The sequence below is a fragment of the Bradyrhizobium sediminis genome, assembly GCF_018736085.1.
Classification (GTDB): domain Bacteria; phylum Pseudomonadota; class Alphaproteobacteria; order Rhizobiales; family Xanthobacteraceae; genus Bradyrhizobium; species Bradyrhizobium sediminis.
On record NZ_CP076134.1, the window covers coordinates 5060485 to 5116885 of the forward strand.

54 protein-coding genes (1 of these 54 cut by a window edge) are annotated in these 56401 nt (G+C 63.4%); 27 read left to right on the forward strand and 27 right to left on the reverse strand.

Features of this window, described 5'->3' with window-relative positions:
* Positions 1-123 precede the first annotated feature (123 nt).
* Together KMZ29_RS24345 and KMZ29_RS24350 are read right to left on the reverse strand one after the other, a co-directional pair.
* Positions 124-597: a PaaI family thioesterase gene (locus KMZ29_RS24345; protein WP_215621561.1), complete on the reverse strand. Its 474-nt coding sequence runs from the start codon at positions 595-597 to the stop codon at positions 124-126.
* Positions 594-1202, reverse strand: a complete 609-nt coding sequence (locus KMZ29_RS24350) for a TetR/AcrR family transcriptional regulator (RefSeq protein ID WP_215621562.1) — start codon at positions 1200-1202, stop codon at positions 594-596. Before KMZ29_RS24350 ends, KMZ29_RS24345 begins: the two co-directional genes overlap by 4 nt.
* A gap of 166 nt (positions 1203-1368) precedes the next feature.
* On the opposite strand from KMZ29_RS24350, the gene KMZ29_RS24355 reads away from it, so the two are divergent.
* A complete protein-coding gene (locus KMZ29_RS24355; RefSeq protein ID WP_215621563.1) occupies positions 1369-1797 on the forward strand; it encodes a PaaI family thioesterase in 429 nt (142 codons plus the stop codon).
* Between the two features lie 86 nt (positions 1798-1883).
* Here the strand turns inward: KMZ29_RS24355 and KMZ29_RS24360 are convergent, their stop codons facing one another.
* On the reverse strand, positions 1884-2780 hold the full coding sequence (locus KMZ29_RS24360; protein WP_215621564.1) for a LysR family transcriptional regulator: 897 nt from the start codon (positions 2778-2780) through the stop codon (positions 1884-1886).
* Positions 2781-2898: 118 nt separating this feature from the next.
* On the opposite strand from KMZ29_RS24360, the gene KMZ29_RS24365 reads away from it, so the two are divergent.
* Positions 2899-3528 carry a pyridoxamine 5'-phosphate oxidase family protein gene (locus KMZ29_RS24365; protein ID WP_215621565.1) on the forward strand — a complete coding sequence of 210 codons (630 nt, stop codon included), beginning with the start codon at positions 2899-2901 and terminating at the stop codon, positions 3526-3528.
* 3 nt (positions 3529-3531) lie between these two features.
* Here KMZ29_RS24365 and KMZ29_RS24370 read toward each other — a convergent pair whose 3' ends face one another.
* A complete protein-coding gene (locus KMZ29_RS24370) occupies positions 3532-4260 on the reverse strand; it encodes a glutathione S-transferase family protein (RefSeq protein ID WP_215621566.1) in 729 nt (242 codons plus the stop codon).
* Between the two features lie 36 nt (positions 4261-4296).
* Positions 4297-4602, reverse strand: coding sequence for a hypothetical protein (locus KMZ29_RS24375; protein WP_215621567.1), 306 nt, complete (start codon positions 4600-4602; stop codon positions 4297-4299).
* Positions 4603-4645: 43 nt separating this feature from the next.
* Here KMZ29_RS24375 and KMZ29_RS24380 point away from each other — a divergent pair, with 43 nt between their 5' ends.
* The 3 genes from KMZ29_RS24380 to KMZ29_RS24390 all read left to right on the forward strand — a co-directional run bounded on the left by KMZ29_RS24380 (position 4646) and on the right by KMZ29_RS24390 (position 8103).
* Complete coding sequence (locus KMZ29_RS24380; RefSeq protein ID WP_215603767.1) at positions 4646-5344, forward strand: helix-turn-helix transcriptional regulator; 699 nt, start codon at positions 4646-4648, stop codon at positions 5342-5344.
* 59 nt (positions 5345-5403) lie between these two features.
* Positions 5404-5745: a YkgJ family cysteine cluster protein gene (locus KMZ29_RS24385; protein WP_215621568.1), complete on the forward strand. Its 342-nt coding sequence runs from the start codon at positions 5404-5406 to the stop codon at positions 5743-5745.
* A 129-nt stretch (positions 5746-5874) separates the two neighbouring features.
* Entirely contained in the window at positions 5875-8103 is a 2229-nt protein-coding gene (locus KMZ29_RS24390; RefSeq protein ID WP_249779781.1) for a sensor domain-containing diguanylate cyclase, read from the forward strand.
* Positions 8104-8180: 77 nt separating this feature from the next.
* On the opposite strand, the gene KMZ29_RS24395 is transcribed toward KMZ29_RS24390, so the two are convergent.
* Together KMZ29_RS24395 and KMZ29_RS24400 are read right to left on the reverse strand one after the other, a co-directional pair.
* Positions 8181-8582 carry a hypothetical protein gene (locus KMZ29_RS24395; protein ID WP_215603770.1) on the reverse strand — a complete coding sequence of 134 codons (402 nt, stop codon included), beginning with the start codon at positions 8580-8582 and terminating at the stop codon, positions 8181-8183.
* A gap of 164 nt (positions 8583-8746) precedes the next feature.
* Complete coding sequence (locus tag KMZ29_RS24400) at positions 8747-9097, reverse strand: DUF3307 domain-containing protein (protein ID WP_215621569.1); 351 nt, start codon at positions 9095-9097, stop codon at positions 8747-8749.
* Between the two features lie 406 nt (positions 9098-9503).
* On the opposite strand from KMZ29_RS24400, the gene KMZ29_RS24405 reads away from it, so the two are divergent.
* A complete protein-coding gene (locus KMZ29_RS24405) occupies positions 9504-10901 on the forward strand; it encodes a TAXI family TRAP transporter solute-binding subunit (RefSeq protein WP_215621570.1) in 1398 nt (465 codons plus the stop codon).
* Positions 10902-11046: 145 nt separating this feature from the next.
* Here the strand turns inward: KMZ29_RS24405 and KMZ29_RS24410 are convergent, their stop codons facing one another.
* The 5 genes from KMZ29_RS24410 to KMZ29_RS24430 form a co-directional block, all read right to left on the reverse strand.
* Positions 11047-11793 carry an outer membrane protein gene (locus KMZ29_RS24410; protein ID WP_215621571.1) on the reverse strand — a complete coding sequence of 249 codons (747 nt, stop codon included), beginning with the start codon at positions 11791-11793 and terminating at the stop codon, positions 11047-11049.
* Positions 11794-12058: 265 nt separating this feature from the next.
* On the reverse strand, positions 12059-12946 hold the full coding sequence (locus KMZ29_RS24415) for a DUF6537 domain-containing protein (protein ID WP_215621572.1): 888 nt from the start codon (positions 12944-12946) through the stop codon (positions 12059-12061).
* Positions 12947-12954: 8 nt separating this feature from the next.
* Positions 12955-13620 carry a Crp/Fnr family transcriptional regulator gene (locus KMZ29_RS24420; RefSeq protein WP_215603774.1) on the reverse strand — a complete coding sequence of 222 codons (666 nt, stop codon included), beginning with the start codon at positions 13618-13620 and terminating at the stop codon, positions 12955-12957.
* Between the two features lie 917 nt (positions 13621-14537).
* Positions 14538-17954, reverse strand: a complete 3417-nt coding sequence (locus tag KMZ29_RS24425) for a DEAD/DEAH box helicase family protein (protein WP_215621573.1) — start codon at positions 17952-17954, stop codon at positions 14538-14540.
* A 16-nt stretch (positions 17955-17970) separates the two neighbouring features.
* Complete coding sequence (locus tag KMZ29_RS24430) at positions 17971-18306, reverse strand: transcriptional regulator (RefSeq protein WP_369810047.1); 336 nt, start codon at positions 18304-18306, stop codon at positions 17971-17973.
* Positions 18307-18429: 123 nt separating this feature from the next.
* On the opposite strand from KMZ29_RS24430, the gene KMZ29_RS24435 reads away from it, so the two are divergent.
* Together KMZ29_RS24435 and KMZ29_RS24440 are read left to right on the forward strand one after the other, a co-directional pair.
* The gene (locus KMZ29_RS24435; RefSeq protein ID WP_215621574.1) at positions 18430-18726 is read left to right on the forward strand and encodes a type II toxin-antitoxin system RelE/ParE family toxin; all 297 of its coding nucleotides are present in this window, start codon (positions 18430-18432) and stop codon (positions 18724-18726) included.
* An 8-nt stretch (positions 18727-18734) separates the two neighbouring features.
* Positions 18735-19043, forward strand: coding sequence for a HigA family addiction module antitoxin (locus KMZ29_RS24440; RefSeq protein ID WP_215621575.1), 309 nt, complete (start codon positions 18735-18737; stop codon positions 19041-19043).
* A gap of 61 nt (positions 19044-19104) precedes the next feature.
* Here KMZ29_RS24440 and KMZ29_RS24445 read toward each other — a convergent pair whose 3' ends face one another.
* Complete coding sequence (locus KMZ29_RS24445; protein WP_215621576.1) at positions 19105-20304, reverse strand: restriction endonuclease subunit S; 1200 nt, start codon at positions 20302-20304, stop codon at positions 19105-19107.
* A complete protein-coding gene (locus KMZ29_RS24450) occupies positions 20301-21845 on the reverse strand; it encodes a type I restriction-modification system subunit M (RefSeq protein WP_215621577.1) in 1545 nt (514 codons plus the stop codon). The genes KMZ29_RS24445 and KMZ29_RS24450 overlap by 4 nt, the downstream gene beginning before the upstream one ends.
* A gap of 417 nt (positions 21846-22262) precedes the next feature.
* On the opposite strand from KMZ29_RS24450, the gene KMZ29_RS24455 reads away from it, so the two are divergent.
* The 7 genes from KMZ29_RS24455 to KMZ29_RS24485 all read left to right on the forward strand — a co-directional run bounded on the left by KMZ29_RS24455 (position 22263) and on the right by KMZ29_RS24485 (position 28464).
* Positions 22263-23375: a cyclic nucleotide-gated ion channel gene (locus KMZ29_RS24455; protein WP_215621578.1), complete on the forward strand. Its 1113-nt coding sequence runs from the start codon at positions 22263-22265 to the stop codon at positions 23373-23375.
* Between the two features lie 32 nt (positions 23376-23407).
* On the forward strand, positions 23408-24193 hold the full coding sequence (locus KMZ29_RS24460) for an enoyl-CoA hydratase/isomerase family protein (RefSeq protein WP_215621579.1): 786 nt from the start codon (positions 23408-23410) through the stop codon (positions 24191-24193).
* A 171-nt stretch (positions 24194-24364) separates the two neighbouring features.
* Positions 24365-25099, forward strand: coding sequence for a LuxR family transcriptional regulator (locus KMZ29_RS24465; protein WP_215621580.1), 735 nt, complete (start codon positions 24365-24367; stop codon positions 25097-25099).
* Between the two features lie 82 nt (positions 25100-25181).
* Positions 25182-25865: an acyl-homoserine-lactone synthase gene (locus KMZ29_RS24470; RefSeq protein ID WP_215624400.1), complete on the forward strand. Its 684-nt coding sequence runs from the start codon at positions 25182-25184 to the stop codon at positions 25863-25865.
* Between the two features lie 284 nt (positions 25866-26149).
* A complete protein-coding gene (locus KMZ29_RS24475) occupies positions 26150-26296 on the forward strand; it encodes a hypothetical protein (RefSeq protein WP_215621581.1) in 147 nt (48 codons plus the stop codon).
* A gap of 104 nt (positions 26297-26400) precedes the next feature.
* Positions 26401-27234 (forward strand): universal stress protein, encoded by an 834-nt coding sequence (locus tag KMZ29_RS24480; protein WP_215621582.1) that lies wholly within the window; start codon positions 26401-26403, stop codon positions 27232-27234.
* Positions 27235-27264: 30 nt separating this feature from the next.
* The gene (locus KMZ29_RS24485; RefSeq protein WP_249779782.1) at positions 27265-28464 is read left to right on the forward strand and encodes an APC family permease; all 1200 of its coding nucleotides are present in this window, start codon (positions 27265-27267) and stop codon (positions 28462-28464) included.
* A gap of 3 nt (positions 28465-28467) precedes the next feature.
* Here KMZ29_RS24485 and KMZ29_RS24490 read toward each other — a convergent pair whose 3' ends face one another.
* The 8 genes from KMZ29_RS24490 to KMZ29_RS24525 form a co-directional block, all read right to left on the reverse strand.
* Positions 28468-29190, reverse strand: coding sequence for a nitroreductase (locus tag KMZ29_RS24490; protein WP_215621584.1), 723 nt, complete (start codon positions 29188-29190; stop codon positions 28468-28470).
* A gap of 2 nt (positions 29191-29192) precedes the next feature.
* Positions 29193-30437, reverse strand: coding sequence for an acyl-CoA dehydrogenase (locus tag KMZ29_RS24495; RefSeq protein ID WP_215621585.1), 1245 nt, complete (start codon positions 30435-30437; stop codon positions 29193-29195).
* 128 nt (positions 30438-30565) lie between these two features.
* Positions 30566-31813 (reverse strand): acyl-CoA dehydrogenase, encoded by a 1248-nt coding sequence (locus KMZ29_RS24500; protein WP_215621586.1) that lies wholly within the window; start codon positions 31811-31813, stop codon positions 30566-30568.
* A gap of 136 nt (positions 31814-31949) precedes the next feature.
* Positions 31950-33077, reverse strand: coding sequence for an acyl-CoA dehydrogenase family protein (locus tag KMZ29_RS24505; protein ID WP_215621587.1), 1128 nt, complete (start codon positions 33075-33077; stop codon positions 31950-31952).
* 141 nt (positions 33078-33218) lie between these two features.
* Positions 33219-35093: an AMP-binding protein gene (locus KMZ29_RS24510; protein ID WP_215621588.1), complete on the reverse strand. Its 1875-nt coding sequence runs from the start codon at positions 35091-35093 to the stop codon at positions 33219-33221.
* A 39-nt stretch (positions 35094-35132) separates the two neighbouring features.
* Positions 35133-35939 (reverse strand): enoyl-CoA hydratase/isomerase family protein, encoded by an 807-nt coding sequence (locus KMZ29_RS24515; RefSeq protein WP_215621589.1) that lies wholly within the window; start codon positions 35937-35939, stop codon positions 35133-35135.
* Positions 35940-36087: 148 nt separating this feature from the next.
* A complete protein-coding gene (locus KMZ29_RS24520; RefSeq protein ID WP_215603788.1) occupies positions 36088-36846 on the reverse strand; it encodes an SDR family NAD(P)-dependent oxidoreductase in 759 nt (252 codons plus the stop codon).
* Between the two features lie 73 nt (positions 36847-36919).
* Entirely contained in the window at positions 36920-37594 is a 675-nt protein-coding gene (locus tag KMZ29_RS24525) for a TetR family transcriptional regulator (protein ID WP_215621590.1), read from the reverse strand.
* 146 nt (positions 37595-37740) lie between these two features.
* Between KMZ29_RS24525 and KMZ29_RS24530 the strand changes: the two genes are divergently transcribed.
* The 6 genes from KMZ29_RS24530 to KMZ29_RS24555 all read left to right on the forward strand — a co-directional run bounded on the left by KMZ29_RS24530 (position 37741) and on the right by KMZ29_RS24555 (position 45100).
* The gene (locus tag KMZ29_RS24530; RefSeq protein ID WP_215621591.1) at positions 37741-38913 is read left to right on the forward strand and encodes an acetyl-CoA C-acetyltransferase; all 1173 of its coding nucleotides are present in this window, start codon (positions 37741-37743) and stop codon (positions 38911-38913) included.
* Positions 38914-39069: 156 nt separating this feature from the next.
* On the forward strand, positions 39070-40614 hold the full coding sequence (locus KMZ29_RS24535; protein WP_215621592.1) for an acyl-CoA synthetase: 1545 nt from the start codon (positions 39070-39072) through the stop codon (positions 40612-40614).
* 169 nt (positions 40615-40783) lie between these two features.
* A complete protein-coding gene (locus KMZ29_RS24540; RefSeq protein ID WP_215621593.1) occupies positions 40784-41944 on the forward strand; it encodes an alpha/beta hydrolase in 1161 nt (386 codons plus the stop codon).
* Positions 41945-42013: 69 nt separating this feature from the next.
* A complete protein-coding gene (gene mbfA, locus KMZ29_RS24545) occupies positions 42014-42985 on the forward strand; it encodes an iron exporter MbfA (protein ID WP_215621594.1) in 972 nt (323 codons plus the stop codon).
* Between the two features lie 175 nt (positions 42986-43160).
* Complete coding sequence (locus tag KMZ29_RS24550; protein ID WP_215621595.1) at positions 43161-44633, forward strand: amidase; 1473 nt, start codon at positions 43161-43163, stop codon at positions 44631-44633.
* 113 nt (positions 44634-44746) lie between these two features.
* Positions 44747-45100: a nuclear transport factor 2 family protein gene (locus tag KMZ29_RS24555; RefSeq protein WP_215621596.1), complete on the forward strand. Its 354-nt coding sequence runs from the start codon at positions 44747-44749 to the stop codon at positions 45098-45100.
* A gap of 50 nt (positions 45101-45150) precedes the next feature.
* Here the strand turns inward: KMZ29_RS24555 and KMZ29_RS24560 are convergent, their stop codons facing one another.
* Positions 45151-46236 (reverse strand): Zn-dependent alcohol dehydrogenase, encoded by a 1086-nt coding sequence (locus tag KMZ29_RS24560; RefSeq protein WP_215621597.1) that lies wholly within the window; start codon positions 46234-46236, stop codon positions 45151-45153.
* A 125-nt stretch (positions 46237-46361) separates the two neighbouring features.
* Complete coding sequence (locus KMZ29_RS24565) at positions 46362-48143, reverse strand: acyl-CoA dehydrogenase family protein (RefSeq protein WP_215621598.1); 1782 nt, start codon at positions 48141-48143, stop codon at positions 46362-46364.
* Positions 48144-48245: 102 nt separating this feature from the next.
* On the opposite strand from KMZ29_RS24565, the gene KMZ29_RS24570 reads away from it, so the two are divergent.
* The 3 genes from KMZ29_RS24570 (at position 48246) to KMZ29_RS24580 (ending at position 50927) form a co-directional block, all read left to right on the forward strand.
* Positions 48246-49244 (forward strand): glutathione S-transferase family protein, encoded by a 999-nt coding sequence (locus tag KMZ29_RS24570; RefSeq protein ID WP_249779783.1) that lies wholly within the window; start codon positions 48246-48248, stop codon positions 49242-49244.
* A 32-nt stretch (positions 49245-49276) separates the two neighbouring features.
* Positions 49277-49978 (forward strand): SDR family NAD(P)-dependent oxidoreductase, encoded by a 702-nt coding sequence (locus KMZ29_RS24575; RefSeq protein WP_215621599.1) that lies wholly within the window; start codon positions 49277-49279, stop codon positions 49976-49978.
* A 124-nt stretch (positions 49979-50102) separates the two neighbouring features.
* A complete protein-coding gene (locus KMZ29_RS24580) occupies positions 50103-50927 on the forward strand; it encodes an enoyl-CoA hydratase (protein WP_215621600.1) in 825 nt (274 codons plus the stop codon).
* 9 nt (positions 50928-50936) lie between these two features.
* On the opposite strand, the gene KMZ29_RS24585 is transcribed toward KMZ29_RS24580, so the two are convergent.
* The 3 genes from KMZ29_RS24585 to KMZ29_RS24595 form a co-directional block, all read right to left on the reverse strand.
* The gene (locus tag KMZ29_RS24585; protein WP_215620943.1) at positions 50937-52001 is read right to left on the reverse strand and encodes an IS630 family transposase; all 1065 of its coding nucleotides are present in this window, start codon (positions 51999-52001) and stop codon (positions 50937-50939) included.
* 77 nt (positions 52002-52078) lie between these two features.
* The gene (locus KMZ29_RS24590) at positions 52079-52693 is read right to left on the reverse strand and encodes a GNAT family N-acetyltransferase (RefSeq protein WP_215621601.1); all 615 of its coding nucleotides are present in this window, start codon (positions 52691-52693) and stop codon (positions 52079-52081) included.
* A gap of 52 nt (positions 52694-52745) precedes the next feature.
* Complete coding sequence (locus KMZ29_RS24595) at positions 52746-52949, reverse strand: DUF1127 domain-containing protein (RefSeq protein ID WP_215621602.1); 204 nt, start codon at positions 52947-52949, stop codon at positions 52746-52748.
* Positions 52950-53065: 116 nt separating this feature from the next.
* Between KMZ29_RS24595 and KMZ29_RS24600 the strand changes: the two genes are divergently transcribed.
* The 3 genes in view from KMZ29_RS24600 to tcuB are tightly spaced (at most 29 nt apart) and all read left to right on the forward strand, a layout consistent with a single transcriptional unit that may run on beyond the window.
* The gene (locus KMZ29_RS24600; protein WP_215621603.1) at positions 53066-54028 is read left to right on the forward strand and encodes a transcriptional regulator GcvA; all 963 of its coding nucleotides are present in this window, start codon (positions 53066-53068) and stop codon (positions 54026-54028) included.
* A 29-nt stretch (positions 54029-54057) separates the two neighbouring features.
* Entirely contained in the window at positions 54058-55455 is a 1398-nt protein-coding gene (tcuA, locus tag KMZ29_RS24605; protein WP_215621604.1) for an FAD-dependent tricarballylate dehydrogenase TcuA, read from the forward strand.
* Positions 55442-56401, forward strand: the 5' portion of a protein-coding gene (gene tcuB, locus KMZ29_RS24610; RefSeq protein ID WP_215621605.1) for a tricarballylate utilization 4Fe-4S protein TcuB. It continues 147 nt past the right edge of the window; only the first 960 of its 1107 coding nucleotides appear in the window; its start codon is at positions 55442-55444; the stop codon falls past the right edge of the window. Before tcuA ends, tcuB begins: the two co-directional genes overlap by 14 nt.

A 56401-nucleotide genomic window follows, 5' to 3' on the forward strand; every position in this document is an offset into this window, starting at 1 on the left:
CAACCTCGCCAGGATGCATACTACCGTCATTGCGAGGAGCGTCAGCGACGAAGCAATCCATTGCTTCCTTTTTGCTTCTCTGGGTCGCTTTGCCTCGCTTCGCTCGCAATGGCGGTGGATGGCTTAGGCCGCGGCCGTCTGCGGTGACCTGATCTGGAAATTGCGGGTCGTGGCCAGCACCGTCCCGCACAAAGTTTCCCGTTCCCCCGATACGACATAGACGTCGGCGGCGCCGACCGAGTTGGTGCGGCCGGCCTGCAGCACCCGGCCCTTGGCCCTCAGTTTCTCGCCCTTGGCAATCCCCGTCATTTTGATAGTGAAATCCAGCGTCGCCACCGCCCATCCCCTCGGCACCAGCGACAGGCAGGACGACACCGCCGCCACGTCGCCCGCAGTGCCGACCAGCGAGGCCGGAAACTGACCCGGCGGGCCTGAGAATCTCTCATCGAACGGCAGCTCGATCGCTACCCGGCCGGGCGCAGCCGCGATGACGCGGATGCCGTATTCCCGCACGAACGCCAGCGCCGCGACGAAGGATTCGATCTCGGCTTGATCCAAATGGTCCTGCACGTCGTTCATGCCGTCGCCCTCCGTCATTTTTCGTATGCCGCAGCGCGCTTTCGCCTCAACCGCTTGATTTGCAGGGCGCTGACCAGCGACTTCGCCACATCATCGATCGGTGCCGCATTGCGTTCGACCCGCGCCAGGATCAGCGCGCCTTCGATAGCGGACACCGCGAGCGTCGCAAGCCGCCTTGCCTCGGCCTTGCCGAAACCGTCGCGGACCAGCGCGCGCGCAATCACCGCGCACCAGCCGGCAAACGCCTCGCGGCCGGCCGTGGCCATGTTCGCCGATTGCGGCGCCGACTCCAGCAAGGTGGTCGCGATCGGGCAGCCGTCGCGGAAGCCTGATTTGGCCATCCAGCCCGCCAGCAACCTGCAATAGGCCCGGATCATCGCGGCGGCGGTGTGGTGCTCCTGCTCGAGCTTCTCCAGCGTCGCCACCACGCCGGCGCCGGCGAAGCGCACCGCGGCCTCGGCGATCTGGTCCTTGCCGTCGGGAAAGTAGTGATAGAGCGACCCCTTCGGGGCGCCGCTGACCTCGGCGATCTCATTGATGCCGGTCGCAGCATATCCGTTGCGCCGGAACAGCGTGGCAGCCGCCCGCACGATGGCGCCGCGATGCCTTGGCGGTGTCGACATGTCCGCTCCCGTCTTGCCGGAATGACTCGATTATATATAGACTGGTCTAGATAGTCCAGCTTTCAAACAACCAACGAAACCCCGTTTAAAACTTTGTAGGCGGTGCATTCCGCGCCGGGATCGCGTTCAATCGCGGGAACGGTTCACCCGCATTCGAGCGCCGCGCATGACGACCACCGATCCCGATATCCCCGAAGGCTTCGAGCGCCACTTCCGGCAGAGCCCGCTGACCGATCCCTGGGAACCCCTGTATTCGAAGCGGACGGACAAGGCCGTCATCATCGGATTGCGCCTCGCCAGGCCGCACACCAATGCCCGCGGGCTGATTCACGGCGGACTGATCGCCGCGCTCGCCGACAACGCCATGGGCCATAGCTGCGCGCATGTCATGGGCGGCCAGTCCTCGCTGGTGACGATCGGGATCGCGGTCGATTTCACAGGCTCCGCGCAGGTCGGACAATGGCTCGCGGTGGAGAGCGATGTGATCAAGACCGGCAGCACGATCTGCTTCGCGCAGAGTCTCATCAAGGCCGACGGCGTGGTGATCGCCCGCGGCAACGCCACGTTCCGCGTGGTGCCGAAGAAGGCAGCCTAATCGTCATTCCGGGGCGCGAGCAAAGCGAGCGAACCCGGAATCTCGAGATTCCGGGTCTGGTCCTTCGGACCATCCCGGAATGACGGTCATGCCCCGAAATGCCAGTCGCTGAGCTCGGTCACGGTATCGATGAAGCTGCGCACCTTGGCCGACAACAGCCGCGACGTCGGATAGACGATGTGGATCGGCAGCAGCGGCTGCTCGAATTCGGCCAGCACGATCTTGAGCCGTCCGGCCCTGAGCGACTCCGCCGCCTGATAGGCCAGCACCCGGGTCAGGCCGCCGCCCTGCTCGGCATGCTGGATCGCGGCATCGGCGCTGTTGGTGGTGAACCGCGGCGTGCAGGCGACGCGGATCTCCTCACCCTGTTCGACGAAGCGCCAGTCCGGCGACGCGCCGGTGCCGCCGAACTGGACGGTGTCGTGCGATGCGATCGCCGCCGGCGTCGTCGGCTCGCCGCGCGCCCTCAGGTAACCCGGCGAAGCGACCACGATCCGCCGCATCTCGCCGACATGGCGCGCGACCAGGCTGGAATCGGCGAGGTGACCAATCCTGACGGCGAGGTCGACGCCGTCCTCCACCAGGTTGACGATCCGATCCGACAGCCGCAATTCGCCTGACACCTCGGGATAGCGCAGCAGATACGCCGACATCACCGGACTGACGTGCAGGCGCCCGAAGCCGACGGGGGCAGAGACCACTAGCCGTCCGCCCGGCCGCGTCAGTTCGCCCTCGACCGCGCTTTCGGCTTCCTCGACATCGCCGAGAATGCGGCGGGCGCGCTCCAGATAGCGCGCGCCGACGTCGGTCAGCGTCACCGAGCGCGTGGTCCGCTGCAACAGCCGCGCACCGAGGCGATCCTCCAGCGCCGCGATCAGCCGCGTCACGCCGGACGGCGACAGCCCGAGCCTGCGGGCCGCCGGCGCAAAGCCCCGGAGGTCGGCCACGGCGACAAAGGCCTGCATGGCGTCGATGCGATCCATGGTAATTATTTCATATATCGCAATTATGTAGTGTCAATCCTGATAATTGTTGGAATTACGGAAACGCCCATCTTGAGAGACGAGACGGCGCCTCGCCGCCCGGACTCCGGAGGCTCCCATGTCAGAGACCCACACCTATTCGAGCGACGTGGCGTTCACGCCCGCGGTAAAGGCGATTCAGGCCCGCAAGGGCTCGCGCGAGGCCTATGCCAAGGCCGAGCAGCGCGGCGGCTGGCACACCGAAATCGATGACAACCTCGCCGCGTTTCTGGCCGAGGTGAACAGCCTGTATTTTGCGACCGCCAGCGCCGACGGACAGCCCTACATCCAGCATCGCGGCGGGCCGAAGGGCTTCATCAAGATTCTGGACAAGCACACGCTGGCGTTCGCCGACTACAGCGGCAACCGGCAATATATCACGCAGGGTAACCTCTCGGAAAATCCGAAGGCCAACATCTTCCTGATGGATTATGTGCATCGCCGCCGGGTCAAGATCTGGGGCGAGGCGCGCGTGGTCGACGACGATCCGGCGTTGCTGACTTCCTTGATGCCGCAAGGCTACAAGGCGCGCCCCGAACAGGTGATCCTGTTCAGGATTGCCGCATGGGACACCAACTGCCCGCAGCACATTCCGCAGAAATTCGACGCCGCCGACGTGACGGCGGCGCTGGCCTCGCGCGATCGGCGGATTACCGAACTGGAGGCAGAGCTGGCGGCATTGAAGGGCCAGCCCGCTTCGGCAGATTGAACCTCAAGCCGCCTGTTGCTGCGACGCCCAGGCGAAGTCCGGATAGTATTGCAGCATCATGCGGTCGACATAGGCGGTGAGATTTCCGAACTGCTCGGCGCGCTCGCGCAATGGCGAGGCGAAGTACGGCGTCAGGATCCCGGCCAGCGCGCCGAAGGCGGTGGCATCGGTGCCGCAGGGCGTGTCCCCCATCAGATACGGCTTGTCACCGAGCTGGACCGACAGCGCGAACAGCGAGCGGACCGCCAAATCGATGTCTTCATCCGGCGCGTGGCGGCCGAGGCCACTCAGCAAGTAGTTCTCGGCTACGCGGAATTGCGCGTCCTCGCGCAGCTTTTCGCGCAGATGCTCCGGCACCGCGTCGAAGAAGTGCGCCGGCCCCTTGGCGAAATTCTCCGAATCGACCCAGCGTGCGCCGACCAGCGCCCAATAGACGTGATGCTCGATCATGCGCTCGAACGCCCAGGCCTGCGCGCGCGCCTGCAGACTGAGCGGGGCATCGAAATCGAAGCCGTATTTGCCTTCGATATGCGCGCGAATGAAGGTGGAATCGGCAATCCTCTCGGCCTCGTCCTCGATATAGGGGAGCTGCCCCTTGGGAGAGGCCGGCGGCATCGCCTTTTCCTTCCGATAGGCGAGGCCTGCCATCTTGAGCTGGACCTCGGTCTTGGTCACGAAAGGGCTGATTTCCGGCAGGCCGAAGCCGGCGCCAAAGCCATAGAGCGTAATCATGTGAGGGTTCCCGATCTCTTGAAATGAGGTTTCAGCCTAGCCACGTCCTGCTGCCACCATGCTGTCAGCATGCCGCGCTGCCCGGCTTGCGGCATTGCGAAACAGGTGACCAAACTGATCGCGACCGAGGGCCCAGACCGAGCGGAGGGAACGCAAGGCCAGTGCTATCATCGCCCAACGCAGGTCGCCGGCAACGCAATCGATCGAAATCAGTCGCTCCAGCGCCCAGCTCTGAACGCGCCAGAGCGGCCGGAAATTTCCGGTGTCACAAAGAATCATCATGGACAAATCCCCTTCAGTTGAAGTGTTGTCCCGGGTATAGCCACCGCCTGCTGCCAACATGCTGTCAGCATCGGCGAGGCTGCATCATGAAAAGAGATTGCCCATGAGACGTGCCGACCGGCTGTTTCAGATCATTCAGGTGCTTCGCCGCTCCCGCAAACCGCTGACGGCGGATGCCATCGCGGCCGAGCTGGAGACTTCGAAACGGACCATCTACCGCGACATCGCCACCCTGATCGGACAGCGCGTGCCGATCCGCGGCGAGGCCGGCATGGGCTATATCCTGGAGAAGGGATTCGACCTGCCGCCCTTGATGCTGACGCCCGACGAGATCGAGGCGGCGGTGCTTGGCGCGTCATGGGTGGCAGGACATGCCGATGCCGTGCTCGCCAGAGCCGCCGAAGACCTGATGGCAAAAATCGCCGACACCGTCCCCGAGCGGCTGCGACCCTTCGTGCTCGAACCGGCGAGCCGCGCCCGGCCGGGCTGGCGCAGGGAACCCGACCGCATCGACATGGCGCGGACGCGCGCCCATATCCACGAAGGCAAGAAGATCGCGCTGTGCTATCGCGACGAACAGGGCCGTGACAGCCAACGCACGATCTGGCCGATTGCCATCGGCTATCTCGAGGCGGTGCGGCTATTGGCAGCCTGGTGCGAACTGCGCAAGGATTTTCGCAGTTTTCGAACCGACCGCGTCGTCGACGCGGTCTATCTCGACGAGAAATATCCGGAGCGGCGCGCCTCGCTGCGGGCGAAATGGCGACAGAGCCTGGTCTGGGAACCTCCGAGCGATGCCTGATGCGGATCGCAGGCGCGGACCGGCTGGCCGGTCCCGCCATTCCGCGCTAAACGAAGCCCATGGAACCGCTTCAGCCAGCCGCGGATGGCGAAAACCCCTGCCAGGTCTGCGGCGCATGCTGCGCCTATTCGTCGAACTGGCCGCGCTTCACCACCGAAGACGACGCCGCGCTCGATCTCATTCCGGAAAAATTCGTCAACGAGAAATTATCGGGAATGCGCTGCGACGGCGACCGCTGCTGCGCGCTGTCAGGCAGGATCGGCGTGGCGACCGCGTGCGGAATCTATCAGGTGCGCCCCGAAGTCTGCCGGACCTGCATGCCCGGCGATGTTGAATGCGACATGGCGCGAAAGCGGCACGGCCTGCCGGCGCTGCCGCGGCCCGGCGCTCCGCCGAGCTGAGGCCGTATTTATACGGAGCCGCACCCTATCCGCATTCTTAACGGCTGGCAGCCAACATTCCTGCGGAGCGATTGATGCATTCGGCACGATCGACCAGACGTATCTGCCGTCCATCGGGGACCCTTCCAAATGGCGCTTCGTGAAACCATTGCTGGCTTCCTTGCGGCACAGATGGATTTCATCTTCTTCCTTTACGGGCTTGCATTCATCTTTCTCGGCGCGGTGTGCTTCGCCGTTGCGAGGATACGGGGACCCAAATCCTCCTGGATCCCGCTCGGGCTGTTCGGGTTCGCCCACGGCGCCGGCGAATGGCTGGATCTGAGCGCACTCGTCGTTCCCGACACGGCGGTCTTCGCGCTGGTCCGCACGGCGGTGATGACGGCGTCGTTCCTGTTCCTGTTGGAGTTCGCCCGGCAAAAGGCCATCCGGTTCGGTCTGAAGCCCCTCGAGGGGGCGCCGCTTTATACCGCCTTGATATTGCTGGTCATGCTTGGCGGCATCGTCGGCGGCGTGCCGATGGCGGGCGCCTTTGCGCGATATGGCATCGGATTCTTCGCGGCGATGGCTGCGGCCAGTGTTTTTGCCGCCCATGCCCGGGGACTTTCCGGCACGGCAAAAGGCCTCGCATTGGTCGCGGCCGGAGGATTTGCGCTCTATGCCGCCGCAGCCGGGGTTATCGTTCCGGCAGCGCCATTCTGGCCGGCAAACGTATTCAACCATTCGTGGTTTTTTCAGGTCACCGGAATTCCAATCCAGCTGGTCCGCGGACTGCTGGCCTGTGTGCTGGCGTTGTCGGTCTGGGCGATCTGGGGCCAACTGCAGACCGAGGAGATCTCCTCGGAGCGTTACGCGGCCTATCTGCGCCGGCAGTTCATCGGGACGCTGGCGGCAGTGGTGACGATCCTGGCGTGCGGATGGGTGCTGACCGACTTCCTCGGCGCCGCCTACAGGCGGGACATCCAGGAACACGCGCAGGGCGACATCAACCTGATCGCCAGCCGCTTTGCCGGCGAGACCAACACCGTGAACGGCATGGTGAAGGCGCTGGCGGAGTCTCCTTCCGTATTGCCGTTGCTGACCGGCGGAAGTGGCCAGGACGAGCGGCGCGCGCGGACCGCTCTGGACCTCGGTGTCGAAGCCTCCGGCGCCAGGCTCGGCGCCATCCTGGATATTTCCGGCGCCCTCGTCGCCGCATCCGACCAGATCGACGACGCCGACGCTTCGAAATGGTCCGCTGCGCCCTGGTTCCAGAAGGCCCTCGCCGGGCAGGCCGGCTATCACTTCGCGTTCGATCCCGCGGACCGCGGACGCTATTACTACGCGAGCTATCCGGTTCGCCGTGACGACGGCTCAATCGCCGGCGTCGCTTTCCTTCAGAAGTCCCTCGATCGGCTCGACGCGGATCTGAGGCTGTTCGTGCGCCCCTATTACTTCGTCAATCCCGACGGCATCGTCGTGCTGACCAACCGTCCGGACATGATGCTCCGGGCATTGTGGCCGCTTCCGGCCGAAGCCAGATCGACACTGATCCGGCAATTCGGAACGCTGGACGATCGGGCGGTGGTGGAACGCGAGGTCAAGGACGCGAGCTGGGTTCTGTTCAACGGTGAGCACGATCTGGTTCGCCGCAGCAGCATCGAACATAGCCAATGGTCCGTCATACTGGCGATGCCGAGCGCAAAGATACACGCTGGCCGGATGCTGGGAATCGTCGCCACGCTGCTGATGACGATGATGGTCCTGATCTATTTCTTCGGCAGGGAATACGGCATCCGCGACCGGATCCAGATGAACAAACGGATCGAGTTGCAGGAACTGGCCCAGAATCTCAGGCTCAGGGCGACCACCGATCCGCTCACCGGCCTCTACAATCGCGCGAAGTTCGACGAGTCGCTGGCCAGCGAAGTCGCGCGGTCGCAACGGTACAAGACGCCACTCGCCCTGATCATGTACGACGTCGACCATTTCAAGCAGGTCAACGACGTGCATGGCCACCAGACCGGTGACGACGTACTGGTGCGTCTTTCGGAAATCGTATTCGAATGCATCCGCACCACCGACCTGCTGGCGCGATGGGGTGGAGAGGAATTCGTCATCCTTGCCCCCGGCCTCGACGGCCCGACCGCCTATCAGGCGGCGGAGAAGCTGCGAGCGGCCATCGAACAGGCCACGTTTAGCGTCGTCGGAAAAATTACCTGCAGCTTCGGCGTCACTGAGTTCTCGGAAGGAGATTCCGCAGCAACGCTGGTGGCGCGCGCCGACGGTGCGCTCTACCGGGCAAAGCTGCGCGGCCGCAATCGGACTGAACTGGTGTCACGATCGGATTCGATCAGGGGCGGCCTGGCCTCGGTCGCCTGATCGCCGGCAATCGCTTCGGCTTGCAGCAGCTCGGATGCGCCCGGTTTCAGGCCGTGGCTGCCGGCGGCGGGGCCGGCTCAGACGGTCGCGGCTTCCGCGAAATCCTCTTCGTCCACCTGGTCCTCGATCGGCGAAAACGTGCTCAGCGGTTTGGTCGAGAGCGTGATCGGCTTGCGGCTCGACGATGACGCCGTGGCGCGCGTCGCCTTCGTTTCACGGGACAGCGCATAAAGGGTGGAACCGACGCGTCCGCCCAACTGGATCAGGTCGCGCTCGCTGCAGCTTGCGGCGATCGACAGCGCCAGCGAGTAGAGGTGGCTCCTGCGATAGCAGAACAGCGCCAGCATCGCCCGGACGTCGGAAGAAACGCTCTCGACCAGCCTGGGCAGGCCGTTTTCGTTGGCGCGGTACATTTCGCCGAGCAATTCATCCCGGACCGGGCAGAAATCGTTTTCGTAGGCGTCGCGGCTTGAAAACATTGCAGTTCTCCCTGGCCGCGAAGATGCCGTGCAATCCTCTAACGAAAGGTTAACCACGGTACCCGGTAGTCGCCCGGCGTGCTTGCCAGATCGCCACGAATCAGAACCGCAGCGATGATCTTTTTCTGACGCGCTTGCTTCGCGAACCGGCGTGCCCGGGGAGATCAGCCGTTCGCCGACATGAAAATCGACAGGCCGAAGCCGGTGAGATGATGCAGCGCCTGGTCGACGCCGATCAGCGTCCAGAACCATGGATGCTCGTGCGTCACGCCGAATGTCGAGGTGCAAAGTCCCTTGGCACGGTCGATCGTGATGTGAATCAGAAAGTCGATGATGGCGACGAACCAGAACTTCGGCGCGATGATCAGGATCAGCGTCATCGCAACCGCCAGATGTACGAGACAGTGCGCCAGCAGGGGCAGCGCCCAGCCGGTCTTCTGGTCCTTGCCGATCGCCATCCAGGAGGTCTGCAGTACGAAATCAGCGATGATGTGCTTGACAGTGAGCAGCAGCATCCATCCGACGAGCGCACCAACCGGAACCGACGACGACATTGAAGGAAACAACAAAGCTGACGCCCTTTGCTCGGACTGACGGGAAGAAACAGGAGGCGTTCAGCGCAACTTCTTCTCAAACCCGGACAATTCGACCGGTATTATTTATTTATGACATCTCCCGCGCCGGAATGCACCTGTGGGTAGTTCGAAAAACGCCAGGTGTGGCCCAACCGCGATAGATCGGCGCACCGATTGACGGGTCCGCCGGTAAGATTACCGTGCGGGGCCAGTTTGCAATCCGCCCGGAGCGGGATATCATCCCTAAACTGGAAAATTGTTGTTCTTTTTTAGATATTTACGATCTCGCCCGGGAAACCGCGAAGGCAGCTTAAGGCGGTGAAGCGACCCGGCCCGGATATGTGCCATGAGCGCTGAAGTCCCAACGCCGCCCGCGGCAAGGCCATCCTCGCGTTCGCGGGTTGTCAAAAGCAACCGCAGGCAAGTGCTGCTTTTCGCCGCGCTGACGGTGATCCTGACGGTCGCAACCGTGTGGGGCAGCCGGATCTGGCTGAATTCCGAAACACTGACCTTCGCGGTCGGCGATGCCAACGGCCCCGAGGCCCGGTTTGCCGCCAAGCTCGCCGCCATGCTCAAGAGCACCAACTCGCGGCTGCATCTCAGGATCGTTCACAATCCCGACAACGCCAAGGCGCTTGCGCAGTTCGACCGCAAGCAGGCAGATCTTGCGGTGCTGCGCACCGACGCCAGGGTACCGCCGCGCGCCCGTGCCATCGCGATCCTGGAGCACGACGTGTTGTTGCTGTTCAGCCCCGGCAAGAGAAAAATCAAATCGCTGGCCGAGCTGAAGAAAAAGAAGATTGCCGTTGTCGCTGACGCCGACAGCGGCGCGGCCTTCATCCGCCGCCTGCTCGAAGTTTCCGACGATCCCGACGCCGCTTCGCGGCTGCAACTGGCGCCGCCGAATGCGAGCTACGACAAGTTGCTGGCGCCAGGCGGCTACGGCGCGGTGATCGCCATTGCGCCGGCCTCGAGAATGATGCGGGACAAGAGCTTCGCACAATATGCCAGGCGTGGCGGCTTCACCCTGAACGCGATCAGCGGGTCGAAGGCGCTGGTCAGGAGGAATTCCGGCTTGACGGAGGAGACGCTGGCGGCCGGCGTCCTGTCCTCCTCGCCCCCGGTTCCCGAAGAGGATCTGGAAACGGTCGGGCTGCAGTGGCTCCTGGTGGCGCAATCCAGGCTGTCGACCGCGACCACGGGAAATCTTGCGCGCGCGATCTACGAGAACAAGGCCGAGCTTGCATTGGAGAATGGGTTCGCCTCCAGAATCGAGCCGGCGAGCACCGACAAGGACGCCTTCGTCGTCGCGCATCAGGGCGCCGCGGACTACATCAACGACGACACCAAATCGTTCGTCGACCGCTACAGCGACCTCGCCTATCTGGGCGCCGGAGTGCTCAGCGTCATCGGCTCGCTGTTCATCGCGCTCTACACCAAGGTGACCCGGATTGCGCCGGAGAAAGCCAGTGAGCTGGCAACCGCCATTCTCGATATCGGCGAGCGGATGGAGCATGCCACTTCGATGGAGGCCCTCGACGCGCTGCAGGATGAACTCGAAGCCATCCTCCGCGGCGTGGTGATCGGGCTGCGCGACGGAACCATCTCGAGCGACGGCCTGGAGACCTTCAAGCTCGGCTATCAATTCGTCCGCGACGAGCTCGGCATGCGGCGCGAGAGCCTGAGGCGGCATGCCGGCCATGACGACAATGTGGTGATCGTCAAGACGGCGCAAAGCGCGTAACGGACTGCGAAACTTCAGCCATGTCCTGCCGCGAAAACGCCCCCGGCCTCGGATCCAGCTTCACCCGGCGGTCCACGCCATCGAATGGGGACGCAAAAAAGCCCCGGACGATGCCAGGGCTTTTGATTGCCGAGGTATGGACAGCTCAATACTTGGCGACGACCGGCGTAGCCCAATTGAACTTGTAGTTCACGCCAACCCGAACCAGATCGTCGGTGAGGTGGATGCCGCCTGAACGGTTGGAGAAACCAACCGGCGGCACATCGAAGAATGTGGGATTGCCGAAATCGGCATGCAGGTATTCAAGCTTGGCTGACCAATTCGAGGCGAAAGCCCACTCGACACCGACGCCGGCAGTCCATCCCCAAACGGTCTTGTTCTCGGAAGCAACAACCCCGGGGCCGGTCACCGTAATTCCGACGTCAGCCGCAGCGGCACCTGCCGTTCCGTAGACCAATACGCGATCGAACGCGACGCCTGCCCTGCCCCGCAGGGTATAGAATGCCCGCTCCTTGGTCTCAGAGGTGAAAGCCGTGTTGAAAGGCGGAATATCAGCCGCGCTCCCCGACTTGTTGGTCCAGGAGGCGTCGCCCTCGACGCCCAACACAAAATTCGAAATCTGATAGTTACAGCCCGCGGTGCCACCGACCAAACCGCCACTCAGATCGAAGTTGTTGGTGATGTCGGTGACCACTCCGGCCGTTTGTTCGCTGTGGCGGCTTCTGCCCCAGATGCCGCCGCCTTCAACACCGACGTAGCAACCTGTCCAGCTGTAGACGATGACCGGCGCGACCACCGGGCGGGCCTTGACCGCCATGTCAGCAGCCGAGGCAGCATTCACGAGACCGAGGCTCAGGGCTCCACCGAGGAGCACGATTAATTTGGATTTCATCTGAAATTACCCCCTCAACAGAATTGGACTAGGAAAGAAGAACGCCAACCACCGGCTGAAACAAGTCGAAATGCCGGTTCCGGGTTGAGTCGATCCACATTGCGGGAAGGCTGCGACATTTCTGCAATAGCGACGGCTCGATTCAGCGCGAAATCGAGCCAAATTTCGGGTTCCCCGCGGCACTGTCGGGCAGCGGACATTGAGGCCTGAGGCCCGAATTCTGGTGTCGACGCTGGAATCGCCCCCGTCCTCCGGCAGACGAAAATCAGCCCGCCGCCGCGTCGGCGCCGGCCGAAAGCGCCTGCGCCCTGATCTCCGCGATGGTGCGTTTGAGCGCGACCTGCCGCGGATCGGGCATCGCCGCCGCGCGGGCTTCCGCCACGGCGCCGGCCAGATCCCTCAGCGGCAGCACGCCGTCGAAGGTTGGCTTGGCGAGGCCATCGATGATCGCATGCCAATCGGCGAGACCCTGGCGGTAGGCGTCGCCGTACCCCTGTACCATGGTCGCGGTCTGAACGATCTCGGCTGCGGCGTTGGGCTGCTTGGTCAGGCTGCGGTCGATCATATGCAGCCAGCGCTCGACCCACATCCGTTCCCTGGCATAGCGTACCGAGAACCGGCGCCATCGCCGCAGCGACGCCTCGATCTTGAGACGGCGAACGCTCCAACGGTTCTTCGTGCTGAAGCGGATCGAGATCCGCTTGCGCACCCATCCCAGGCGTTCAAGAACATCAAGAACCGGCTCGGCGACCGCCGCGGGCAGTGCCTCGACCAGTTCATCGAGCCGGAATTTCCTGACGTCGTCGGACGAGGGCGCGCGCTGGCCGCCGGCGCCGGCGCCGGTCTCCAATTCGGCAAGCTTCAGCTGCGCGATCCGGATCGGATCCTCATAGCTCATGCGCATGGCCATCAGCCGCGCGATTTCAGCGAACATCGCGTCGTCCACGCCCGGCTTGCCGATGAAGCGCCGCAACCGGTCCACATAAAGTTTGGCGTAGGCGGCGCCCTGATAGTCGATCAGGCGGTGAATGCCGTCGCTGACGAGCGTTGCCGCGCCCTCCGGCAAACCGCCCGGCAAGAATGGCGGCTCGTCGTCGTCCTCGCCGATGAAGTCGGCGAGGAGGTAACGGAGCGAGGAAAGGACGCTTGCCATTCCAACCTTCAAGCCGGCTTTGGGGCAGCGGAGGCTGCCGTCTGCTGCGCCAGCCGCTGCTCCAGCTTGTCGATGTTCTCGAACAGCCGGGCGCTGGCGAGACGGAGAAAATAGAAGCCGAAGGCCGGATTCTGCACGTAGAGTTCCTCGACCTTGGTGTAGCTGACGCTCAGGATCGTGCCGGCCTCGACGCATTCCAGCGTCTGGGTCCGCATGTTCGACGGCGACAGCATGCCGAGTTCGCCGACGATGGCGCCGACCGGCAGTTCGATGCCGGACTCCACCAGCTTGAACCGGCCGCTGACGATGTAGAGCATGTCCTCGGCCTTTTCGTCCTTGTAGAACAGCACTTCCCCGGCTGCGCATTTGCGCTCGGTCATGAACGGCTTCAGCCACTCCATCGACAGGTCGCTGTTGACCGATTTCTTGACGTCGCGCACCAGCTGCAGCATCTGGTGCAGGCGATACGAATTGAGCACCAGCACCAGCGCCTGCACCACGATGATCAGATAATTGCGGGTCGGGATCGCGGTCCCGATCAGGACGAGATTGGTGCAGATGCCGAGCACCCTCAGGGGGATCATGGTCCGCATCGTGGTGGTCGCGATGACGAAAACCGACGCGAACACAGCGCCTACCGTGCCGGCGTGTTCTGCGAGATGTGAGGTATCCATTGGAAGCCAACCAGCTTTTTAAGGAGTGAATGTTTCTAGGGATCGTCTTCGACGCGCACCCGTCATCGTAATGTCGGCAGGGAGCTTTTGATATACGGAGAAAAGGCGACGTTTGGTTCGGGATTTTGGCCGATCGGCGGCCCGTAAGGCTAAAAAACCGGATTCCGGCCAAATCGGGCGGCACAGATTGCGTAGGGTGGGCAAAGCGCAAGCGTGCCCACCAATGCAGCTAGCCGTGATTTTTGGTGGGCACGGCGCAAGGGCGCCTTTGCCCACCCTACGAATTGGAATTTCAAACAGCAGATACAGTTCCGCGTTCTCGCGGCGCTGGTCGCCCGAGGTTTGCCCAGAGAAGTTTCACGCCCTGGAATCAGAGGGCGCGGGGAATGCCGGATGCGCGCTGCACCCGCGGTCTCGCGTGCAATTTTTATTGGGAAGAACGCACACGAGCATACAGGTTCAGCGGAGAACATCCGACATTCCCTGCGCAATGGCTTTACGGCTTATATCGCGCTCACCCCGGAGTAGCGGGCTTTCTAGTCTCCGTCGCCTTGCGGAAACCGGCGCCTCGGCCCGGTTGGGCTTTCAGCACCTCCGCAAGACTTGACGCCAGCGTCGAGGCGTCGGATCCACACGACTTTGCCGTACGCGACCACCCGTCTACGCCAAAAGGCTTCGCCGGGCCAAACGTCGTTCGTCAGCACGCCGTCCGGTCGCTCACGGAGTTGATCCCGCCCTGCCACCACCTGCGCGCCCGACGCTGCCGCGTCCACCGCATCCCCACCCAACGTCCGTGACGATCATGATACGCCCCTCTGAGAGGGCCGGGATGGCAAGAAATATGAGGGTGATTTGGGGGAGGCGTCAAGAGAAACTTCTGAAAATCAGAAATTTTGGGGCGGCCGGCCCCGGCAGGCTCACGCCACCGCGCTGTCGTTGATCGCCTGAATTTTCGTGAACAGCCGCGTTACCTTTTCCGCATCAAAGAGTTGATCGGGGCCGGTGGGGGCAATGTCCGTGAAGGGCGCCTCGTACAGCAACGCCGGATCGATCACGCCCTGATCGGTCAGATGCTCGATCACCATATTGATGAACTCGATCTGCGCCGCCGACGCTACCCCCGCCGCCAAAAACTCGCTGAAGGCCTCGCTGACTGCGGCGCGGTCGAGCCCGATGAGAGAGCGGACGAAGCGTCCAAAACCCTGGCTGGTCGCGCGCGCCCGTTCGATATCGCCGGCCTCGCCGATGCCAGCGTCGAGCAGCATCCTTTCGAGTTCGCCGAGGTCGGTTGGCGTCAGCGGTTTGCCCTGCCGCAGCTTGTGCAGCACGATGTGATCCTCGTGCGCCTTGAGGAAATGCCGCGCTTTCTGCTTGAATCGCGCGAAGTCGGCCTCACCGACCTGCGGCAGCACATGTTCGACGCCATCGCCGATCTCGTCGGCAAAGTTCGAATAGACCACGCCCTTTCGCGACTTCTCGATATGCTGGACCAGATCGCGCAAGCGCAGCCGCACCAGTTCGAGCAGCGGCACGGTGACGCCTTCCCACCATTGGTCGGTCTGGATCTCCTCGATCAGCACCGCCTGATGCGCGATCGCGGGAATGCCGGTCTGGTCTTCCAACGCCGAGGCGATCTCTAGCAGTTGCTTTTTCAGAGTATCGAAGCGCTTCGAGCCTTTCAGCAAGGACAGCTGCAGTGAGAACATCAGCAGATCGAAACGCTTTGCCTCCTCAGTACCGAAGCCGCGCTCCGAAGGCAGCGGCGCTATCTCATCGACCAGTTCCTTGCGCTTGTCGTCGTCGATCGGAACCCATGCCTTCGGCTCGCGATACTTCTCGACGGCGCGGCGATGCTGGCGCACCAGAAAATTATCGGTGTTGAGACCGGTGACGGTGTCCTGCAGCGTCTTCAATGCGCCCTCGCGGATCACGGCCTCGCTCGGCGGCGGCTCACCACCCGCCGCATAAGGCGTTTGCGTCCCGGCGGACAGACCGTCCGGCTTGCCGACCTTCTCATCCAGCGCCCGCACCAAATCGATTCTTGAGGCGAACAAGCGTTCCGACAGCGATTTCGCGGTGCCCGCCTCCTTCAGTTCCGGATTGGCGCCGAAGAATTCGAGGTTCTGGCAATAGTCGAAGACGCGGAAGAATTCCTTGTCCTGCCCCGGGCCGAACAAGTCGGCGCAGAGCCGCGTGCCGCGGCCCATCATCTGCCAGAACTTCGTCTTCGAACGAATCTGCTTGAAGAAGACGAGATTTACCACTTCGGGGACGTCGATGCCGGTGTCGAGCATATCAACGGAGATGGCAATGTGCGGCGCCTTGGTCTTCTTCGAGAAATCATCGATCAGCGTCTGTGCATACGCACCCGTTTGATGGGTGATGACCCGCGCGAAATGTCCTGATAGCGCCGGGTATGCTGCGTTGAAGCGCTTTTCGATGAACAGCGCATGGTCCTGGTTCTTGGCAAAGATGATGGTCTTGCCGAGCCGGTCGCCGCCCTCGACCTTGATGCCGTTCTGCATCAGATAGGCAATGACGCGATCGACGGTATCTTCGTTGAACAGCCGCTTGTTGACCTCGGCGGCCTCGACGCTGTCGGGGATTTCATCCTCGCCCCATTCCAGCATGTCCCACTGGTCTTTTTCTTCCTCGCTGAGGTCGGCGTAGCGCAGGCCGGAGCGCACGATCTTGAGCGGCACCGAGATCGCCTTCGGCGGCACCAGCCAGCCGTCGGCCACCGCTTCGTCGAGCGAATAGGCGTCGGTCGGCACGCCATCCTCGAGGTCGAACAGCGAATAGGTATTCTTGTCGATCTCGTCCTTCGGCGTCGCGGTCAGCCCAACGAGGAAGCTGTCGAAATATTCGAAGATGGCGCGGAAGCGCTGATAGACCGAGCGGTGCGCCTCATCGATCACGATCAGATCGAAATGGCCGGGTCCGAACTTGGCCTTGCCCTCCTGCTTGCCGTCGATCAGGTTCATCATGGTCGGATAGGTCGACAGAAACACCCGGCCTTCCCCAGTGCGCTCGGTGACGAGATTGACCGGGGCGGCATCCGGCAGATGCGCCTTGAAGGCGTCGGCGGCCTGGTTCACCAGCGCGACGCGATCGGCCAGAAACAGCACGCGCTTGACCCAGCCGGCCCGCATCAGGAGATCGACCAGCGCGATCACGGTACGGGTCTTGCCGGAGCCGGTCGCCATCACCAGCAGCGCCTTGCGCTCGCCGTCCTGCTCGAAACTGCGCGCGACGTTGCGGATCGCCCGGTGCTGATAGGGTCGCTCGACAATCTTGCGGTTGACGGCTTCCGTGCCCAGTTTCTTCCGGGTGGTGCGCCGCTGGATCAAAAGCTCCAGCTCGTCGCGCTTGTAGAAGCCGCCGATCTGGCGCGGCGGATAACGCGTATCGTCCCAGATCCAGTGCTCGTAGCCGTTGGAATAGAAGATCACCGGGCGCTGGCCGAAGCGCATCTCCAGGCAATCGGCGTAGAGCTTGGCCTGCTGCTGGCCCTGCCGCGCATCCTTGCGGGTGCGCTTGGCTTCCACCAGCCCGAGCGGCTTGCCGTCCGCGCCCCACAGCACGTAATCGACGAAGCCGATGCCCTCGTTGTTGGGCATGCCTTCGACGCGGAATTCGAGGTCGTCGGGCTTGTCGAGCGCCCAGCCGGCCTCGCGCAGCAACAGGTCGATATAGCGGTCGCGGGTCTCGGCCTCGTTGTAGTTGTGCCGGTCCGGCTGCGCTTCGCTGGCCTTGCGCGCGGCAGCAACTGCTTCGCGCAGCTTTTTCAGTTCCTCGCCGAGATTCTGCTTGTCGGTGAGTAGCCTGGTCAGTTCGCCATTCCTGGCATCGAGTTCGGCCTGTTGCGCCTTGAGCTGGACGAAAGCCTTCTTCAGCACCTCGTCGCGGCGCGAAAGGGCCGAGGCATCGAAGGCGAGACCGTCGGCCGGTTTTGCCTTGCGCGCATAGGTGCGGGCGAGCCAGAAACAGACGTGAAACAGCTCTTTCACCGCGCCGGTGGCATCGCCGGGGCTGATGGTCCTTTCCTCGTGCACCGCACGATTACGCAGCGTGTTGATGTATCTCGCCTTGGCGAACACCGCCTCGCCCGCCGCGCTGCGAAAGCTCGGCTCATGCAGCAGGGCGGAAATGTTGTCCTGATAGGGCAGCTTGAGATTGGGATCGCTGCGGAACGCCCATTTCACCGCGACCTCGACCGCCTTGCCGGCGAAGAAGGCCGCCGCCGTCGGCGACACGCCGGCCTGACGCTCCGCCTCCACCGCCGCCTCGTGCACGGCGGGGAATTCGGCAGCAAGGAAGGCGAAGTTGGACATCGCAGGGTTTTTCCGGTCAGGCTGCGTCGGCGACCGCGCGGACTTGCAGACGAACGCCCGCCTCCTCCTGCAGGATTCCGATGACGCCGAGCAGGTTCTCGGCCGTGGGATTGCCCGATGGCCCGAACATGCGCATCAGGCTTTTCGGCGACCGGCCAAGTGCTTTGCCGAGTTTTTCGAGGCCGATGGTGGCATTGATGCAGGAACGTAGTGCCGTGCGGCCTCCTTCCGCGTTGCGGTCAAGCAGCGTCTGCACGGCTTCGACAAGCAAAGCCTGCCTGAATTTGACGTCGCGGCGCGCCCGCGCCCTCACCGTCTCGCGAAAGCTTCTCGTCAGGAGCATTGCTTGCACTTTTTCGATCCAGATCGGCGGTTCATCGCGGTAGCATACCGCAACCCCCGGGCGATACCACCCGCCCCTCGCACTTGCGATGTGGGTCATAGTGTGGTACATTGCCTCATCTGGAGTTGAGGCATGATCGTTAGCTTCCGGGATGACTGGTTTCGGGAGTTCTTCGTCAACGACGTCAGGTCGAAGAAAATCCCGTCCGATCTGGAAGATCGCCTGTTCCGCAAGATCCAGATGATCGACGATGCGACAACGGACCGCGATCTGAGATCGCCGCCCAGCAACCATTTCGAGAAGCTGCGGGGCAATCTCGAAGGCCTCCACTCGATCCGCGTCAATAAGCGATGGCGGCTGGTGTTTCGATGGGACAGCAGTCGGGGCGAGGCGAAAGATTTATATCTGGACGACCACAGCTACGATTGAGGCAAGCCATGTTGATGACGAAACGCAAGCCGGCGACAACAGGCGAAATCCTGGTCGAGGAATTCATGAAGCCGATCGGCCTGACGCAAGGCGCGCTGGCCGAAGCCATGGGCGTGCAGCGCAAGCACGTCAATGAGCTGTGCAACGATCGCCGCAACGTGACCGCGGCGACCGCGCTGATTCTCGCCCGCGTGTTCGGCAACAGCCCGGATTTCTGGCTCAATGTGCAGCGGCGGACCGATTTGTGGGAAGCGATGCATTCGCCGCGGGAGCGCAAACGTATTGAACGGGCGCGACCGTTGACGGATGCGGCGTGAGGCCTGCCCGACTCGTGCACGACGGGAATTCAGCCCGCGAGGTCAGAGATGGGCTGCCCGGTTAGACTTGGCCGGAGAAGGCGCGCGATTGAAGGGAGGAGAAAAGGAACTCCGTGTCTGCCATTTGTTTCTTAAGCAGCACAACCTGCTTCTCGATTTTCTTCGCGATAAGCTCGAACAACTCTTGTTCACGCAATCTGACTTGGGGCACTTCAATACCGCCAAGCCTTTCCTGATTAATATTCGTAATGGCCACCTGACCGGCACTTGCAATCAGCCGTGACCTCACTTCTGGTAGTCGTAAATAGTGAACCAAAAAGTGTGGTCGAAAAGTAACCTTCTGAAGTCTAGGTCGCGCACGAATAATGAAACCGCAATGCGTCATAGGCTCTTTTGAGCCTGGAAACAGCGACGCCCATCCGACACCCTCCCTCTTCACCGATGATCTTACGAATAGAAGGTCCCCCTCTGATAAGATCATGTCATTTCGTATATTCAGATCGACCCGATATAAATTGCCAATAGATGCGAATATATCATCCGTGTACATATTCAGAACGTCGACGACCGGCATACCGCGCCCTCTATCGCCAGACGAGAAATTCACACCATTCTTAAAGTCGAATATTTCACCTAACGAGATTTTCTTATTGGAAGCGCTCTCCTTTAGGGCATCTCCAAACATCTCTGCAAAAATCGACTGAGTAAGCTTTTTGAGCAGGCCTAGAGCGCGTTTGCGCTTGCGCCTCAGCACATCCGCCTTGTCCAGAACCGCCGCAATCCGTCGTTGCTCGTCGAGGGGCGGGAGTGGAATCGGCGTTGCCGCAATTTCGCCGGAGCGAATTCTTGGCAGTTGACCCGGAGCTGATCTAATCGGCGCGGTCTTAAGAAACTCGGCGCTTCGGAGGAATCGAGCGACATAGTTACGATCAACTCCGGGTCGAACCACGAATACGTACTGATCGACCGAGCAGATCCCGTCAAATTCGGCGATCCAAACTTTGTTAAGATACGGACGAAGGTATCCGTAAACGATATCGCCAGCGCGGAAGCGAGCACGGCGACCTGTCATCTCATTTAAATTAATGCGTTCCGAGCCAATTCGGACACCCGTGTCCCTCTCGATGTGCTCCAAACCCACAAAGATAGAAGACCCTGTCGGATTGTCCTCTGGATGCACAATATCATTCCTGAAATCGAGCAGGTCGCCTAACGGACAAGTTCGATCAAGCCGGGGACCCATGTTTACTTCGATATTCAAGCCAACATCCCCTCCAACTGATCCAACCCCTCGGCAATCTCCCGCTCCAGCGCCTTTAATTCTGTAATAATCTCCTTCGGCGGCCTGTGCTCGGTGGCATCGTGGACGACTTCCTTGTAGTGGTTAATCGAGAGGTCATAACCGGCCGCCGCGATCTCGGCCTTCGGCACGCAGAAGCTTTGCGCGGTGCGGGGGCGCTTGCGTTCGGTGCCGCCACGTTGTTTCCAGCGCGCCGCGATGTCGGGAAGGTTGTTCCTGGCGTGCTCATCATCGCTGAGCTTCGCCCGCGGCCCGATTTTCTCCGCCGGCAGCAGCGGGTTGCGCTTGTCGTCCAGCGAGAACCCATCCGCCTGGCAGTCGTAGAACCAGACCTGATCGGTGCCGCCGGAATTGGTCTTGGTGAACAGCACGATCGCGGTGGAGACGCCGGCGTAGGGCCGAAACACGCCGGAGGGCAGCTTGACGATGCCGTCGAGCCGGTGGTCTTCCACCAGCATGCGGCGGATTTCTTTATGCGCGGTGGAGGAGCCGAACAGCACGCCATCCGGCACGATCACGGCAGCACGGCCGCCGGGTTTCAGCAGCTTGAGGAACAGCGCCATGAACAGAAGTTCGGTCTTCTTGGTCTTGACCACCGCGAGCAGGTCCTTCGCGGTAGTCTCGTAATCGAGCGAGCCGGCGAATGGCGGATTGGCGAGCACGAGGCTGTAGCGGTCGGAATCGCCGGCATGTTCCTGCGCCAGCGAATCCTTGTAACGGATATCAGGGTTGTCGACGCCGTGCAGCGTCATGTTCATCGAGCCGATCCGCAGCATGGTGCCGTCGAAATCGAAGCCGTGGAACATCTCCTCGTGGAAATGATGGCGCGACGCCTTTTCCTGAAACAGCTTCGGGTGATTTTCCCGCAGATATTCGCCTGCCGCGACCAGGAAGCCGCAGGTGCCGCAGGCGGGATCGCAGATCACGTCCTTCGGCCCCGGCGCCATCATCTCGACCATCAGCGCGATGATGTGGCGCGGGGTGCGGAATTGGCCGTTCTGCCCGGCGCTGGCGATCTTCGACAGCATGTATTCGTAGAGGTCGCCCTTGGTGTCGCGATCCTCCATCGGGATTTCGGCGAGCAGATCGACGACCTTCGCGAGCAGCGCCGGGGTCGGAATGGTGAAGCGGGCGCCCTTCATGTGGGTGGCGTGGGCGGTGTCGGCCTCGGCCATGTTGCGCAGGAACGGGAAGACGTGTTCGGAGACGATCTCGAACATCGTCGCCGGGTCCTTGTTCTTCAGTCGCGACCAGCGCATCTCCTCATAGGCGATGCCGCCGCCCTTGCCGATCTTGTCCTTACCCGTTGGGAAGATGCGACGTTCGAGCGGTTTCTTGAGACGGTTGGCCTTGTTTTCTTCGAGCGTATGCGCGTCGTCGAGCCCGCGCATGAACAGCAGGTAGGTGATCTGCTCGATCACCTCGAGCGGGTTGGCGATGCCGCCCGCCCAGAACGCGTTCCAGACGCCATCGATCTTGGAGCGAAGTTCACCGGTCAGCATGCAGCCCTCGATTGGATGTGTCGGGAGTTGCAATAGCAAAGGTTTGGGGGAAGACGAAGCATTCCGGCGACCGTATCCGCCTCTCATTGGAGGTAAAGGACGCAGAGACGTGGATGGCCGGGCATAGGCGAGCGGAAGCGACGCCGCCCTTCGGACGGCTATGGCCCGGCCATGACGGTTGAGCGACCGACTTTTCGCCGACCGACCCGCCGCGGCTCCCCCCTCACCCAAATTCGCCGTGCGAACCCCTGCGCGCCCAAAACTGCCGCGTCATGCCCCGATGGGGCGGCATACCGGCCGATAACGCTGTCTCCCGCGCCTCGTTGACGGCCTCCCCCCGCCCGGGCACTTTGTGGGCCGGCCATGCCCTGCATGGCCATATCAGGCTCTTTTCGCACCGACAGGCGCCGCCTCCCGATGTCCAAGCCGCTTGTTTCCCCAGTGCTGGCGGAATTCGTCGCCGCAACGGCCGGCCGCAACATGACCAGGGCGGCCTATGTCGCGGTTGCGACCGGCGTCGGCATGATGCTTCTGCTGACGGTCGATCCGGCCTACCAGGCGGCGCATCACTGGGTCGACGCGGTGCTGTGGGCGTGCCTGTCCTTCTTCATCTTCGAATGGGTGGTGCGGCTTCGCCACGCCTTTCTTGCAGACCGCGGACTGGCCTATGCGGTATCCGGCCGCGGGTTGGTGGACGCGGTTTCCGCCGCGGCAGTGCCGCTAGCCCTGTCCCTTGGCGCGGATCCCCAATCGGGGTGGCTCTTGGGCGTGTTCTGGATGTTCAAGCTGGTCCCTGGGATTCCCGGCTTGCGGCAACTGCGCCGGGTGCTGGTGCTGGAATCCGGACCGCTGCTGAGCGTGCTGGTAATTTTCCTGATGGTGCTGTTCCTTTCCTCGGTCGCGGTGCACTTCCTGGAACGCGACGCCCAGCCGGTCGCCTTCGGGAGCGTGCCCGCGACCTTGTGGTGGGCGGTCGTCACCCTGACCACCGTGGGATATGGCGACGTGGTGCCGGTCACCCCGCTCGGACGGGTGCTCGCGGCCCTCGTGATGATCTGCGGGCTCGGCGTGTTCGGGCTCTGGACCGGCATCCTCGCCACCGCCTTTGCCGCGGAGACCCGCCGCGACAATTTCCTTAAAACCTGGGAGACGGTGAGCAAGGTCCCGTTCTTCGCCGCGCTCGGCCCGTCCGCGATCGCCGACGTGACCCACATGCTGCGCACCATGGACCTGCCGTCGCGCACCATGATCATCCGCAAGGGCCAGGCCGGCGACTGCATGTACTTCATCGCCGATGGCGAGGTCGAGGTCGATCTGCCGGGCAAGAAGGTGACGCTCGGCGCCGGCGCATTCTTCGGCGAGATGGCGCTGCTCGGCAGCAATCTGCGTTCCGCCAATATCACCACCACGCGGGTCTCGAAGCTCCTTGTGCTCGATCTCGTCGACTTCCGCATGCTGATGGCGCGGCATCCCGATCTCGCCGAGACCATCGACGTCGAAGCGAAGCGGCGGGCGCTGGAAAACAAATAATAACAGAGAAGCTGAAAATAATGGAGAAGCCGATGTCCGGACCCGCCGAAACGGCGAGCACGCCGCTGTTCGAGATCAACGGCGCGCGCGCCACCATCCGCCTCAACCGCCCGAAGCATCTGAACCGGCTGCAGCCCGACGACCTCGACGCGCTGATGGAACTGTTCGACCGGATCGAGGCCGATCCCGCCGTCAGGGTGCTGGTGCTCACCGGCACCGGCCGCGCCTTCAGCGCCGGCTACGATCTCAACTCGGTCGCCGCGCGGGCCACCAGCGCCATCGAACAGAAGAGCGCCGGATCGGCCTTCGAGGTCGTCGTCAACCGGCTGGAGGATATTGCCGTGCCGACGATCTGCCGGCTCAACGGCGGCGTCTATGGCGGCGCCACCGATCTGGCGCTGGCCTGCGATTTCCGCATCGGCGTCGACAGCTGCGAGATGTTCATGCCGGCGGCAAGGCTCGGATTGCATTATTACAAGAGCGGCATCAAGCGCTACGTGTCGCGGCTCGGCGCCGATAACGCCAGGAAGCTGTTCCTGACCGCCGAGAAGATCGGCGCCGCGGAGATGCTGCGGATCGGCTACCTCACCGCGATGGCGCCGATCGAGGCGCTGGATCGGGAAGTCGACAGGCTGGCGACGGTGCTGGCCGGCAATGCGCCGGTCGCGATGCGCGGCATGAAGCGCGCCATCAACGAGTTCGCCCATGGCAGGCTGGATGAAGACGCCGCCGATCAACGCGCCCGCGAGAGCATGCGCAGCGCCGAGATCAAGGAAGGCATCCGGGCGTTTTCGGAAAAGCGTCCGCCGAAATTCTAGCGGATCGGCCTTGCGAAGGATGCAGCCTCGCGCCGGCGGATGCAGGCACCGAAGCGTGCGATTTTCCCCCGGCGCGCCGCCGTTAGCCGAATGACGCCCCCCCGCCGCGGCGTTTTGCGATTGACTTGGGGTTTTCGATGCTTAGCCTCACCCGTGGAGCGGGAGGCTTGAATGCAGTCTGTGGAACCATATTGGGGACGGCAGGCGCTGGATTTCGTCGACGCGATCGAAGCGTCGAAGACGACCGCGAGCGTCATTTCGCAGTTCGAGCGAATGATCGCCAAGCTCGGCTTCCACGCCTACATCATGGCGGGGATTCCGACATCGGGACAGTCGCTCAAGCAGTTGACGGTTGCGAACGGCTGGCCGGCGGAATGGTTCGAATTGTACAACCGCGAGAACCTGAGCGCGGTCGATCCCGTTCCGCGGCATTGTTTCCGCACCCTGAACCCGTTCGAGTGGAAGGACGCGCCCTACGATCCGGAGTTCGATCGGCCCGCGCACCGCGTGATGACGCGTGCCCGCGATTTTCGATTTCACGAAGGTTTCTGCATCCCGATCCATTACGACGACGCCACCGGCGCCATCAGCATCGCGGGCGAACGTCCTTTTCTCGATCCGGAAACCAAGAGCGCGCTTCACCTGATGAGCGTGTTCACCCATGGCAGGCTTCGGGCGCTTTCCAGGCCGAACCCGGCCACCTCCGGCCGGCGGCTCTCCGACATCGAAGCCGAGGTGCTGCGCTGGGCCGCGCGCGGAAAGACCGCCTGGGAAACCAGCCAGATCCTGCACATTTCGGAGCGCAACGTGCGCTGGCATATCGAGGAAGCGCAGCGAAAATTGATGACAAAAAACAAAACCGCCACCGTAGCGATGGCACTTGTCAACCGGGAAATCCTGCTCTGAACTGGGAGTTCTTCCAGTAGATCAATTCCAGTTCATCGGCATGCTGACCGCCTGATTGAATCCCGATCAAGCGGTGAGCCAGATGCTCGAAATTCACGTCGTCCGAAAAGACAACCGGCATCTCTATCAGGAATACTTCGACCCGTATTTCCGGTGGCGCCACGAGATCTATGTCAAGCAGCGCAAGTGGATGGCGCTGGATCGTCCGGACGGCCGCGAGATCGACCAGTTCGACACCGAAGATGCGGTCTATCTGTTCGCCATCGACAACGGCCAGTTGATCGGCGGCATGCGCGCGCTGCCGACGCTGGCGCCGACCCTGATGAGCGACATCTTCCCGTATCTCAACATCCGCGAGCCGATCCGGCGATCCGACGTGTACGAGCTGTCGCGGATCTTCGTCATTCCGGAACGGCGCGGAGAGCATGCCGGGCCACGTGTGGAAATGCTGCTGCTGACCGCGATCATGGAATACGGCATCAGCGTCGGGCTGACCGGTTTCACCATCGTGCTGGAGTCGTGGTGGCTTCCCCGGTTCGAGCGCTGCGGCTGGAAAGCGCATCCGCTCGGTCTGCCGCAGATGATCGACGGCATGTCGGTCCTGGCCGTGCTGGTCGATTGCGATGACACGACGTGGAAATCGCTTTGCAGCCAGATCGGCCTGACGCGACCGACGCTGACGTGGCGCGGACTGGCCGGAATCAATCGCCTGGCGCTGCCGGAAATTTCGATTCCTGCTCCATCAACCGCTCCGCCAGCGCGATGAGCTCCTCACGATGCGCGCTGTTTCGCAACTGCAGGAAACTCTTCATCAACCGAAGCCCGGAAACCGTCACCTCGTCGCTCTTCAACGCTGCAGATTCAGGCGGCATCGGGATGCTATTCATTGCTGACATATTGGATTTAACGCTGTGACTGAACCTTCGCTCGACAGGATCATAGAACGACTGCAATCCTGCATTGACGACGCCCGCGATATGCAACTCAAGATGCTGGAGCGGATTTTGTCAATAGCACTGCTCCAAGCCCATGATGATAAAGACGAATCTGATGACGACGACGGCCGCTATTGCTGTCGTGTCACCCCGCGCCGTTGAGGACGTGAACCGCATCCGCGGCGCCGAAGTCGAGCCGGGCATCACATCGTCCCGCAAACCGCATCCGCCAAAAAATCAGTGCGTGATCTTTCTTTCTTGAGCCGTTATGTCGCACAGATGGGCTTAGGCGGTATCGATCTATTGAGATAGATCAACCCTCGCACCCGCCGACACACTCTACTAGGGGCTCGATAGGAGACAGGCATGGCGTTCAAAGATATTCTTGTCGCGCTCAACAGTTACCCCGACCCGACGCCGGTTTCGGCGGTCGAGGATGCGGTTTCGGTCGCCGCGGCGCTCGGCGCGCATCTCGCGGCGCTTTCTTGCGAGACCCGGGTTCAGTTGCCCGGGCACTTCATCTCGGCCTCGATGGTCAGCGGCATGATCGCGGCCGAAACCGGCAAGAGCCGGAAGAACGCCCACGACCTGCTGGCCGCGTTCGATGCCGCCGCGCAGAAAGCCGGCATCCTGCATGAAACGATCCTCGAGAAATGCCTCACGCTGGAGGTCCCGGACATCCTGGTGGAATATGCGCGGCTTCGCGACCTGACGATCCTGCCGATGCCCGCGGCTTCCGATCAATGGTACGCCGAAGCGATCATATTCGGATCGGGCAGGCCGACCCTGATCCTGCCGGAAAGCCTGAAGCGCCGGCCGTTCCAGCTCGGGACGGTGGCGGTGGCCTGGGATTTCAGCCGCGCGGCGGCGCGGGCGATTTCCGACGCCCTGCCGATGCTCGAACTGGCGAAGCAGGTGCGCATCGTGACGGTTGTCAATGAAAAGGCGCTCGACACCAAGCGTTCCGACGAAGAGGTGGCCAAGAACCTGGCCCGGCACGGCATCAATGTCGTGCTGGACAAGGTCGACGCCAAGGGCAAATCGATCGGCGCCGTGCTCGAATCCTACGCCTCGTCGCAAGCTGCGGATTTGCTGGTGATGGGTGCGTATGGACACACGAGGCTGCGCGAGTTCGTGCTGGGCGGCGCGACCCGGAGCCTGTTGTCGAAGCCGCCGCTGCCGATCCTGTTCTCGCATTAAATGACGCCCGATCCTGCGGCGGGGGGCCCGGTGCCGCTACGGCGCCGGCTGGGTCTGACGCTGCTGGTACTTTATGGCACCGGCATCACGGTCGGCGCCGGCATCTACGTGTTGATCGGCGAGGTTGCCGGCCATGCCGGCACTTTTGCGCCATGGTCGTTCGTGCTTGCCGCGGCGGTGATGGCGCTGACGGTGGCGTCCTACGCCGAACTGTCGACCCGCTTTCCGGTCAGCGCCGGCGAGGCGGCCTATGTGATGGCGGCCTTCCATTCCCGGACCTTCGCCACGGTGGTCGGTTTGCTATCGGTCGCCATCGGCGTGATTTCCTCGGCCGCCGTTGCGCTCGGCTCGGTCGGCTACATCCAGCAATTCATTCCCCTGCCGCAATATCTGATCGCGCTGGCCGTGCTGGCACTGCTCGGCGGCGTCGCTGCATGGGGCATTCTGGAATCCGTCGTGCTGGCGAGCGTATTCACCCTGATCGAGGTCGGGGGATTGCTCATCGTCATCCTGGCTGCGGTCTCCAATGATCTGCCGTTCGCCGCGGCAATCACCACCCTGCCGCCGCTGACCGCCACCGCGCTGTCGGGCATTGCCTTCGGCGGGCTGCTCGCCTTCTTCGCCTTCATCGGTTTCGAGGATCTCGCCAACATCGTGGAGGAAGCACGGGTGCCGCACCGCGACATTCCGCGCGCCATGGTGCTGACGCTCCTGATCTCGACGGTGCTGTACGTGCTGGTAGCCGCGATCGCTGTCAGCGCGGTTTCCACCGAGCGGCTGGCCTTGTCCACCGCTCCGCTCAGCCTGGTGTTCCGCGAAGTCGCCGGCGTCAGCCCGGCGACGATCAGCGCGATCGCCATCGTGGCGACGCTGAACACGATCCTGGCGCAAATGACGATGGCGGCGCGGGTAATCTACGGCCTCGCGCGCGAAGGCAGCCTGCCCGCCTTTTTCGCCCGGGTGAACCCGCGCACGCGCACGCCGCTGCCCGCCACCGCATTCGTGGTGCTGGCGATCGTTCCACTGGCATTGCTGGTTCCGCTGACGCCGCTGGCGGAACTTACTTCACTGGCGACGCTTGCGGTATTTGCGGTCGTCAATCTTGCCCTGTTGTGGCTTCGCTGGCGTGGCGCGGAGTCGCTCGTTCCCCATGTCACGGTTCCGACCTGGGTGCCCGCGATCGGACTTGCGACCTGCGCCGCCATGATCGCGCACGCGCTGCTGGCGTGACGGCTATTCGTCGACGAAGGTGACGGTGTCGGCGATGCTGGCGCGCGAAGTCCGGTAGCTGTTGACCTTGTGGGCATGATCCGCATAGCCGAATGAAATGCCGCAGACCACCCGGCGGTCGTCGCCGAGCTTGAAGTGGCTGCGGATCAAGCCGGAATGGCGAGCCAATGCCGCCTGCGGAATTGTGCCGAGGCCGAGCGCCTGAGCGGCCAGCATGAAATTGCCGACATAGGCGCCGCAATCGACGGCGCCGTAGACCCCGAGCGGCTCGTCGGTATGGACGATCGCGACATGCGGCGCGCCGAAGAAATTGTAGTTCTCCAGCGCCTGCCTGGCATAGGCCGCCTTGTCGCCACGCGCGATGCCGAGCGTGTTGTAAAGCTGGAAGCCGCTCTCGCGCCGCCGCTCCAGATAGACGCCGAGATATTCCCGCGGCGGCGGAAAATCGTGGCCGTCCTCGGCGCCGGAAGCCGCTTCCTTGTAGATCAGCTTGCGGAACCGCTCCTTGGCTTCGCCGCTCGCGATCAGCACCTGCCATGGCTGGCTGTTGCACCATGATGCCGTCCGTTGCGCCACCGTGAGCACATGCTCGATGGTCTCACGGGGAACCGGCTGCGGCAGGAAGGCGCGGACCGAATAGCGCTCGTTCAAGAGCTCCTCGAGCACGCCGATGCGGTCCTCGGCCGCATAATGCGCTTTTGGCGCCTTCGCAACGGCATCTGCCATGTCTAGCGCCCCTTGGTCGGGATTTTGTTGAACGGCACGTCCTTGTCGACGCGGATATCGCCGGGGAGTCCCAGCACGCGCTCGGCGATGATGTTGCGGAGAATTTCATCGGTGCCGCCGGCGATGCGCATCGAGGGCGCGCCCAGCAGCATCTGCTGGAACTGGCCCGCCGCTTCTTCTTCCGCCGCACCGGTGAGGGCGCCGGCCGCGCCCTGCAGGTCCATGGCATAGGCCGCGATGTCCTGCAGCATGACGCCGGCGACCAGCTTGCCGATCGAATTCTCCGGCCCCGGGCGCTCGCCCTTGGAGAGCGCCGACACCGCGCGATAGCTGGTGTATTTCAGCCCGCTCGCCTTCACCGCCCAGCTCGCGAGCTTCGAGCGCGTGGCGCGATCGTCGATCGCGGGACCGTCCTCCGTCATCAGGTTGGAGCAGAATTCGAACATCTCGGGGAATCCGGTCGCCAGCCGCGCGCCGATCGACATCCGTTCGTTCATCAGCGTGGTGAGCGAGACGTTCCAGCCGTCCCCGACATTGCCGAGACGCTGGCTGTCGGGAATGACGACGTCGGTGAAGTAGACTTCGTTGAACTCCTGCATGCCGTTGGCCTGCTTGATCGGCCGCACCTCGACGCCTTTGCTCTTCATGTCGAGGAAGAACATGGTCAGGCCCTTGTGCTTCGGCACATTGGGGTCGGTACGCGTGATCAGGAGGCCATAGTCGGAGTAATGCGCGCCGGAGGTCCAGATCTTCTGGCCGTTGACGATCCAGTTATCGCCCTTCTTCTCCGCGCGGGTGCGCAGACCGGCGACGTCGGAACCACCCGCTGGCTCCGAAAACAGCTGGCACCAGATCTGTTCGCCGGAGGCGAGCTTCGGCAGATAGTGGCGCTTGTGCTCCTCGCTGCCGAAGGCCATCACGGTCGGGCCGCACATGCCCTCGCCGATCTGGAACGGCTGCGTCAGCTTGCCGTAGACGCCCTCTTCCTGCTGCCAGATCACCTTCTCGATCGGCGTGGCGCCGCGGCCGCCATATTCCTTCGGCCAGTGCAGGCAGGCCCAGCCGCCATCGGCTTTCTTCTTCTGCCAGGCCTTGCCGACCTCGACGATGTCGTCGTTCTGCAGCCGGATGCGGCCGAGCGAGGATTTGGAAAGCTCCTCCTCGTACTGCTTCGGCGCATTGGCGGCGATCCACTTGCGGGCCTCGGTGCGGAAGGCGGCTTCCTGCGGGGTGTCATCGAAATTCATGGCGAGTTTCCTTCTCCCTGTCATTCCGGGGCGAGCGCGAAGCGCTCGAACCCGGAATCTCGATCAATGATATCTAATCTCTGGATTCCGGGTTCGCAGCTTCGCTGCGCCCCGGAATGACGACTCGTTCATCCCCGTCCCCTGGTCGGTATCTTGTTGAACGGCACGTCCTTGTCGACCCGGATGTCGCCGGGCAGGCCGAGCACGCGCTCGGCGATGATGTTGCGCATGATCTCGTCGGTGCCGCCTTCGACACGGGTGCCGGGCGCGCGCAGCAGCATGGCCTGGAATTTACCGGTTGCCTCGGCATCCTCGGGGCCGCTCAGCACGCCGGCGGCACCCTGCAGGTCCAGCGCATAGGCCGCGACATCCTGGATCATTGAACCCGCGACCAGCTTGCCGATCGAATTCTCCGGCCCCGGGCGTTCGCCCTTCGACAGCGCCGAGATCGCCCGCATGCTGGTGTATTTCAGCCCGCTCGCCTTCACCGCCCAGTTGGCGAGTTTGGAGCGCACATTGCGGTCTTCGATCGCGGGGCAGTCATCCAGCATCAGGCTGTTGCAGAACTCGAACAGTTCCGGAAAACCGGTCGAGACGCCCGCGCCGATCGACATGCGCTCGTTCATCAGCGTGGTCAGCGACACGTTCCAGCCGTCATTGACGGCGCCGAGCCGCTGGCTGTCCGGAATTTTCACGTCGGTGAAGTAGACCTCGTTGAAGTCGGACGCGCCGTTGGCCTGCTTGATCGGCTTCACTTCGACGCCGAGACTCTTCATGTCCAGGAAGAACATGGTGAGGCCCTTGTGCTTGGCGACGTTGGGATCGGTGCGCGTCAGCAGGATGCCATAGTCCGAGTAGTGCGCACCCGAAGTCCAGATCTTCTGGCCGTTGATGATCCAGTCGTCGCCCTTCCTTTCCGCGCGCGTGCGCAGGCCGGCGACATCGGAACCGCCGGCGGGTTCGGAGAACAACTGGCACCAGATCTTTTCGCCCGAGGCGAGCGGCGGCAAATACTTGCGCTTCTGGTCCTCGCCGGCAAAGGCCATCATGGTCGGGCCGCACATGCCGTGGCCGATGATGAACATGCCCGAGAGTTTGCCGAACGGGCCCTCTTCCTGCTGCCAGATCACGCGCTCGATCGGCGACGCACCCCGCCCGCCATATTCCTTCGGCCAGTGCAGGCAGGCCCAGCCGGCGTCCGCCTTCTTCTTCTGCCAGGCCTTTGCCACTTCGAGGATGTTGGCGCCCTTGAGCTGGGTGCGGCCCAGCGAGGACTTGCGCAGCTCTTCCTCGTACTGCTTCGGCGCGTTGGCGGCGATCCAGGCCTTGGCCTCGGCGCGGAACGCGGCCTCCTGCGGGGTGTCGTCGAAGTTCATGGACGTTGTCCTTGCTCGTCATTCCGGACGATCCGCCTCGCGGATCGATCCGGAATCCAGAAGTTACAATCTCGAGATTCTCGATGTGCAATTGCACATCATAGTTCGCAGCTTCGCTGCGCCCCGGAATGACGTTTCAAGCCGCGTTCCGCTTGCGCATGCGGTCGATCAGCGCGTCTTCCCAGTAAGACAGGCTGCCGAGCCCGAGCGCGGTGGCGTTGGCGCGGCGATAGTACATGTGGCAGTCGAACTCCCAGGTGAAGCCCATGCCGCCATGCACCTGGATGTTGTTCTTGGCGCAATGCTGGAACGCCTGCGTCGCGCTGATGCGCGCGGCGGCGGCGGCCTCCGGCAGTTCGGACGCGTTGGTCGAGAGCGCCCAGGCGCCGTAGTAGCAATTCGAACGCGCCAGCGTCGCCGAGACGTACATGTCGGCGAGCATGTGCTTCACCGCCTGGAACGAGCCGATCGGCCGGCCGAAGGCGATGCGATCGAGCGCATAGTCGCGGCCCATTTCCAGCGCGCGGTCGGCGCCGCCGACCTGTTCGAACGCCATCAGCACCGCGGCACGGTCGAGCACCTGCGACAGGACGCTCCAGCCTTCACCGGCAGCGCCGAGCGGCTCGGCCTTGCAGTTCTTGAAAGTGAGTTCGGCCTGGCCCCGCGACGGATCGAGGCTGGTCAACGCCTTGGCTTCGACGCCGCCGGCCTTCATGTCGACCAGGAACAGCGAGATATCGCTGTCGCGCCCCGTCGAGCCGGTGCGGGCGGCGACAATGGCGAAGTCGGCGATCGCGCCGTCGGGCACCGGCTTCTTCACGCCGTTGAGGGTGCCGCCGGCGGCCGAGAGATTGATCGCCTCGGGCGACGGATTGCCCTTGCCTTCGAACAGCGCCAGCGTGCCGATCGCCGAACCCGAGGCGATGGCGGGAAGCCACTTCTTCTTTTGCGCATCGCTGCCGGCGATCAGGATGGCTTCGGCCGCGAGATAGACGGTCGAGGAAAACGGCACCGGCGCCAGCGCGCGGCCCATTTCTTCTGATATTACGCAGAGCTCGAGATGGCCGGCGCCGGCGCCGCCGAATTCCTCGGGGATGGCGACACCGAGAAAGCCCATCTCGGCGAGGCCCTGCCAAAGATCCTTGTCATAGCTGGCCTTGCCGTCGAGCACGGTGCGCACCGCTTTCGGCGGGCACTTTTCGGCGAGGAATTTCCGCGCTTCATCGCGCATCTGCTTCTGTTCGTCGGAAAAATCGAAGTTCATGTTGGTTTACCTTCTACTGGCTGTCATTCCGGGGCGCGCGGAGCGCGAACCCGGAATCTCGATCTAGTAACCTCTGGATTCCGGATCGGTCCGAAGACGGACCGTCCGGAATGACGGTGAATGGTCGCAGTATGTCTTCCCTCAATTCAAAATGATGACGTCCTCTCCTGGCGGATCGGCATAGAGCCGTTCCACCAGCGCGGCGCGGCGCTCGAGCCCGGCGCGCTGATTGATGTAGCCCTTGTCGGTGAGTTCGTTGCCGTCGATCGAGGCCGGCTCGATCATCAGCATGGCGCGCGCCACGCGCATGCTGCTGGCGCCTTCGGTCGACTTGTTATGCGCTTCGAGACCGCGCTTCAGGCAGGCGATCACTTCGGGATGCCTGACCACGTCCTCGAAGCTCGCTTCCGCGTTGCCGGTGATCTGCCGGCAGGCTTGCAGATTGGGCCAGGCCAATAATCCGACGAACGGGCGATCCTGTCCGGTGACCAGCGCGTCCTGCACCACGGGCGTGGCGGCCGCGATGGCGTCGGTGCGCAGCGAGCCGACATGGACGAAGGTGCCGGTGGTGAGCTTGAAGTCCTCCACCACCCGGCCGGCGAAGATGATGCCCTGCAGCGGATCATTGGGATCGACGAACACGCCGGCGTCGCCGATGCAATAGAAGCCTTCCTCGTCGAACGCAGCCTCGGTGAGATCGGGCCGGCGGAAATAGCCGGGCGTGACGTTGACGCCGCGCAGGCGCAATTCATATTTGGCGCCGACCGGGACCATCTTCAATTCGACGCCGGGAAACGGCAGCCCGATCAGGCCGACGCGCTCGGTGTTCCAATAGGTACCGGTCGAGGTCGGCGCGGTCTCGGTCGAGCCCCAGCCGGTGTAGAACACGAGGCGCTCGCCGATGGCGCGCACCGCCAGCGCCTGCATCCGGTCATAGAGATCGTCGGGCAGCCGCGCGCCGCCATAGGCCATAAGCCCGAGATTCTTGAAGAAGCTGCGGCACAGCCCGTCGTCCTTCTCCATGGCAGCCGCAAGCGCGGCGTAGCCCGCGGGCACGTTGGCGTAATAGGTCGGCGAGATCTCGCGCAGGTTACGCAGCGTCTCCTCGATCATGCCCGGCATCGGCCGGCCGTCGTCGATGTAGAGCGTGCCGCCTTCGGTCAGCACCGGATTGAACAGCGCATTGCCGCCCATGGTGTGGTTCCACGGCATCCAGTCGAGATAGGTGGCGAGCGGCGCGTTCGGATCGCGCGGCCGCACCTGCATCATCATCGCGGCGTTGGCGCACATCATCTGTTGGGTATTGATGACGGCCTTGGGCATGCCGGTGGAGCCCGAGGTGAACAGGAGTTTTCCCACCGTATCCGGCGTGATTTGCGCGATCGACTCCGCGACGGATCTGGTCACCGGCGTCGCCGCGAGATCGGCGAACGCGACGCTCTTGATGCCTTCGCAGGGACGCGCGACATGGATGACGGTGACGCCGTCGAGATCGAGCGCGTTGAGCGCCTTCTCGAAGGCCGGGCCGTCCTGCACCATCACCACCTTCGGCCTGATCAGGTCGAACAGATATTTCAGTTTGACGTGATCGTGGCTCATCAGCGAATAGGCCGGCGACACGGGGGCGGCCGGAAACCGCGCCTGCATCGCGGCCATCGTCATCAGCGCATGCTCGATCGAATTGCCTGACAGGATCGCGACCGGGCTGCCGGGCTCAAGCTTCAGATCGAGCAGTCCCTGCGTCAACCCATCCACCGTGCGCTTGGCTTCGCCATAGGACAGCCTGCGCCACTGCCGGTCGGCGCCGCCGCGCTGCGCCAGCCAGGTTCGCTCGGGCGCTTCGCTCGCCCATTTCGCCAGCGAGGCCGGGATATGCTTCTCGTAAGCCTTCAGCGGGATGCGAGACTTCAGGATGATGATGCCATCGGGCCGCCGCTCGACCGCGATGTCGCGCTCCAGCCATTCGATCTTGCGAAAGCCTGGCTTGGTCATCACCGCGGCGGCATTCCCACTCATTTTGCGTCTCCCGGAATTTGGCCTTGGCGGCCGCTTTTCTTAGCGCCTGATATAGACAGGCTTTCGCTTTTCCAGAAAGGCCCTGATGCCTTCGTTGAAATCTTCCGAACGGCTGCACAAGACCTGATTGCGGTCTTCCATCGCAATCACCGCCTCGATCGAGCCGGCATCGACGCTCATGTTTAGGCATTCCTTCGACAGCCGCAAACCGACCGGCGAGGCCGTCATCATCGCATCGACATAAGGCACGGCGGCAGCATCGAGCCCGCCTTCCTCGACCACTTCGGAGACCAGTCCGACCGCCAGCGCGCGCTCGGCATGGATGAAGCGTCCGGTCAGGATGAGTTCGGAGGCGACCGACACCCCGACCAGCCGCGGCAGGAAATAGCTGGTGCCGATGTCGCAGCCTCCCAACCCGAGCTTGATGAAGGCGCAGTTCATCCGCGCCGATCTGGTGGCGATGCGGATGTCGGCGGCGAGCGCCAGCGCAAAACCGCCACCGGCCGCGGAACCCTGCACCAGCGCGATGATCGGCTGCGGGCAGCGCCGCATCAGCATCACGATGTCGGCGATCCGGCGCTGCGAATCCAGCGACTCGGTGACGCCGGGCGGCTCCTGCTGCCCGGCGCGGCGCGCCATCGCGTGCTTGAGATCGAGCCCGGCGCAGAACGACGCGCCCGCACCTTTGAGCACCACCACGCGGGTGGTGCGGTTGCGCTGCAGGCCCTCGAAATAGGCGTTCAGCGCGTCGATCATCTCGGGATTGAGCGCGTTGAGGCTGTCCGGACGATTGAGCGTCACCCGGTCGACCCCGTCATCGTGTTCGATCAGCAGCGGTTGGGTCACGCTGACCTCCGCACCATCGTCGCCCCCGCGAACGCGGGGACCCATACGCCGTGCCGTTTCGATCTGGGCATGGTGGCAGAGACCTTCCGAAACAATTACCGCCGCGGAGTATGGGTCCCCGCGTTCGCGGGGACGACGACAGAGTTTGCTACCGCGGCGCCATGCGGATGGCGCCGTCGAGACGGATGGTCTCGCCGTTCAGCATCGGGTTCTCGACGATGTGCACCGCGAGGTTGCCGTATTCGCTGGCGTCGCCGAGCCGGGCCGGATGCGGCACCTGCGCGCCGAGGCTCTTGCGGGCTTCCTCGTTCAGGCCCATCAGCAGCGGCGTCAGGAACAGGCCGGGCGCGATGGTGTTGACGCGGATCTTGAGGCTGGCGAGATCGCGCGCCGCCGGCAGCGTCAGACCGACCACGCCGCCCTTCGATGCGGAATAGGCGATCTGGCCGATCTGGCCTTCATAGGCCGCGACGCTCGCGGTGTTGATGATGACGCCGCGCTCCTCGCCGACCGGGGCCGCGGTCGCCAGCCGTTCGGAGAACAGCCGCAGCACGTTGAAGGTGCCGATCAGGTTGACATTGATGACGCGGACGAACTTGGCCAGCGGATAGACGCCGTCCTTGCCGACGATGCGCTGCGAGCCGCCGATGCCGGCGCAGTTCATCAGCACGCGGGCGATGCCGTGGGCGGCTTCGGCCTTGGCGAGCGCGGCCTTGACCTGTTCCTCGTCGGTGACGTCGGCATGCAGGGCGACGCCCTTCACTTCGGCCGCGACCTTCTCGGCATTTTCCTTGCTCTGGTCGAGCACACCGATTTTCGCACCTTTGGCCGCCATGGCTCGCGCGGTGGCGGCGCCGAGGCCGGAGCCACCGCCGGTGATGATTACGGCAACGTCTTGCAACTGCATGATAGAGAGACCTTTCCTTGGGCGTTTCTTCTGTAGTGGGCGAATGGCGAATAGCGAATGGAAGAAAGAAAATCTATTCGCTACTCGCCATTCGCCCCTTCTTTTCTTCCAGCATGCCCCCGCAAATCAGCGCTTCCATGTGCCCGATATATTGGCGGCAGACTTCGTCAGTGACCGGCCCGACGCCGGTCGCGCGCGACATCGCGTGGCGTCCGAAAAACAGATGGTCGCAGGCGCCGATCAGGCTGGTGTAGAACAGCACCGGATCGATATCGCGGAACTCGCCGGCCTTGATGCCTTCCGCCAGCAGCCGGCGATGGAATCCCAGCAGCGGCGCGACGAAAAATTTCGAGACTTCGTCGGCGGCTTCCACGCTGCTCTCATGCAGCAAGTAATGGATCAGCCGGTTCATATAGGGAAACTGGTGATACGCCCCGATGATGCCGGCGATGTGCAGCTTCAGTTTCGCGGTCGGCGTGATCGGCTGCGCCAGCAGATATTCGAGGTTCGCCACCTCGGTTGCGGCATCGCGCGCCAACAGCGCCAGCAGCAGGCCGTCCTTGTTGCCGAAGTGATATTTGACCAGCGCGGCGTTGACGCCGGATTTCTGCGCGATGTCGCTCAGCGACACATCGATCGAGGAGCGCTCGATCATCAACTCGCTCGCCGCGACGAGGAGCTTTTCCGCCGTTGAGTTTCTGCCACCCGGGAGCCGGGCCGGTACGCTGGTATTCAACTCTGATCCCATCACCTGCTGCCGGGAAATCCGGGCGCAGATAACCCGATGATGGGGTCCACCTCAAGAGTTAATTGATTGATTGACTAAATCCCCCTGCCTCTCTTAAATCCGGCCATCTTTCAAACCCCCATCCAAAACAATCAGGGAGAACAGTCATGGCCGAGGCATATATCGTCGCCGCCGCACGCACCGCAGGCGGCCGCAAGGGGGGACGCCTCGCCGGCTGGCATCCGGCCGATCTCGCCGCGTCCGTGCTGAATTCGCTGGTCGAGCGTTCGGGTGCGGCGCCCGACCAGATCGAAGACGTGATCATGGGCTGCGTCATGCAGGTCGGCGAACAGTCCAACAACATGGCGCGCAACGCCATCCTGGCTTCGAAGCTGCCGGAAAGCGTGCCCGGCACTTCGGTCGACCGCCAGTGCGGCTCGTCGCAGCAGGCGCTGCATTTCGCGGCGCAGGCGGTGATGTCCGGCACCATGGACATCGTGATCGCCGCCGGCGTGGAATCGATGACCCGGGTGCCGATGGGCCTGTCGTCGCAATTGCCGGCCAAGAACGGTTTCGGCACCTCCAAGAGCCCTGGCATCGAGAAGAAATATCCGAACATCGTGTTCAGCCAATTCACCGGCGCGGAAATGATGGCGGAGAAATACGGCCTCTCCAAAGACGATCTCGATAAATTCTCCTTTGAAAGCCACCAGCGCGCCATCGCCGCGACCCAGGCCGGCAGCTTCAAGGACGAAATCATTCCGCTGCAGATTACCCGCGCGGACGGTTCGACCGACACCCACCACATCGATGAAGGTATCCGCTTCGACGCCACCCTCGAGGGCATCAGGGGCGTCAAGCTGATCGCCGAGAACGGCAAGCTCACCGCCGCCAGCTCCAGCCAGATCTGCGACGGCGCATCCGGCATGATGGTCGTCAACGAAAGGGGCCTGAAGTCGCTCGGCGTCAAGCCGCTGGCGCGGGTTCATCACATGACCATGATGGGCGGCGATCCCGTGATCATGCTGGATGCACCGCTGCACGCTACCGAGCGCGCGCTGAAGAAGGCCGGCATGTCGATCGACGACATCGACCTGTTCGAGGTCAACGAGGCCTTTGCCTCGGTGCCGACGGCGTGGCTGAAGACATCAGGCGCGGATCCGGCGCGGCTCAACGTCAACGGCGGCGCCATCGCGCTCGGCCACCCGCTCGGCGGCTCCGGCACCAAGCTGATGACCACGCTGATCAACGCACTCAAGCAGCGCAACAAGCGCTACGGCCTGCAGACCATGTGCGAAGGCGGCGGCATGGCGAATGTGACGATCGTGGAGCGGCTGTAAGAAAAGCGAACGATGGGGCGAATGGCGAGTGGCGAATAGCGAATGGTGAAGAGGCGACTACCGTGTTCGCTTTTCCATTCGCCACTCCCCATTCGCCATTCGCCCTTTCTATTCGCCATTCGCTACTCGCCATTCGCGTTCTTTGAGGTATCCAAAATGACCCATCCGTCGATTTACGCGCGGACCCAGCCGAACAAGATTGCCTATCAGATGGCCGGCACCGGCAAGGCGATCACCTATCGCGAGCTCGATGAGCTGTCGAACCAGGGAGCGCAGCTGTTCCGCTCGCTCGGGCTGAAGGAAGGCGATCACATCGCGTTCCTGATCGAAAACCGGCTGGCGTTCATGGAGATCTGCTGGGCGGCGCAGCGCAGCGGGCTGTATTACACCGCGATCAGCCGCTACCTGACCCAGGACGAGATCGCCTACATCATCGGGGATTGCGGCGCCAAGGTCGTCATCACCTCGCCGAAATGCGCCGAGCAGATCAAGGGGCTGGTGCAGGGCGCGCCCGGCGAGCCCGTGTTCTACATGCTCGACGAGCCGCTGCCCGGCTTCCGCTCCTGGGACAAGGAAGCGTCGGCGCAGCCGACCACGCCGATTGCGGACCAGGTCGCCGGCTACGACATGCTGTATTCGTCGGGCACCACCGGCCGGCCCAAGGGCATCAAGCGCGAATCAGAACACAACCCGATCGATCTGCCGAATCCGTTCCTGAAGATTCTCTGTGCCGACATGTGCGGGATGAATTCCGACAGCATTTACCTGTCGCCGGCGCCGCTCTATCACGCCGCTCCCTTGCGTTTCAACATGATGGCGATCACGCTGGGCGGCACCTCGATCATCATGGAATCCTTCGACGCCGAGGAATTCCTCAAGCTGGTCGGGAAATACAAGATCACCCAGTCGCAGCTGGTGCCGACCATGTTCGTGCGGATGCTGAAGCTGCCGGACGAAGTGCGCCAGCGCTACGACGTCTCCTCGCTGAAGGGCGCGATCCATGCCGCCGCGCCCTGCCCGATCGACGTCAAGGCCAAGATGATCGAGTGGTGGGGACCGATCCTGATCGAGTATTACGCCGGCTCCGAAGGCAACGGCGTCACGGTCTCGACCTCGCAGCAATGGCTGACCCATCGCGGCACCGTCGGCCGCGCCGTGGTCGGCAAGATCAAGATCCTCGACGAGAACGAACAGGAAGTGCCGGTCGGCCAGATAGGCACGGTATATTTCGCCGACGCGCCGGTTTTCACCTATCACAACGATCCCGAGAAGACCAAGCGCGCCTATAACGCCAAGGGCTGGTCGACGCTCGGCGACGTCGGCTATCTCGACGAGGAAGGCTATCTCTATCTCACCGACCGCAAGTCCTACATGATCATCTCCGGCGGCGTGAACATCTATCCGCAGGAGACCGAGGACGTGCTGATCACCCACCCAGGCGTCGCCGACGTCGCGGTGTTCGGCGTGCCGAACGAGGAGATGGGCGAAGAGGTCAAGGCGGTGGTGCAGCCGCACGACATGGCGAAGGCCGGCAAGGAGCTCGAGGCGGAGCTGATCGTATTCTGCCGCAAGCATCTGTCGCCGATCAAATGCCCGAAGAGCATCGACTTCGCGGCGGAGTTGCCGCGAACGCCGACCGGCAAGCTGGTCAAGCGGCACTTGCGCGACAAATACTGGCCGAAGACGGTGGTGCGGGTGTAGCGCACCGGATCCCGTTATCGTCGTCCCGGCGAACGCCGGGACCCATAACCACCGATGTTAGCTGTGAGTGGGATTGCGGCTCCAGCTTTACACCACACATACATTAGTGGTTATGGGTCCCGGCTCGCGCTTCGCTTGACCGGGACGACGTGAGGAAAGAGCGCGGATCATGACCACCACTACCTCCCTCCCCGACATCCCGCTCCCCTCTTCCATCCGCTCCCGCTACGTCGAAAACATCAACGGCCTGCGCATGCATGTGCTGGAGGCTGGCTTCGAGACACGCGGCCGGCCGTGCGTGCTGCTGCTGCACGGCTTTCCGGAACTCGCCTTCAGCTGGCGCAAGGTGATGCCTGTCCTGGCGGCGGCCGGCTATCACGTGATCGCGCCGGACCAGCGCGGCTATGGCCGCACCACCGGCTGGGATCCGGACTACGACGGCGACCTCGCTTCGTTCCGGCTGCTCAACCTGGTGCGCGACGCGCTGGGCCTGGTAGCGGCGTTCGGCTATCGCCATGTCGACGCCGTGGTCGGACATGATTTCGGCTCCTCCGTCGCCGCCTGGTGCGCGCTGGTGCGGCCCGACGTGTTCCGGTCGGTCGCGCTGATGAGCGCGCCGTTCGGAGGCCCGCCACAGATCGCCTTCAACACCGCGGATGCGCCACAGACGTCGAAGCCGGAAGATCCCGTGCATCGCGAACTCGCGGCGCTGCCGCGGCCGCGCAAACATTATCAATGGTACTACTCGACGCGCGAAGCCAACGCCGACATGCACCACGCGCCGCAAGGCGTGCATGATTTCCTGCGCGCCTATTATCATCACAAGAGTGCAGACTGGAAAGCCAACGCGCCCTATCCGCTGCAAGGCTGGACCGCGAGCGAACTAGCCAAGCTGCCGACTTATTACGTGATGGACCTCGCCAAGGACATGGCCGCCACCGTCGCGGAAGAAATGCCGTCTGCCGAGGCGATCGCCGCCAACCAATGGCTGCCCGATCGCGAACTTTCTTTCTACAGCGCCGAATATGCCCGCACCGGGTTCCAGGGCGGCTTGCAGTGGTATCGCTGCGGCACCTCGGGGGAATTCATTCCGGAACTACAGACCTGGTCGGGGCGGACCATCGACGTGCCCTCCTGCTTCATCTCGGGCAAGCAGGACTGGGGAACCTATCAACGCCCCGGCGTCTTCGAGGCGATGCAGACCACGGCCTGCACGCGGATGATCGGATGCCACCTCGTCGACGGCGCCGGCCACTGGGTGCAGCAGGAACAGCCGGCGGAGGTAAGCCGGCTGCTGCTCGCCTTCCTGCGCGAGGCTGCGAACCGGTGATGAATTGACCTGACAACCGCCCGCCTCTATAAGATTTAGAATGGTTCTAAATTATCCAGAGGCGCCGTTGTGAAGAATTTCGCCGACCTGACCGAGCGCGAAATCTTGGCGGTGGCGATCTCCGCGGAGGAGGAAGACAGCCGCATCTACATGACCTTCGCGGAAGACCTCGCGGAGCGTTATCCGGAATCGGCGAAAATATTCGAGGAGATGGCCGAGGAGGAAAAAGGCCATCGCCACATGCTGCTCGAAATGTACGAGAAGCGTTTCGGCGAGAACCTGCCGCCGATCCGACGAGAAAACGTCAAGGGATTCCTGCGCCGCCGTCCGGTCTGGCTGACCAAGAATCTGTCGCTCGACACCATCCGCAAGGAAGCCGAGACGATGGAGTTCGAGGCCGAGCGGTTCTACGCCAAGGCCGCGGAGCAGACCCAGGATGTCGGCGTCCGCAGGCTGCTCGGCGATCTCGCGGAAGCGGAAAAGAGCCACGAAAACGTCGCGGCCAGGCTGACCGACCTGATCCTCAGCCCGGACGTTCGAGAACAGGAGGACAAAACCCGCCGGCGCGTATTCGTACTGCAATATGTGCAACCCGGTCTCGCCGGATTGATGGATGGATCGGTCTCGACGCTGGCGCCGCTGTTCGCGGCGGCATTCGCGACGCATAACAACTGGCAGACATTCCTGGTGGGACTTGCCGCCTCGATCGGCGCCGGCATCAGCATGGGCTTTGCCGAAGCCCTGTCCGACGACGGCTCGCTGACCGGGCGCGGCTCGCCGTGGTTGCGCGGCGTGACCTGCGGCCTGATGACGACGCTGGGGGGCCTCGGCCATACCCTGCCCTATCTGGTGCCGGACAGCTGGGCCAATGCATTCTGGATCGCCACCGCGATCGCAGGCATCGTGGTATTCTTCGAATTGTGGGCGATCGCCTATATTCGCGCGCGCTATATGGACACACCGTTCATGCAGGCGGCGTTCCAGATCGTGCTCGGCGGCGCCATCGTGCTCGCTGTGGGCATTCTGATCGGCGGGGCGTAGCAGACCTGCGCAGATTGCAGCAGCAATTCCGGTCAAGCGCAGCGGCCGCATAGGGCCTAGGTAACGCGGCGAGCGAAGGTTCGCACGATGCGTCGATGCATGACGCGCCGGTCTTGCGGCCCGTTCGCAAACTGAGCATCATCCCTCCCAAGCAAAAGTCAGCAGGAGCAACGCCTTGGCCAAATCGCAATGGAGTTTCAGATCCGCGACCGAACTGTCCGCAGCCCTTGCCGCGAAAAAAGTCTCGGCCGTCGAACTGGCGCAGGATGCGATCGGGCGCATCGAGCGTCACGACGGCAAGATCAATGCGGTTTGCGTGCGCGATTTCGCGCGCGGCCTCGAAGCGGCCCGCGCCGCCGACGCGGCGCGTGCACGCGGCGAAACCGGAGCGCTGCTCGGCCTGCCGATCACGGTGAAGGAATCCTTCAATATTGCCGGATTGCCCACGACATGGGGCTTTCCGCCGCAGAGGGATTTCAGGCCAACGGAAGACGCGCTGTCGATTTCGCGGGTCAAGGCTGCAGGCGGCGTGATCCTCGGCAAGACCAACGTGCCGGTCGGCCTCGCCGACTGGCAGAGCTACAACGAGATCTACGGCACCACCAATAATCCGTATCATCTCGGCCGCACGCCCGGCGGCTCTTCCGGCGGATCATCGGCGGCGCTGGCCGCTGGTTACGGGCCGCTCTCGCTCGGCTCCGACATCGGCGGCTCGCTGCGCGTGCCGGCGTTCCATTGCGGCGTCTATGCGCACAAGCCGACCTACAATCTGGCGCCGGTGCGCGGGCATACGCCGCCGCCGTTTCCGGCGATGCCGCTGGACCGCGACATGGCCGTGATCGGCCCGATGGCGCGCTCGGCCGCCGATCTGTCGCTGCTGCTCGACGTGATGGCCGGACCGGATCCGCTGGACATGGGCGTCGGCTACAGGCTCGCGCTGCCGCCGCCGCGGCACAACGCGCTGAAGGATTTTCGCGTGCTGGTGGTCGACAGCGATCCGGTGCTGCCGGCCGACAAGGACATTCGCGGCGCGATCGACAAGCTTGCGGGCAGCCTCGCCAAAGCCGGGGTGAGCGTCGCGCGGCAAAGCCCGCTGTGGCCGGACTTTGCGGATTCGTCGCGGCTCTACATGCGGATGCTGATGGCGTTCCTCGGGGCGTTCTTCCCGCCGGAAGCGATCGCGGGCGCACAGGCCGGCGCCGCGCAGCTGAAGGCCGACAACAGGAGCCTTGCCGCCGAACGTCTGCGCGGCATGACGCAAAGTCATCGCGACTGGGTACTCGACGACGGCGCACGCGCCGGGCTGCGCGCGCAGTGGCGCGGGCTGTTCAAGACGTTCGATGCGGTGATCTGCCCGATCATGCCGACGCCGGCCTATCCGCACGATCATTCGCCGGACCAGGAAGCCCGCCGCATCAAGATCGACGACAAGGACTACGTCTATACGGATCAACTGACATGGCCCGGCATCGCCACCCTGCCCGGGCTGCCGGCCACGGCGATCCCCCTCGGCCTGTCGCCGCAAGGCCTGCCCCTCGGTGTGCAGATCCTCGGCCCCTGGCTGGAAGACCGCACGCCGTTGAGGCTGGCGGAACTGATCGAGCGCGAATTCGGCGGCTTCGTGCCGCCGCCGATGTTTGATGACTGAAGACCCGTCATTCCGGGGCGAGGCGTAGCCTCGAACCCGGAATCCAGAAGTTATTGCACGAGATTCCGGGTTCGCGCTAACGCGCGCCCCGGAATGACAGGAAAGGACGGACAATGAGAAACGACCTAGCCGAACTGACCAGCCTCAATCGCGACTACGTCAATTCAGTGCAGCATTCCGACGTCAAGCACTTCGACGAAATCCTCGCCAAGGATTTCTACTGCTCCAATCCCGACAAGTCGCTGGTCGATCGCGCCGGGTTCCTCAAGCAGACCGCAGTGCCGGTAACGATCAAGAATCTCGAGGCGCATGACGTGAAGATCCGCCTGATGGGCGACGTCGCCATCATCCACGCCGCCACGCGCTACACGATGCCGGACGGCACGCCTGGCGCGGGACGCTACACCGACGTCTGGGCAAGGCAGAACGGCCGCTGGCTCGCGGTCTTGGCGCACGTGTCGCGGTGACGCCGAAGGCGTCATTCCCCGATGCGCAATTGCGCATCGGGGAATGACGGCTAATCAAACATGATCACGCTGCGCACGGTCTTGCCGGCCTTCATCGCGGCAAAGCCCTCGTTGATCTCCGACAGCTTCAGCTTGGCCGAGATCCAGTCTTCCAGGTGCAGCTTGCCGCGCATGTAGAATTCGACCAGGCGGGGCATGTCGACGCGGAAATGGTTCGAGCCCATCGAGGAGCCCTGAATCTTGCGTTCCCTCAGGAAGTCAAAGCCGTGCAGCTCGATCTTCTGGCCGAACGGGATCATGCCGACGATGGTCGCGGTGCCGCCGGGCGCCAGCATGCCAAAGGCCTGCTCCGCGGTCTCCTTGCGGCCCAGCACCTCGAAGGAGTGGTTCACGCCGCCGCTGGTAAGATCGCGCACCTGCTGCACCACGTCGCCGTTGCGGGGATCGACCACGTCGGTGGCGCCGAGCTTGGTGGCAAGCTGAAGTTTTGCGGGATTGGTATCGATCGCGATGATCCGGCCGGCGCCGGCGATCGCGGCGCCGTTGATTGCGGCCATGCCGACGCCGCCGCAGCCGATCACGGCGACGGTCTCACCGGCCTGAACCTTGGCGGTGTTCACGACAGCGCCATAGCCGGTGATCACGCCACAACCGATCAGCGCCGCCAGATCGAGCGGCATCTCCTTCTTGATTTTGACGATGGCATTTTCGTGCACCAGCATCTGCTCGGCAAATGACGACAGATTGAGGAACTGATGCAGTTTCTCCGACCGCGCCCAGGACAGCCGGTTGGACGCGCCGGGCAGCATCTTCACGGTGGTGTCGGTGCACAGCACCGGCCGTCCGGTCGTGCAGTTGTCGCAGGTGCCGCAGAACACCGAAAGACAGGTGACCACGTGATCGCCGGGCTTCACATAGGTGACGTCCGAGCCGACCTTCTCGACCACGCCGGCTGATTCGTGCCCGAGCACGGCCGGCAGCGGATGCGGATAAAGCCCTTCCATGAAATGCAGGTCGGAGTGGCAGAGCCCGGCGACCGCGGTGCGGATCAGGACCTCGCGCGGGCCGGGGTTTGGAAGGCTGACGTCCTCGATCACGAGCGGCTTGTTGGCTTCAAACAGGACGGCGGCCTTCATCGGTGTTTCCCCTTCTTGTTGTGTTTACGTCATTCCGGGGCGACGCAAAGCGTCGAACCCGGAATCCGGATTGTTGATCGAGATTCCGGGTTCGCGCTTCGCGCGCCCCGGAATGACGATTTACTTTAGGCCGCGGTAAGCAATTCGCCAACCTCGGCCATCCCGACAGTGCGATCGCCGAGCAGATGGCCGGTGATGGCGCGCTGCGCCGCATTTTCCGTGAGCCGGAACGGATCGCTCACAGAGACCCGGTGATCGATCACCATCCGTGACAGCAGCAGCCGCCTCGCATCGCCGCGCATCTCGTGGATGCGCCCGCCCTCCCAGGCCAGCGCCACGGCGCTGGCGACGTGATAGAGGAGGCTGGTGGCGCGCCGCGCGTCGGCTTCGTTGTCCATGCGGCTGGCGACCTCGCGGGCGAAGCCGATGGCGCGGTCGGTGAGATCGCGCAAGCGGCCGCGCCAGGCCTGCGGCACATTGGCGCTGTCGTCGAGCCGGGCGTGCAGGTCGGCGGCCAATGCGGCCTCGGCGCCATGGCGGCCAACAGCCCGCTTCAGCGCGTCGATCGCAACGATGTTGCCGGTGCCTTCCCAAATCGAGCCGAGATGGGAATCGCGCAGCAGCCGCGCCGTGGCGAATTCCTCGATGTAACCGATGCCGCCGCGCATCTCGAGCGCGTCGCCACAGACCTTGCGCGCGTCGCGGGTGGCGCGGAATTTCAGCGTCGGCGTCAGGATACGCAACAGCGCCGCCGCGTCCTGGCTGCCGGCCTCGGCACGGTCGAGCGCATCGGCGGTCAAGAAACTCAATGACAGCGCCTGCTCGGTGGCGAGCATGATCTTCATCAGTTGCCGCCGTGCCAAGGGCAGATCGACGATGCGGCTGCCGAACACCACGCGGTTCTGCGCCACCGTCATCGCGTCGTGATGCGCGCGCCGCATCAGCGCAGTGGATTTGACCCCATTGGAGAGCCGCGAGGAATTGACCATCTCGGCCATCTGCACGAAGCCGCGGTCGAGCTTGCCGACGGCGTAGGCAATCGCGCCTTCCAGCTTGATCTCGCCCGAGGCCATCGAGCGGGTGCCGAGCTTGTCCTTGAGACGGACGATCCGGTAGTGATTGGGGGTGCCGTCATCGAGCGTCCGCGGCATCAGGAACAGGCCGACGCCACGGGTGCCAGGACCGGCACCCTCCGGCCGCGCCAGCAGCATCACGACTTTGGCGTCCGCATTGGAGCAGAACCACTTCTCGCCGGTCAGCCGCCAGTGATCGCCTTCCTGCACCGCCGTCGTGGTCAGCGTGCCGACGTCGGAGCCGCCTTCCTTCTCGGTCATGAACTGGCCGCCCTGCGTCAGCTTGCTCATGTCGGTCTGGGTCAGGCCATCGAGATATTTCGCCTTCAAGGCCTCGCTGCCGAAATTCGCGAGCAGCTTGGCGCAGCCGTCGGTAACGTTGATCGGACAGCCCAGCCCGAATTCGGCCTGGTTGAACAGGAACGTAAAGGCGTGCTTGGCGACCACCGGATACTTGTCCGGCCAGCCCAGGATGCCCTTGCGCACCGACATCGCGTGAATGCCGAATTCGCCGAACGCGGCGCGCTCGAGCTCACGATAGGCCGGATGATATTCGATCCACTGCGCGTCGCGGCCGAAGCGGTCGCGCTGGTGCAGCACCGGGGTGTGGCGGTCCGACAGACGCGCGCATTCGTCGAGATGGCCGCCGGCGAGGCCGCCGAGCCGGTCGAGGTGCGGCTCGATATGGCGGAACAGCGCTTCCGGCAGGTGAATGCGCAACAGATCCGTCAGCGCCGGATCTGCGCGATAGAAATTCATCCCCGTTGTGTCCGGCGCGAGCAATCCCGGCTGGCCGGGAGCAAGACTTGCGCGATCGTGCTTGAGTGGCTGCATTTTTCGACTCTTGTTCGTTCCGCCCGATATTGCCTGCTATAGACCATCTACCGATAAAGCAGGCGACAACGCCGTCAACAAACATAATTGGAGGATCACCCTGTGGCAGACGGATACCGCATCATCGGCGCCGAGATGTCGCCTTACTCGGTCAAGGTCCGCTCCTATTTTCGCTACAAGGCCATTCCGCACCAATGGATTTTGCGCAATGCGGCAAGCCAGGCGGAATATGACAAATACGCCAAAATGCCGATCATTCCGCTGGTGATCACACCCGAGGGCACTGGCATCCAGGATTCCACTCCGATCATCGAGCAGATGGAAAAGCTGCATCCGGAGCCTTCGATCCATCCCGACGACGCAATCGCCAACTATGTCTCCACGCTGATCGAGGAATTCGGCGACGAGTGGGGCAACAAATGGATGTTTCACTACCGCTGGGCGCGCGAGGTCGACCAGCGCGCCTCGGCCGGGCGCATCGCCCGGATGCGCAGCCCGAAAGCGGGCGAAGCCGAGCATGATGCCTTCGCCGACAAGGTGCGAACCCGCATGGTGGGCCGAGTCTGGTTCGTCGGATCGAACGAAATGACCGCGCCGCAGATCGAGGAAGGTTTTCGGGACATGCTCGGCCTGCTCGACGATCACCTCGCCAAGCGGCCTTATCTGTTCGGCGGGCGGCCCGCGTTCGGCGACTTCGGTCTCTGGGGGCAGTTTTACGAGCTGTGGACCGATCCGACCGCAGGCGCCCTGATCGAGGGCAATGCGCCGCATGTACTCGACTGGGTCCACCGCATGCTGTGGCCGCGGGCGGAAGGCGCGTTCGAAAGCTGGACCGCGCTGGCGCCGACCCTGATGCCGATTTTGGTCAAGCAGGTCGGCAGACAATTCTGGCCGTGGACGCTCGCCAACGAGGCCGCGCTGAGGGAAGCCAACGAAGAATTCAGCGTTACGCTCGGCGACAAGGTCTGGACCCAGAAGCCGCAGAAATATCATGCGCGGTCGCTCGGCATGCTGCGCGCCAAATACGCCGAAGTGCCCGACAAAGGCGCGCTCGATATGGTGCTGGCCGCGGCGGGTTGCCTTGCAGGATTGCGCGCCTAGATACGGACTCCCCGCCATTCGAGGACAGCCCCATGGAAATGCCTGACTACAACGTCGCCCTGATCGTCGGCGCCGGCGAAGGCCTCAGCGCATCGCTGGCGCGGCTGCTGGCCAAACAAGGCATTCGCGTCGCGCTGGCCGCTCGCAAGATCGAAAAGTTGGGAGCGCTCTGCACCGAAACCGGCGCCCGCGCCTTTGCCTGCAACGCCACCGATCCTGATGAAGTCGAGCGGCTGTTCGGCATGGTGGAGCGCGAGATCGGGTCGCCGGACCTCGTCGTCTACAACGCCAGCGGCCGTGCCCGCGGCGCGTTCACCGACCTGGTGCCGGCGGATGTCGCACAAGCCATCGCCGTCAGCGCGTTCGGCGGCTTTCTGGTGGCGCAGCAGGCGGCACGACGGATGCTGCCGAACCAGCACGGCGCGATCCTGTTCACCGGGGCTTCGGCAAGCGTCAAGGGCTATCCGCAATCCGCACCCTTCGCGATGGGCAAGTTCGCGCTGCGCGGGCTGGCGCAGAGCATGGCGCGCGAATTGTCGCCGCGGGGCATTCACGTCGCGCATTTCGTCATCGACGGCGGCATCCGCAGCGCGGCGCGCAGCGAGCCCGCCGAACGGCCGGATTCGATGCTCGATCCCGACGCCATTGCCTTGAGCTACTGGAACGTGCTGCAGCAGCCGCGCAACGCCTGGACCTGGGAGCAGGAATTGCGGCCCTGGGTGGAGAAGTTTTAGCGCAACACCGTCATTCCGGGATGGTGCGTAGCACCAGACCCGGAATCTCGAGATTCCGGGTTCGATGCTTCGCATCGCCCCGGAATGACGGAGGCAATAACAAAAACAAAAAATTGGGGGAATCATGATTACCGAGATCGACACCGGCACCAATGAACTGTTGTGCGTCATCCGCGACCGCGTCGCCATCATCACGCTGAACCGCCCGGAAGTCCGCAACGCGATGTCGGACAATCTGACGCCGGCGCTGCGCAACATGATCAAGGCCAGCGGCGAGAATCCAGACGTCGGCGCGCTGCTGATCACCGGCGCCGGCACCGCCTTCTGCGCCGGCGGCAACGTCAAGGGCATGGGCGCCCATCGCGACAAGACGAAGCTGGAGATGTCCTATGACGAGAAGGTCGCGGACCTTCAGGAACGCCAGCGATTGTTGACAGGCGCGCTGGTCTCGGTGCGCAAGCCGACCATCGCAGCGCTGCCCGGCCCCGCGGTCGGCGCCGGCCTGGCGCTGGCCATGGCCTGCGACATCCGGATCGCCGCCGAATCGGCCTTCGTCTCCACCGGCTATCTGCGGGTGGCGCTGAGCGGCGACTACGGTATCGCATGGCTGTTGACGCGGCTGGTCGGAACATCGCGGGCGCGCGAACTGATGTTCACCGGCGACAAGGTCGAGGCGAAGCGGGCCGAGACGATCGGCCTCGTTAACCGCGTGGTGCCGGACGCCAAGCTTCAGGAAGAGGCCTTTGCACTGGCGAAATCGATGGCGGAAGGCCCGACGCTGGCGTTGCGCTACATGAAGGACAATCTCGATGAAGCCCTGCTGTTCGATTTCGCCACCGCGCGCGACCATGAGGCGGAGCGGCTGGTCCGCCTCACCACGACCGCCGACCACCGCGAAGCAGTGCAGGCCTTCATCGACAAGCGCAGGCCGGTGTTCAAGGGAAACTAGTACCCGGAATCATAAGTCACTAAGACGGCGTCCTTTGACGCGGCGCTGGTGGACTTTGGATTTTGTCCAGATGAACGGCTCCGCATGTTTGTTGTAGGCTTTGACGAAGGCATTAATGTGCTGCTTGAGTTGCTCGACCGAGGTGAATGATGCGCCGGTCAGCGACTGGCCCTGCAAGATGGAGAACCAGCCCTCGACCTGATTGAGCCACGAGGCGCGTGTCGGCGTAAAGTGGAATGTCACAAGCGGGTGGCGTTTCAGCCATTCGTCGTTCTTCTGGTGCGTATTCAGATTGTCGAGGATGACCTTGAGCCGTGCCTTTGGATAGGCGGCGACGACGTCATCCATGAAGTCGAGGAATTCCTTGCGGCGACGGCGTTTCTTGTGTGTGGCCCGGACCTTGCCAGTGGCGACCTCAAAGGCGGCAAACAGGGTTGTCGTGCCATGCCGCTTGTAGTCGTGGCTTTGCCCGGTCAGGGCGCGCCCGTTCGGCAGTTTCAAGTAACCCTGCGCCCGTTCAAGTGCCTGGATCGACGGTTTCTCATCGACGCACAGGACGATCGCGTTCTTCGGCGGCGCCAGATAGAGGCCGACCACATCGGCGGCCTTTGCCGCAAAATCCGGGTCGTTGCTCTCGCACCAGCTTTTGCGTCCGGCCAGATCGATCTTCTGCTTGCGCAGCGATCGCCAAACATACTGCACATCGACGTCGCCCAAAGCCCGCGCGATCAGTGGCCCGTTCCAGCGTGCAAAACCCTTGGGCGGCGGCTGGTCGAGAACCTTGCGAATGCGCTGGTCGGTCGCCTCGTCGTAGATCGGCGGGGTGCCGGACCGCAGCCGATCCTCCAGCCCATCAAGGCCTTCGCGCGCGTAACGGATACGCCACAAGCTGACCGTGGTCGGCGTCGTCTCCAGCTCGCGGGCGATCTCCCGTGTCGCGTGCCCGCCGGCCGCCTCCAACACGATCCGTATCCGCAACAGCTGCCGCTGCTCGGTGCTGCCGGCGCGCAACCGCGCTTCAAGGATCGCGCGATCTCCCGGCCGCAGCCGGACTTTCATGGCATCGCTTATCATGCCATCTTGAATCACGCCGCAACGCCGCACGATAGTGCAAATATGACTCAGTCACTTCGGATAGTGGGTACTAGGTTTCAGATCGAGACCTGATGCGCCATCTGCCGGGCCGCCAGCCGCCAGCTGGCGCAGGGAATTTCCTGCGGCGCGACGTCGATGTGCTTTTCGAAGCGCGCCAGTTTCCAGTCGCCGGGCGAGTGCGTGAAGGCGAAACCGGACTTGCGGGCAAGGCCGAGCATGGCGTCGTTGGAACGCAGCGTGTCGCCAAACAGCCGCGTGGCGCCGAACGCCGCCGCGCGGCATTCCAGATTGCCGAGCAATACGGAGCCCACGCCGTGGCCCTGCCAGCGGTCGTGGATCGACAGGCCGAACTCGAAACTATCGGTCTCGGCGTCGAACGCATAGCGGGCTTCGCCGACGATGGTCTCGGCGCCGTCGACCGTCATCATTGCGACCACGCTGAAGCGGTCGGCCTCGCCGACATGGACGAAACGATCGAGTTCGGCCGGCGGCAATTCGCTGATGGCGCCGAGGAAGCGGTTGTAGCGGGAGCGGGTCGAGAGCGACCGGAAGTAGCTCTGCAACGCGTCTGCGTCGCGTGGCTCGACGAAGCGCACGGTCAGCGACTTGCCGCTGCGCAGGCGCAGGATATCGGAATGCTGCCGGAGGTCGTCGAGACGAAGCGCGGTCATGGCTGGATTCCCTTGGGTTTCGAAAAGCCGATGGCCGGCGTCCCCCCTGCCTTCAAGCCCGCCAAAACGGCTTTTCGGCTTCGTGGACGATGTCGCTCCAGGACAGGCCGATGTCGTGCAGGTCACGGCTGGTGAGTTCGGCCAGTTGGCGCCGGTCATGCTGGCGCTTGCGCCAGACGCGGAAGGTGTCGACGACCCCGGCGAAACCACCGGATTGATGATTATTTATCATCGATTCATGGGTCAAAGTGGACATGTTCATCTCCTGTGGCTAGGCTGTTGGTGCCAATATCTGTGCCCTTCAGGCTTTCGACAAACGACACTTTGTGCCGCTTCGCATGATATAAACTCATGAATTTGGATTGACCCGGGATGACCGCGAGACTGCCGTCGCTGAATGGATTGCGCGCCTTCGAGGCCGCGGCCCGGCATCTGAGCTTCACCGTTGCGGCGTCCGAGCTGAACGTCACGCAGACCGCGATCAGCCATCAGATCCGGCGGCTCGAGCAGGAGCTCGGCATCAAACTGTTCGTCCGGCAGAACCGCGCGCTGACGCTGACGCCGGAGGCCAAGGAATATCTCCCCGGGGTCCGCGCCGCGTTCAACGATCTCAGGCTCGCCACCGACCGGCTGCAGCGCCGGGACAACGACCATGTGCTGACGGTCAGCACATTGGCCTCGCTGGCGGCGAAGTGGCTGCTGCCGAAACTTTCCGCATTCCAGGAGGCGCATCCCGGCATCGACGTCCGCATCACCACTTCAACCACCCTCGTCGATTTCAAGAGCGGCGATGTCGATGCCGCGATCCGCTATGGCCGCGGTCAATGGCCGGGCCTGCGCGCCGACTGGCTGATGGCCGACCAGCTATTCCCGGTCTGCAGTCCGGCCTTGCTGGCGGGCGACAAGCCGCTGCGGCAGCCGGAGGATCTCGCCGACCACGTGCTGCTTCACACCAGCGGCGGAGCGGAGGACGACTGGCGGCTGTGGCTCACGGCCGCGGGCCTGCCGACCAACCTCTCGAAACAGCCCGGCGTCACCTTCGATCTCACCTTCATGACCCTGCAGGCCGCGATCGACGGGCTCGGCGTCGCCATGGGCCGGACCTCCTACGTCGAGGCCGATATCGCCAAGGGCCGCCTGGTGGTGCCGTTCGATATCGCCCTGCCGGTGGACGCCGGCTTCTACCTGGTGTCGCCCGAGGCCAGGGCCGATGCCCCCAAACTGGCGGCATTTCGGCATTGGCTAAAGGCATCGATCCATGGCAAACGGGAAGAGCTTGGCAAACCCGAGCCGCGGCCTGAACCGAACGAGCCCGCCCGGCGCCGCCGGGTTTGATTTCCGTGCAAACAATAATAACAAGACGCATGGTCGACCTCTCCCGAAAATTCGATTGTTTGGTGATCGGCGGCGGCAACGCGGCGCTGTGCGCCGCAATCAGCGCGCGGCGCTCCGGCGCTTCGGTGCTGGTGCTGGAAGGCGCCCCGAAATTCTATCGCGGCGGCAACACCCGCCACACCCGCAACATGCGCTGCGCCCATGACGCGGCGACCGACATCCTGACCGGGCCCTATACCGAGCAGGAATTCTGGGAAGATTTGCAGCTTGTGACCGAGGGCCAGACCGACGAGGAACTCGCCCGCCACATGATCCGGGAGTCGAAGGACATCCTGGGCTGGGTGGTCGAACAGGGCGTGCGCTGGCAGCCGTCGCTCGGCGGCACGCTGAGCCTCGGCCGCACCAACTCGTTCTTCCTCGGCGGCGGCCGGGCGATGCTGAACGCGCTGTATCTCACCGCCGAACGGCTCGGCGTCGACATCCTCTACGACGCCGAAGTGCTCGACCTCGACATCGACAACGGCATGTTTCTCTCCGCTGATCTCAAGCAGGGCGACGGCCGCGTCACGGTGCGCGCCGCGACGCTGGTGGCGGCCGCCGGCGGCTTCGAGGCCAACATCGAATGGCTGAAGCAGTATTGGGGCGAGGCCGCCGACAATTTCCTGATCCGCGGCACGCCCTATAATCGCGGATCGATCCTGAAAATGCTGCTTAACAAGGGCGTCCAGCAGGTCGGCGATCCCACCCAATGCCACGCGGTGGCGATCGACGCCCGGGCGCCGAAATTCGACGGCGGCATCATCACCCGGCACGACTCGGTCGTGTTCGGCATCGTCGTCAACAAGCACGGCTTGCGGTTCTACGACGAGGGCGAGGATATCTGGCCGAAGCGCTATGCGATCTGGGGCCGGCTGGTCGCGGCCCAACCCGACCAGATCGCCTACATCGTCTTCGATGCCAGCGTGCGCAACAGCTTCATGCCGACGCTGTTCCCGCCGATCGAGGCCAACTCGATCGCCGAACTCGCCGGCAAGTTCGAACTCGATGCGGCGGTGCTGGAAAAAACCGTCGCCGAGTTCAACGCCGCGGTCAGGCCCGGCACCTTCGATCACACCATCCTCGACGATTGCCGCACCGAGGGCCTGACGCCGCCGAAGACGCATTGGGCGCGGAAGATCGAAACGCCGCCCTATTATGCCTATCCGGTGCGGCCCGGCATCACCTTCACCTATCTCGGCACCCGCGTGAACAAACAGGCGCGCATGCTGATGAAGGACGGCAAGCCTGCCGCCAACATGTTCGCCGCCGGCGAGATCATGGCGGGCAACGTGCTCGGCAAGGGCTACGCCGCCGGCATCGGCATGACCATCGGCAGCGTGTTCGGGCGGATCGCGGGACGGGAAGCGGCGCAAAATGCACGGAACTAAGATCCTCGAGGAAGCCGACCGGCTGATGACGGTCTGCAATTCCTGCCGCTACTGCGAAGGCCTCTGCGCGGTTTTTCCGGCGATGGAAATGCGCCGTTCGTTTTCCGACGGCGACCTCAATTATTTCGCCAATCTCTGCCACGCTTGCGGCGCCTGCTACACCGACTGCCAGTTCTCGCCGCCGCATGAATTCAACGTCAACGTCCCGAAGACGCTGGCCGTCGCCCGCGCCGAATCCTGGGCCGCCTATGCCTGGCCCCGCGCCTTTGCCGGCCTGTTCGCGCGCAACGGGCTTGCCATCAGCCTGATCGCAGCGCTCAGCGTCGCGGCGTTCATCTTCGGCTTCGCCGCGCTGAACGACCGGCAGGTGCTGTTCGGAATCCATACCGGCCCCGGCGCGTTCTACAAACTGATGCCGCACAACGCGATGGCCGCGCTGTTCGGCGCGGCGTTGCTTTATGCGTTGGTCGCGCTTGTCATGGGCGTGCGCGCATTCTGGCGCGATATCGGCGAGCCGATCGGCATGCTGGTGGATCCGCCCTCGCTGTGGCAGGCGATGAAGGATGCAACGCAACTGCGCTATCTCGACGGCGGCGGGGTCGGCTGCGTCAACGAGGACGAGCGGCCGAGCGACCTGCGCAAGATCCATCATCACCTGACCTTCTACGGATTCGCACTCTGCTTCGCCGCAACCTGCGTCGCGACGCTGTATCACTACCTGATCGCGCGCGAGGCGCCGTATCCATGGTGGGACCTGCCGGTCGTGCTGGGCACGCTGGGCGGCATCGGACTTCTGATCGGACCGGCGGGCTTGCTCGCCGAAAAATGGAAGCGCGACCCGGCACTGGTCGATCAGAAGCGCATGGGCATGGACGTCGCCTTCATCGCCATGCTGTTCCTGACCAGCCTGACCGGCATGGCGCTGCTGCTGTTGCGCGACACCGCG

What these genes read in the sequence shown, in the direction of transcription:
- KMZ29_RS24345 (WP_215621561.1), bottom strand. Translation starts at nt 597, where the DNA reads ATGACGGAGGGCGACGGCATGAACGACGTGCAGGACCATTTGGATCAA.
- KMZ29_RS24350 (WP_215621562.1), bottom strand. Translation starts at nt 1,202, where the DNA reads ATGTCGACACCGCCAAGGCATCGCGGCGCCATCGTGCGGGCGGCTGCC.
- KMZ29_RS24355 (WP_215621563.1), top strand. Translation starts at nt 1,369, where the DNA reads ATGACGACCACCGATCCCGATATCCCCGAAGGCTTCGAGCGCCACTTC.
- KMZ29_RS24360 (WP_215621564.1), bottom strand. Translation starts at nt 2,780, where the DNA reads ATGGATCGCATCGACGCCATGCAGGCCTTTGTCGCCGTGGCCGACCTC.
- KMZ29_RS24365 (WP_215621565.1), top strand. Translation starts at nt 2,899, where the DNA reads ATGTCAGAGACCCACACCTATTCGAGCGACGTGGCGTTCACGCCCGCG.
- KMZ29_RS24370 (WP_215621566.1), bottom strand. Translation starts at nt 4,260, where the DNA reads ATGATTACGCTCTATGGCTTTGGCGCCGGCTTCGGCCTGCCGGAAATC.
- KMZ29_RS24375 (WP_215621567.1), bottom strand. Translation starts at nt 4,602, where the DNA reads ATGTTGGCAGCAGGCGGTGGCTATACCCGGGACAACACTTCAACTGAA.
- KMZ29_RS24380 (WP_215603767.1), top strand. Translation starts at nt 4,646, where the DNA reads ATGAGACGTGCCGACCGGCTGTTTCAGATCATTCAGGTGCTTCGCCGC.
- KMZ29_RS24385 (WP_215621568.1), top strand. Translation starts at nt 5,404, where the DNA reads ATGGAACCGCTTCAGCCAGCCGCGGATGGCGAAAACCCCTGCCAGGTC.
- KMZ29_RS24390 (WP_249779781.1), top strand. Translation starts at nt 5,875, where the DNA reads ATGGCGCTTCGTGAAACCATTGCTGGCTTCCTTGCGGCACAGATGGAT.
- KMZ29_RS24395 (WP_215603770.1), bottom strand. Translation starts at nt 8,582, where the DNA reads ATGTTTTCAAGCCGCGACGCCTACGAAAACGATTTCTGCCCGGTCCGG.
- KMZ29_RS24400 (WP_215621569.1), bottom strand. Translation starts at nt 9,097, where the DNA reads ATGCTGCTGCTCACTGTCAAGCACATCATCGCTGATTTCGTACTGCAG.
- KMZ29_RS24405 (WP_215621570.1), top strand. Translation starts at nt 9,504, where the DNA reads ATGAGCGCTGAAGTCCCAACGCCGCCCGCGGCAAGGCCATCCTCGCGT.
- KMZ29_RS24410 (WP_215621571.1), bottom strand. Translation starts at nt 11,793, where the DNA reads ATGAAATCCAAATTAATCGTGCTCCTCGGTGGAGCCCTGAGCCTCGGT.
- KMZ29_RS24415 (WP_215621572.1), bottom strand. Translation starts at nt 12,946, where the DNA reads ATGGCAAGCGTCCTTTCCTCGCTCCGTTACCTCCTCGCCGACTTCATC.
- KMZ29_RS24420 (WP_215603774.1), bottom strand. Translation starts at nt 13,620, where the DNA reads ATGGATACCTCACATCTCGCAGAACACGCCGGCACGGTAGGCGCTGTG.
- KMZ29_RS24425 (WP_215621573.1), bottom strand. Translation starts at nt 17,954, where the DNA reads ATGTCCAACTTCGCCTTCCTTGCTGCCGAATTCCCCGCCGTGCACGAG.
- KMZ29_RS24435 (WP_215621574.1), top strand. Translation starts at nt 18,430, where the DNA reads ATGATCGTTAGCTTCCGGGATGACTGGTTTCGGGAGTTCTTCGTCAAC.
- KMZ29_RS24440 (WP_215621575.1), top strand. Translation starts at nt 18,735, where the DNA reads ATGTTGATGACGAAACGCAAGCCGGCGACAACAGGCGAAATCCTGGTC.
- KMZ29_RS24450 (WP_215621577.1), bottom strand. Translation starts at nt 21,845, where the DNA reads ATGCTGACCGGTGAACTTCGCTCCAAGATCGATGGCGTCTGGAACGCG.
- KMZ29_RS24455 (WP_215621578.1), top strand. Translation starts at nt 22,263, where the DNA reads ATGTCCAAGCCGCTTGTTTCCCCAGTGCTGGCGGAATTCGTCGCCGCA.
- KMZ29_RS24460 (WP_215621579.1), top strand. Translation starts at nt 23,408, where the DNA reads ATGTCCGGACCCGCCGAAACGGCGAGCACGCCGCTGTTCGAGATCAAC.
- KMZ29_RS24465 (WP_215621580.1), top strand. Translation starts at nt 24,365, where the DNA reads ATGCAGTCTGTGGAACCATATTGGGGACGGCAGGCGCTGGATTTCGTC.
- KMZ29_RS24470 (WP_215624400.1), top strand. Translation starts at nt 25,182, where the DNA reads ATGCTCGAAATTCACGTCGTCCGAAAAGACAACCGGCATCTCTATCAG.
- KMZ29_RS24475 (WP_215621581.1), top strand. Translation starts at nt 26,150, where the DNA reads ATGACGACGACGGCCGCTATTGCTGTCGTGTCACCCCGCGCCGTTGAG.
- KMZ29_RS24480 (WP_215621582.1), top strand. Translation starts at nt 26,401, where the DNA reads ATGGCGTTCAAAGATATTCTTGTCGCGCTCAACAGTTACCCCGACCCG.
- KMZ29_RS24490 (WP_215621584.1), bottom strand. Translation starts at nt 29,190, where the DNA reads ATGGCAGATGCCGTTGCGAAGGCGCCAAAAGCGCATTATGCGGCCGAG.
- KMZ29_RS24495 (WP_215621585.1), bottom strand. Translation starts at nt 30,437, where the DNA reads ATGAATTTCGATGACACCCCGCAGGAAGCCGCCTTCCGCACCGAGGCC.
- KMZ29_RS24500 (WP_215621586.1), bottom strand. Translation starts at nt 31,813, where the DNA reads ATGAACTTCGACGACACCCCGCAGGAGGCCGCGTTCCGCGCCGAGGCC.
- KMZ29_RS24505 (WP_215621587.1), bottom strand. Translation starts at nt 33,077, where the DNA reads ATGAACTTCGATTTTTCCGACGAACAGAAGCAGATGCGCGATGAAGCG.
- KMZ29_RS24510 (WP_215621588.1), bottom strand. Translation starts at nt 35,093, where the DNA reads ATGAGTGGGAATGCCGCCGCGGTGATGACCAAGCCAGGCTTTCGCAAG.
- KMZ29_RS24520 (WP_215603788.1), bottom strand. Translation starts at nt 36,846, where the DNA reads ATGCAGTTGCAAGACGTTGCCGTAATCATCACCGGCGGTGGCTCCGGC.
- KMZ29_RS24525 (WP_215621590.1), bottom strand. Translation starts at nt 37,594, where the DNA reads ATGGGATCAGAGTTGAATACCAGCGTACCGGCCCGGCTCCCGGGTGGC.
- KMZ29_RS24530 (WP_215621591.1), top strand. Translation starts at nt 37,741, where the DNA reads ATGGCCGAGGCATATATCGTCGCCGCCGCACGCACCGCAGGCGGCCGC.
- KMZ29_RS24535 (WP_215621592.1), top strand. Translation starts at nt 39,070, where the DNA reads ATGACCCATCCGTCGATTTACGCGCGGACCCAGCCGAACAAGATTGCC.
- KMZ29_RS24540 (WP_215621593.1), top strand. Translation starts at nt 40,784, where the DNA reads ATGACCACCACTACCTCCCTCCCCGACATCCCGCTCCCCTCTTCCATC.
- KMZ29_RS24555 (WP_215621596.1), top strand. Translation starts at nt 44,747, where the DNA reads ATGAGAAACGACCTAGCCGAACTGACCAGCCTCAATCGCGACTACGTC.
- KMZ29_RS24560 (WP_215621597.1), bottom strand. Translation starts at nt 46,236, where the DNA reads ATGAAGGCCGCCGTCCTGTTTGAAGCCAACAAGCCGCTCGTGATCGAG.
- KMZ29_RS24565 (WP_215621598.1), bottom strand. Translation starts at nt 48,143, where the DNA reads ATGCAGCCACTCAAGCACGATCGCGCAAGTCTTGCTCCCGGCCAGCCG.
- KMZ29_RS24575 (WP_215621599.1), top strand. Translation starts at nt 49,277, where the DNA reads ATGGAAATGCCTGACTACAACGTCGCCCTGATCGTCGGCGCCGGCGAA.
- KMZ29_RS24580 (WP_215621600.1), top strand. Translation starts at nt 50,103, where the DNA reads ATGATTACCGAGATCGACACCGGCACCAATGAACTGTTGTGCGTCATC.
- KMZ29_RS24585 (WP_215620943.1), bottom strand. Translation starts at nt 52,001, where the DNA reads ATGATAAGCGATGCCATGAAAGTCCGGCTGCGGCCGGGAGATCGCGCG.
- KMZ29_RS24590 (WP_215621601.1), bottom strand. Translation starts at nt 52,693, where the DNA reads ATGACCGCGCTTCGTCTCGACGACCTCCGGCAGCATTCCGATATCCTG.
- KMZ29_RS24595 (WP_215621602.1), bottom strand. Translation starts at nt 52,949, where the DNA reads ATGTCCACTTTGACCCATGAATCGATGATAAATAATCATCAATCCGGT.
- KMZ29_RS24600 (WP_215621603.1), top strand. Translation starts at nt 53,066, where the DNA reads ATGACCGCGAGACTGCCGTCGCTGAATGGATTGCGCGCCTTCGAGGCC.
- tcuA (WP_215621604.1), top strand. Translation starts at nt 54,058, where the DNA reads ATGGTCGACCTCTCCCGAAAATTCGATTGTTTGGTGATCGGCGGCGGC.